Source organism: Pedobacter miscanthi, assembly GCF_003315595.1.
In the GTDB taxonomy this organism is placed as follows: domain Bacteria; phylum Bacteroidota; class Bacteroidia; order Sphingobacteriales; family Sphingobacteriaceae; genus Pedobacter; species Pedobacter miscanthi.
Window position 1 is genome coordinate 57672 of sequence record NZ_QNQU01000002.1, and the last position, 57671, is coordinate 115342.

The 57671-nt window shown below is 39.3% G+C and carries 44 protein-coding genes (2 of these 44 cut by a window edge); 17 read left to right on the forward strand and 27 right to left on the reverse strand.

Annotation, left to right across the window (positions count from 1 at the left end):
- From DRW42_RS02330 to DRW42_RS28650, 6 genes are all read right to left on the reverse strand, one after another.
- On the reverse strand, positions 1-1606 hold the 5' portion of the coding sequence (locus DRW42_RS02330; RefSeq protein ID WP_113947237.1) for a glycoside hydrolase family 2 protein. It extends 224 nt beyond the left edge of the window; 1606 of the gene's 1830 nt are visible here — the first part of the coding sequence; its start codon is at positions 1604-1606; its stop codon lies off the left edge, out of view.
- A 102-nt stretch (positions 1607-1708) separates the two neighbouring features.
- Complete coding sequence (locus DRW42_RS02335; protein WP_113947238.1) at positions 1709-3436, reverse strand: RagB/SusD family nutrient uptake outer membrane protein; 1728 nt, start codon at positions 3434-3436, stop codon at positions 1709-1711.
- A gap of 95 nt (positions 3437-3531) precedes the next feature.
- Entirely contained in the window at positions 3532-6606 is a 3075-nt protein-coding gene (locus DRW42_RS02340) for a SusC/RagA family TonB-linked outer membrane protein (protein WP_113947239.1), read from the reverse strand.
- A gap of 32 nt (positions 6607-6638) precedes the next feature.
- The gene (locus DRW42_RS02345) at positions 6639-8378 is read right to left on the reverse strand and encodes a RagB/SusD family nutrient uptake outer membrane protein (RefSeq protein WP_113947240.1); all 1740 of its coding nucleotides are present in this window, start codon (positions 8376-8378) and stop codon (positions 6639-6641) included.
- Positions 8379-8382: 4 nt separating this feature from the next.
- The gene (locus DRW42_RS02350) at positions 8383-11568 is read right to left on the reverse strand and encodes a SusC/RagA family TonB-linked outer membrane protein (protein ID WP_113947241.1); all 3186 of its coding nucleotides are present in this window, start codon (positions 11566-11568) and stop codon (positions 8383-8385) included.
- A 169-nt stretch (positions 11569-11737) separates the two neighbouring features.
- Positions 11738-11878, reverse strand: a complete 141-nt coding sequence (locus tag DRW42_RS28650) for a hypothetical protein (protein ID WP_158544259.1) — start codon at positions 11876-11878, stop codon at positions 11738-11740.
- A 163-nt stretch (positions 11879-12041) separates the two neighbouring features.
- On the opposite strand from DRW42_RS28650, the gene DRW42_RS02355 reads away from it, so the two are divergent.
- Entirely contained in the window at positions 12042-13061 is a 1020-nt protein-coding gene (locus DRW42_RS02355; protein ID WP_113947242.1) for a LacI family DNA-binding transcriptional regulator, read from the forward strand.
- A 227-nt stretch (positions 13062-13288) separates the two neighbouring features.
- On the opposite strand, the gene DRW42_RS02360 is transcribed toward DRW42_RS02355, so the two are convergent.
- Positions 13289-14518, reverse strand: a complete 1230-nt coding sequence (locus tag DRW42_RS02360; protein WP_113947243.1) for an MFS transporter — start codon at positions 14516-14518, stop codon at positions 13289-13291.
- Between the two features lie 170 nt (positions 14519-14688).
- On the opposite strand from DRW42_RS02360, the gene DRW42_RS02370 reads away from it, so the two are divergent.
- Together DRW42_RS02370 and DRW42_RS02375 are read left to right on the forward strand one after the other, a co-directional pair.
- Complete coding sequence (locus DRW42_RS02370) at positions 14689-15132, forward strand: MarR family winged helix-turn-helix transcriptional regulator (RefSeq protein ID WP_113947245.1); 444 nt, start codon at positions 14689-14691, stop codon at positions 15130-15132.
- Positions 15133-15178: 46 nt separating this feature from the next.
- Positions 15179-16015 (forward strand): MBL fold metallo-hydrolase, encoded by an 837-nt coding sequence (locus tag DRW42_RS02375; RefSeq protein ID WP_113947246.1) that lies wholly within the window; start codon positions 15179-15181, stop codon positions 16013-16015.
- Between the two features lie 642 nt (positions 16016-16657).
- Here DRW42_RS02375 and DRW42_RS02380 read toward each other — a convergent pair.
- Positions 16658-17170, reverse strand: a complete 513-nt coding sequence (locus DRW42_RS02380) for a glutathione peroxidase (RefSeq protein WP_113947247.1) — start codon at positions 17168-17170, stop codon at positions 16658-16660.
- A gap of 418 nt (positions 17171-17588) precedes the next feature.
- Here DRW42_RS02380 and topA point away from each other — a divergent pair, with 418 nt between their 5' ends.
- Entirely contained in the window at positions 17589-20153 is a 2565-nt protein-coding gene (gene topA / locus DRW42_RS02385) for a type I DNA topoisomerase (RefSeq protein ID WP_113947248.1), read from the forward strand.
- Between the two features lie 164 nt (positions 20154-20317).
- Positions 20318-20722: a hypothetical protein gene (locus DRW42_RS02390; protein WP_113947249.1), complete on the forward strand. Its 405-nt coding sequence runs from the start codon at positions 20318-20320 to the stop codon at positions 20720-20722.
- Between the two features lie 315 nt (positions 20723-21037).
- Here DRW42_RS02390 and DRW42_RS02395 read toward each other — a convergent pair whose 3' ends face one another.
- Positions 21038-21460 carry a nuclear transport factor 2 family protein gene (locus tag DRW42_RS02395; RefSeq protein ID WP_113947250.1) on the reverse strand — a complete coding sequence of 141 codons (423 nt, stop codon included), beginning with the start codon at positions 21458-21460 and terminating at the stop codon, positions 21038-21040.
- Positions 21461-21673: 213 nt separating this feature from the next.
- On the opposite strand from DRW42_RS02395, the gene DRW42_RS02400 reads away from it, so the two are divergent.
- The 3 genes from DRW42_RS02400 to pbpC all read left to right on the forward strand — a co-directional run bounded on the left by DRW42_RS02400 (position 21674) and on the right by pbpC (position 30618).
- A complete protein-coding gene (locus DRW42_RS02400; protein WP_113947251.1) occupies positions 21674-27271 on the forward strand; it encodes an alpha-2-macroglobulin family protein in 5598 nt (1865 codons plus the stop codon).
- 204 nt (positions 27272-27475) lie between these two features.
- Positions 27476-28030 (forward strand): REP-associated tyrosine transposase, encoded by a 555-nt coding sequence (locus DRW42_RS02405; protein WP_113947252.1) that lies wholly within the window; start codon positions 27476-27478, stop codon positions 28028-28030.
- 215 nt (positions 28031-28245) lie between these two features.
- The gene (gene pbpC / locus DRW42_RS02410) at positions 28246-30618 is read left to right on the forward strand and encodes a penicillin-binding protein 1C (RefSeq protein WP_113947253.1); all 2373 of its coding nucleotides are present in this window, start codon (positions 28246-28248) and stop codon (positions 30616-30618) included.
- Between the two features lie 351 nt (positions 30619-30969).
- On the opposite strand, the gene DRW42_RS02415 is transcribed toward pbpC, so the two are convergent.
- Positions 30970-31662: a lysoplasmalogenase gene (locus DRW42_RS02415; RefSeq protein WP_113947254.1), complete on the reverse strand. Its 693-nt coding sequence runs from the start codon at positions 31660-31662 to the stop codon at positions 30970-30972.
- Positions 31652-32869, reverse strand: coding sequence for a sterol desaturase family protein (locus tag DRW42_RS02420; protein WP_113947255.1), 1218 nt, complete (start codon positions 32867-32869; stop codon positions 31652-31654). The genes DRW42_RS02415 and DRW42_RS02420 overlap by 11 nt, the downstream gene beginning before the upstream one ends.
- A 194-nt stretch (positions 32870-33063) precedes the next feature.
- Here DRW42_RS02420 and DRW42_RS02425 point away from each other — a divergent pair, with 194 nt between their 5' ends.
- A complete protein-coding gene (locus DRW42_RS02425) occupies positions 33064-33414 on the forward strand; it encodes a single stranded DNA-binding domain-containing protein (RefSeq protein ID WP_113947256.1) in 351 nt (116 codons plus the stop codon).
- Positions 33415-33813: 399 nt separating this feature from the next.
- Here the strand turns inward: DRW42_RS02425 and DRW42_RS02430 are convergent, their stop codons facing one another.
- From DRW42_RS02430 to DRW42_RS02440, 3 genes are read right to left on the reverse strand one after another with little or no spacing between them, the layout of a single operon-like run.
- Positions 33814-34344, reverse strand: a complete 531-nt coding sequence (locus DRW42_RS02430; RefSeq protein WP_208643479.1) for a metalloprotease family protein — start codon at positions 34342-34344, stop codon at positions 33814-33816.
- A 15-nt stretch (positions 34345-34359) separates the two neighbouring features.
- Entirely contained in the window at positions 34360-34668 is a 309-nt protein-coding gene (locus DRW42_RS02435; protein ID WP_113947258.1) for a tetratricopeptide repeat protein, read from the reverse strand.
- Positions 34614-35402 carry a hypothetical protein gene (locus DRW42_RS02440; protein ID WP_113947259.1) on the reverse strand — a complete coding sequence of 263 codons (789 nt, stop codon included), beginning with the start codon at positions 35400-35402 and terminating at the stop codon, positions 34614-34616. Before DRW42_RS02440 ends, DRW42_RS02435 begins: the two co-directional genes overlap by 55 nt.
- A 132-nt stretch (positions 35403-35534) precedes the next feature.
- Here DRW42_RS02440 and DRW42_RS02445 point away from each other — a divergent pair, with 132 nt between their 5' ends.
- Positions 35535-36176: a phosphatase PAP2 family protein gene (locus tag DRW42_RS02445; RefSeq protein ID WP_113947260.1), complete on the forward strand. Its 642-nt coding sequence runs from the start codon at positions 35535-35537 to the stop codon at positions 36174-36176.
- On the opposite strand, the gene DRW42_RS02450 is transcribed toward DRW42_RS02445, so the two are convergent.
- Entirely contained in the window at positions 36173-36781 is a 609-nt protein-coding gene (locus DRW42_RS02450) for a Crp/Fnr family transcriptional regulator (protein WP_113947261.1), read from the reverse strand. The genes DRW42_RS02445 and DRW42_RS02450 overlap by 4 nt on opposite strands.
- Before the next feature lie 213 nt (positions 36782-36994).
- On the opposite strand from DRW42_RS02450, the gene DRW42_RS02455 reads away from it, so the two are divergent.
- A complete protein-coding gene (locus DRW42_RS02455) occupies positions 36995-37660 on the forward strand; it encodes an HAD family hydrolase (protein ID WP_113947490.1) in 666 nt (221 codons plus the stop codon).
- Between the two features lie 70 nt (positions 37661-37730).
- On the opposite strand, the gene DRW42_RS02460 is transcribed toward DRW42_RS02455, so the two are convergent.
- The gene (locus DRW42_RS02460) at positions 37731-38903 is read right to left on the reverse strand and encodes an aldose epimerase family protein (RefSeq protein WP_113947262.1); all 1173 of its coding nucleotides are present in this window, start codon (positions 38901-38903) and stop codon (positions 37731-37733) included.
- Positions 38904-39200: 297 nt separating this feature from the next.
- Here DRW42_RS02460 and DRW42_RS02465 point away from each other — a divergent pair, with 297 nt between their 5' ends.
- From DRW42_RS02465 to DRW42_RS02475, 3 genes are all read left to right on the forward strand, one after another.
- Positions 39201-41198: a beta-L-arabinofuranosidase domain-containing protein gene (locus DRW42_RS02465; protein ID WP_113947263.1), complete on the forward strand. Its 1998-nt coding sequence runs from the start codon at positions 39201-39203 to the stop codon at positions 41196-41198.
- A gap of 66 nt (positions 41199-41264) precedes the next feature.
- Positions 41265-42254, forward strand: a complete 990-nt coding sequence (gene mgrA, locus DRW42_RS02470; RefSeq protein ID WP_113947264.1) for an L-glyceraldehyde 3-phosphate reductase — start codon at positions 41265-41267, stop codon at positions 42252-42254.
- A gap of 261 nt (positions 42255-42515) precedes the next feature.
- Entirely contained in the window at positions 42516-43457 is a 942-nt protein-coding gene (locus DRW42_RS02475) for a cation diffusion facilitator family transporter (protein ID WP_113947265.1), read from the forward strand.
- Between the two features lie 439 nt (positions 43458-43896).
- Here the strand turns inward: DRW42_RS02475 and DRW42_RS02480 are convergent, their stop codons facing one another.
- The 3 genes from DRW42_RS02480 to DRW42_RS02490 form a co-directional block, all read right to left on the reverse strand.
- Positions 43897-45270, reverse strand: coding sequence for an NAD-dependent succinate-semialdehyde dehydrogenase (locus DRW42_RS02480; protein ID WP_113947266.1), 1374 nt, complete (start codon positions 45268-45270; stop codon positions 43897-43899).
- A gap of 46 nt (positions 45271-45316) precedes the next feature.
- Entirely contained in the window at positions 45317-46471 is a 1155-nt protein-coding gene (locus DRW42_RS02485; RefSeq protein WP_113947267.1) for a sensor histidine kinase, read from the reverse strand.
- A 95-nt stretch (positions 46472-46566) separates the two neighbouring features.
- The gene (locus DRW42_RS02490) at positions 46567-47742 is read right to left on the reverse strand and encodes a DUF3095 domain-containing protein (protein ID WP_113947268.1); all 1176 of its coding nucleotides are present in this window, start codon (positions 47740-47742) and stop codon (positions 46567-46569) included.
- Positions 47743-47900: 158 nt separating this feature from the next.
- On the opposite strand from DRW42_RS02490, the gene DRW42_RS02495 reads away from it, so the two are divergent.
- A complete protein-coding gene (locus tag DRW42_RS02495) occupies positions 47901-50399 on the forward strand; it encodes a TonB-dependent receptor (protein WP_113947269.1) in 2499 nt (832 codons plus the stop codon).
- Between the two features lie 58 nt (positions 50400-50457).
- Here DRW42_RS02495 and DRW42_RS02500 read toward each other — a convergent pair whose 3' ends face one another.
- The 7 genes from DRW42_RS02500 to DRW42_RS02530 form a co-directional block, all read right to left on the reverse strand.
- Complete coding sequence (locus DRW42_RS02500; protein ID WP_113947270.1) at positions 50458-50952, reverse strand: RICIN domain-containing protein; 495 nt, start codon at positions 50950-50952, stop codon at positions 50458-50460.
- 36 nt (positions 50953-50988) lie between these two features.
- Positions 50989-51186: a hypothetical protein gene (locus DRW42_RS02505; RefSeq protein ID WP_113947271.1), complete on the reverse strand. Its 198-nt coding sequence runs from the start codon at positions 51184-51186 to the stop codon at positions 50989-50991.
- A 104-nt stretch (positions 51187-51290) separates the two neighbouring features.
- Positions 51291-51611 (reverse strand): hypothetical protein, encoded by a 321-nt coding sequence (locus tag DRW42_RS02510; protein ID WP_113947272.1) that lies wholly within the window; start codon positions 51609-51611, stop codon positions 51291-51293.
- A gap of 267 nt (positions 51612-51878) precedes the next feature.
- The gene (locus tag DRW42_RS02515; protein WP_113947491.1) at positions 51879-52175 is read right to left on the reverse strand and encodes a Dabb family protein; all 297 of its coding nucleotides are present in this window, start codon (positions 52173-52175) and stop codon (positions 51879-51881) included.
- A 49-nt stretch (positions 52176-52224) separates the two neighbouring features.
- Positions 52225-54921 carry a DNA ligase D gene (ligD, locus tag DRW42_RS02520; RefSeq protein ID WP_113947273.1) on the reverse strand — a complete coding sequence of 899 codons (2697 nt, stop codon included), beginning with the start codon at positions 54919-54921 and terminating at the stop codon, positions 52225-52227.
- Between the two features lie 10 nt (positions 54922-54931).
- Positions 54932-55105: a DUF3606 domain-containing protein gene (locus tag DRW42_RS02525; RefSeq protein WP_113947274.1), complete on the reverse strand. Its 174-nt coding sequence runs from the start codon at positions 55103-55105 to the stop codon at positions 54932-54934.
- Positions 55106-55212: 107 nt separating this feature from the next.
- Positions 55213-56424, reverse strand: coding sequence for a glycosyltransferase family 87 protein (locus DRW42_RS02530; protein ID WP_113947275.1), 1212 nt, complete (start codon positions 56422-56424; stop codon positions 55213-55215).
- A gap of 293 nt (positions 56425-56717) precedes the next feature.
- Here DRW42_RS02530 and DRW42_RS02535 point away from each other — a divergent pair, with 293 nt between their 5' ends.
- Together DRW42_RS02535 and DRW42_RS02540 are read left to right on the forward strand one after the other, a co-directional pair.
- Entirely contained in the window at positions 56718-56939 is a 222-nt protein-coding gene (locus DRW42_RS02535) for a DUF3606 domain-containing protein (protein WP_113947276.1), read from the forward strand.
- A 7-nt stretch (positions 56940-56946) separates the two neighbouring features.
- The gene (locus DRW42_RS02540; protein WP_113947277.1) at positions 56947-57144 is read left to right on the forward strand and encodes a hypothetical protein; all 198 of its coding nucleotides are present in this window, start codon (positions 56947-56949) and stop codon (positions 57142-57144) included.
- Position 57145: 1 nt separating this feature from the next.
- Here DRW42_RS02540 and DRW42_RS02545 read toward each other — a convergent pair whose 3' ends face one another.
- Positions 57146-57671: the 3' portion of a serine hydrolase domain-containing protein gene (locus DRW42_RS02545; RefSeq protein ID WP_113947278.1), read on the reverse strand. Its footprint extends 620 nt past the window's final position; the window shows 526 of its 1146 coding nt (coding positions 621-1146); its start codon lies off the right edge, out of view; the stop codon is at positions 57146-57148.

Here is a 57671-nt window from a genome sequence, read left to right on the forward strand (position 1 = left end):
GATATTCTTCACTCCAGCGGGTATTTTCGTCGGCATGGAAACCACCAAGGGCATCGCCACCGAATTCGGTAATGACTACTGGTTTTTTATACTTGATATCGAAATTATATTTGGTGATTTCTGAAGGTGTGCCACCCCAGTACCAGCCTGCATACTCGTTAAAACTTACGAGATCAATTTTTTCGCCCAGGGGATCGTTCAAAATGATGTTGTTTCCTTCGCGGTGAACTTCCAATGCTGCAGCTACCAAACGGGTATCGTCTAGAGAGCGTGCAGTTTCTGCCAGGTTGCTCATAAAGCTTAAACGGGCATCGCTTAATGGCGTTTCGTTACCGATTGACCAAACAATTACACTTGCCCTGTTTTTATCGCGTACAATTAAATCAGTAAGTTGTTGCTTCGCATTGGCATAGGTTGCAGGATTTGTCCAGCTGATGGTCCAGTAAACCGGAACCTCGGCCCAAACCAGTAAGCCCATTTCGTCGGCCAAACGGATCATTTCTTCATTGTGCGGATAATGTGCCAAACGAACATAATTACAGTTCATATCTTTTGCCCATTGCAGCATCATGCGCATATCGCCTTCTGAACGTAAACGACCAGCCAACAATGGATTCTCATCGTGAATCGAAATTCCGCGAAGGAAGACAGATTTACCATTAAGCAAAATGCTGTCGCCATCCACCTGAATGGTTCTGAAACCGATTTTATCGTTAATATTTTCTTTGTCGGTTTTAATATTTACCGCATATAGTTTTGGGTTTTCGGGCGACCATAAGCTGAGGTTGTTCCAGGTAAATTCATCGGCAATTTTACCTTCTGCATCCGTTTTATATTTCTTTTCGAGTTTTAATTCAGGAATAGATAAGGTAATTTCCTGTCCGGCAGTTGCATCAGCCAGTTTTACAGAGAAATTTAACAGGTTTTTGTTTCCTTTAACGAGTTGAAGTTTATAATCATTAATAAAATGATCAGGGAATTCGGCCAGGAAAACATCTCTGGTAATGCCGCCATAATTCCACCAATCGGTATTTACAGTAGGGATTTCGTCCTGCTTACGGATATTATCGACTTTAAGAACAATCGAATTTTCGCCAGCTTTTAAATTATTGGTTACATCAAACTGGAAAGGCGTAAAACCACCTTTGTGTATGCCCAGTTTTTTACCGTTAAGATAAACATGTGCTTCGTAATTTACCGCACCGAAGTACACGAAGTATTTTTTGCCTTTTTCGGGTTTAGCATCAAACTTTCTGCGCAGCCAGATATTGCCCTCGTAAAGTTCAAGTTTTTCGGATTGCGAATTCCAGTCGCCGGGTACATTCATCTGTGGCGAATGATCGAATTCGTATTCAATCAGCTCTGATTTATCTTTCTGAACCTTATCGTCAAAATAACCGCCGGTGCCTGTTTTCGATTGATCGAAAGGTTCGTGGCGGTAATCGTAATAACCGTTTTCGTAAGGATCTATAATGTAATTCCATTTGCCATTAAGGCTCTGGATTTTACGTCCCTGGATATTCTGTATAGCAGTAACCTGACCGTAACTGATTGAAGAAAGGAGCGAAAAGCAGATTAAAAATACGCTATAGGTTGTTTTCAGCATAACTTATGTTTTAATATTAATTAATTGATCGTTCCCAAAACTAACAATTAATTAACGGACGGTGTTTCCACCGCCCGCCTAAATTTGAGCAAAATCTAGTTTTTATTGATATCCAGGGTTCTGACCCAGATTCGGTGCCTTGTTTAATTCTGTTTGAGAAATCGGATATAGGTAATTTCTGACAGCAAATACCCTATTCTCTACTGTAAATGGTGTATAGCTAAAAGTTGTTGGTGTTAACTGCACAATGCGCATACCCGTAACCGGTTTATTAAAAGTAGCTTCCCCTTCTTTCCACCTGCGTACATCGTAAAAGCGGTGCTCTTCGAAACACAGCTCTACCCTACGCTCGTTATGGATCCTTTTACGCAATTCATCTTTTGTAGGGGCTACATAACCGTTACCCGCAGCATTGGTAGTTTGCAATGCAGGCATGGCAACGCCTGTTCTGGCACGGATCAGGTTTAAAACCCTTAAAACTTCAGTTTGCCCGGCTACTCCCTGCACTTCATTTACGGCTTCAGCATAATTTAAAAGTATTTCTGCATACCTGAACAAAATCCAAGGGCGACGGATATTTGTCGCTGTACCTGCCCAAACGGCACTTTCACTTAAATACTTACGCATATAATATCCCGTTTTAGTGGCATTAACATTTAATCCTAAACCATCTTTACCGCCCACAAAAGTCTCAACAGGTTTACTTTTAAAAGTGGAACCATTGTACATTACCGCAAAGTTTAAACGTGGATCGCGGTTGGTATATGGTGCTGTTGCGGAATAACCTGATGCAGCATCAGTAATTGGCCTACCTGTTGTTTTCATTTCAAAGGCATCAACCATTTCCTGGGTCGGGTTTGTACGGCCGGTTGCACCATCGTAACTTACAGGTGCATTTGTGCTTTCGATTGAATTGGTATTGAGCGTTTGTGTTGCAAAAATCACTTCGGTGTTATAGGCTGCTCCCGATACATTCCACAACCAAATATTTGGATAAGAAGAGTAAATTCCATGTTTACCGGTATCCATCACCCTTTTAGCTGCATCAAGCGCAGCCTGCCATTTGGTAACATCGTTTGTTGGGTTATATTGCGGACTGGCTGCATACAATAACATTCTCGATTTAAGTGCCATTGCTGAGGTTTTTGTGGCCCTGCCTCTGTTGGTAGTATTCCACTCAGAGGGCGAAAGGGGTAACAGGGATATAGCGCTTTCGCAATCTGCTGAAATCTGAGCCACACATTGATCGAAAGTATTTCTTGGTACATCCAGTTTGTCGTTAATGGTTAAGGTTTTGGTTACAATGGCGAAGCTACCGTAACGCTTGAGCAGTTCGAATTCGAAAAATGCCCTTAAAAAATAAGCCTGTCCTTTTAAGCGCTCAATTTGGGAGGCTAAAGTCTGGTTTTCGGCTACGTTAGCAGGCAAAACTTCATCAATCGGAACAATTGCAGCAGCATCGATCTTTTCGAGGAACATATTGGCTTTTCTAATGCCTACATACATATCTACGTAAACATCATCAAAGGTTCTAACCGGGCTCCAGGTGCCATTATTTATGGTAGAAATCGACGCATTGAGGTTGGAATTCACCGCTTCGTCTGTTCCGGAGGCCAACAAGGCGCCATCGCCTAAATTATACCGGTCTGAAACAACAGAATATACATTGTTCAGGAAATTTCTTGCATAATCAGGATTGGCCCACAACTGTGCCTCAGTAATATCGTTAGTCCCGCTAAAAGATCCATCTTGAAGAAAGTCATCTTTTTTACACCCTGCAACCAGTAAAAGTACAAAGGCCAGGATTGGATAAAATATATTTTTTTTCATCTTTTTTTATTTATTTCAACGGTGATGAAGCGATCGTGATTTTAAGCATATCTATTAGAAAGTTGTAAAACCATGATGTTTCATTGCCTTATCTTTTAAAATTTCAGGTTCAAGCCCAGGGAATAAATTTTCATATAAGGATATGAAGCATTGTATCCTGATTCAGGCAATTCCGGATCGATTGGTAAATCGCCAAGTTTATCAAAGGTTAACAGGTTTAAGCCTCCCACATAAAAACGGAGTTGAGAGATTTTTAACCTTTTGATAAATGCCGGGGATAATGAATAACCCAGTTCAACATTTTTTAACCTGATGTAATCGCCGGAGCGGATCCAGAAATCAGAATTGGCCGTGTTGTTTCCCCTATCAGTTAATAATAACCTCGGATAAGGTGCACCGGGGTTACTTGGAGTCCATCTATCTACACTAAATTGACTCAGGTAACCATTATTGGCATTACCCGAGTTAACCAGGTTCTGAATAGTAATAGAACGGCCACTTGTACCTTGGAACAAGAAATTAAGGTCGAAATTTTTAACGGATACCGAAGCACCAAAACCAAAGAAAGCTTTTGGCACAAAGTTGAAATCGGTTCTTACCCTATCAAGATCGTTAATCAAACCATCACCATTCTGATCTACATATTTGATATCACCTGGTTTTACAGAACCTGATAACATCTGTTTTGGTGAAGCATCGATCTCTGCCTGCGATTGGAAGATCCCATTGGAGATTAACATGGTTGAGATATAGCCAGCCCCAGTAGTTGCGGTTGCCGCAGGCGAAATTACACTCGAAATTGGGTGGCCCAATTGTTTTTGATAAGAGGGTAAACCAGCACCTTCGTTTATGGCAAGGATTTTACTTACGTTATAGGTAAAGTTTCCAAAAACGTTCAGGTTTACATCTCCTATTTTTTTATTATAGTTTACGCCGGTTTCGAAACCTTTGTATTCGGCTTCTCCCTCATTAACGTAAATTAAGCTCTGGCCAAGTAAACTTGGCAATAATGAAGCGGTAGTTAAATCTTTCCTGTCTTCATAAAAGTAATCGGCGCTGATTGATAATGATTGTTTAAATAGCCTGGCATCAAAACCAATGCTGGTTTTGTAAGCTTTCTCCCATGTTAAATCAGGATTGGCCAAAGCCAGCTGACCAGTACCGGTTACACCTGTAAAAGCCGTACCGAAATTGTAGCCAGTTGTACTTCTGCTATAGAAATCGTTAAATGCAAATCTTCTGGCCGAACCAATGGCATCGTTACCCACCAAACCATAAGAGCCCCTGATTTTTAACAGGTCTAAGAAATTCCCGGATCCTTTCATGAAATTTTCATCAGAGATGATCCATCCTGCTGATGCTGCCGGAAAGAAACCATATCTTTTACCAGGCGCAAAATTTTCAGATCCAGAATAATTAGCGGTTACATCAACAAAATAACGTTGTATAAAATTGTATGACAAACGGTTAGACCAACCTTCTCTGCGCACATCAAGACTTCCGAATGATGATAAGTTTGCCCTCGACACCCTTGTAGAGAATTTGATATCGTGTTTACCGAAAGTACGGTTATAATCTAAACCTGCCCAAAACTCACTTTTTTTAACATTGCCAGAAAATGCATTGCCTTGATAGTTTACTTTACTTGCTGTACCAAATGGCGAATAAGTACCGTCTGCATTCAGCACTGCAGTTGCATAGGTTTCTGCAAAACCAGAGCGGTATAAACCGGCAATATCATAAGCATAAAAAACCTCGCCTGATAAACCTTTCAAAATACCGTCCATTTTTTGACGTGCACTAATGGTTGCAATCATATTTCGCATTAAATCAGTACTTGCACCCCTTGATTGCAACATGGCCAATGGGTTACTTTGCTGGTAAACCGATGTTCCTCCATAGGATCCGTTAGGATTTAAAATAGGGAAAGCATTTGCGGGAGTAGAATATACTGCGGTTAAAAAAGTGCCGGTACCTGCATTAGGAAAGGTAAGGTTTGTAATTCTACCGCCAATATCTAAAGCTACATCTAAATTTTTGTTTACATGCAGGTCTAAATTGGTACGGAGGTTATAACGGCTAAAATCGGTATTTGCATCATAAGTTTCACTATGACCGCCTTTATACAAGCCTCCCTGTTGATAAGCACTTAATACAGTATAATATTTAATAAAAGCATTACCACCGGTTACCGAAGCTACATAACGCTGTGTTGGTGCTACTTTTTTGATAAAATCTCTTACAAAATTGTTATTTGGATATTTTATCGGGTCAGAACCATCCTGGTATGCCTGTAAAGCTGCAGGTCCGTAAACTGCTGTACCACCACTGTTAATAGCGGCTTCGTTATAAAGTGTAGCATAAGAGTAAGCATCTAAAGGTGCTGTAATCTGTAACGGGGCCTGTATACCGGCCTGGGCATCGAAGGTTACCTTTGTAGAAGTTGCACTACCACGGCGGGTTTTAACATAAATTACACCGTTACCACCGTACATCCCGTACCATGCCAAAGTAGCTGCATCTTTTAATACACTAACACTTTCAATTTCATTTAAATCCATAGAGGTGAAGTCCCTCTCTATACCATCAACGATAACCAAAGGTTCCTGGTTACTGTTATAAGATGAGCGACCCCGAACTAAAAAACTCGAGGCATCGTATCCCGGCTGCTGTGAGCCACTTGGATATACGGCTAACCCTGCTAAACGACCGGTAAAAACATTAGTTAAGGAAGATGAGGGGATCTGAGGCAGATTTTCTGCTTTGATGGTACTGATAGTTGCGGTAACCTCTCTCCTTTTTCTTACCCCAAAAGGGATATATACCAGATCATCATCTCCGGCATCAACCAAAGATTTGGTTAACACCACATCGCCTTTACTCACCTCAGCTGCAGGCTTTAATATGGTTCCGTAGCCAACAAACTTAAATACCAATACATCGCTGCTGGATGCATCGATAGAAAAGGTACCATCTGTCGCTGTAGAAACCGCTTTATTGCTTTTATCTTCCTGAATGGAAATGGCTACACCAGGCAACGGTTTTTTATCCTGATCTACAACTTTACCGGTTATGGTTAAACTTTCATCAGGTTTTTGCCCGTAAACACTCAGCATTCCTGCCATCATGAATAAGAGACATATAATATATTTTGATTTTATAAATTTCATTTTGAAAATCTTTTAGCGTTATGATTAATCAACTATTCCCAGCCCGGATTTTGGGTTAAAGCACCTTTACTTTTGTAAATCTCTGCTCTGGGGATCGGGTAAAGATTTTGTGCCTCTGTCCAGCTTTTTTGGAAGGTTGGACCAAGCACTATCGGCGTATAGGTAAAGCTACCATTGGTATTCTTTACTACGTCCATGCCTTTCATCGGAACAGCGATTGTTTGTGCACCGATTTTCCAACGCATAATATCATACCAGCGGTGATCTTCGAAAGCCAGCTCAATAGCGCGTTCATGCCTGATTGCTATGCGCATTTCATCCTGGGTCATGTTGTCTTTTAATCCATAACCATATGTACCAGTACCCGGGGCAATCTTTGCACGTTTACGCAATGCCACAAGCTGTGCATAAACACTGGCATCTGGTCCGGTTGCTTCATTCTGTGCTTCGGCATAGTTCAGCAATATTTCACCATAACGGAAATACAGGTAATTTAATAATGTTGTACTTCCGCCAACCGTACGGTAAACCTCCGGCCAGTATTTTTTGCAATAGTAACGTGTTGCGGTATAGGTAATGGTTGTACTGTAATCTTTACCATATGAAACTTTACCACTGGCATCTGTTGAGGTCCACATTTCTATTTTTCTTCCCTGCCATGCTAAGTCGTTATAAATAATATTGTTATAAAATCGTGATTCGCGGTTTAAATAAGGGTTTTTCGGATCGTAACCGGAAGTAGGATCGGTTATGGCTTTACCATTGGCCATTTCGTACATATCTACGTGGTTTTGAGTAGGATTCATCTGTCCCTGTGCACCACCAGAACCTGGCGACATTGAAAAATCCTGCATCATTTCGCCAGCCAAAGGAGTTGGCCCTTTAATCCTCATCATGATGTATTCTGGGGAGTTTGGGAGATTCAACAGGTCTCCATAATTATCCTGCAGCGAATAAGCTTGTTTAGCCAAACCATCAACACCTTTCATTACCTCAGCGGCAGCAGTAGCAGCAGCCTGCCATTTGGTTTTATCGTTGTTTGGATTGTTTAGCGGACTGGCTGCATATAATAATACGCGTGCTTTTAAAGCCAGTGCAGCACCCAGTGTCGGGCGGCCATAATTAGATGCACCATAATCAGCATCAGTTCCGAGTTTAGTAAGGGCAACTTCAATATCTTTTAAGATAAAATCGGTTACCTGGGCAAAAGAACTTCTTGGAATACTGTTCAGATCGTCGGTTACCTCATAAACTTTATCGATAATGGGTACACCACCAAATCTTTTGGTCAGCTCGAAATAAGATAATGCACGCAGAAACCGCATTTCGCCCTCTACACGTTTGGCATCAAAAATCGTAACGGAAGCATTTGGAGATGGAGGTACTTCACCTATCCTGGCCAGCATTTTATTTTCTACTGCAATGCCTGCATACATCAGTTTCCATACGCCATAAATATCGTTTAACGACGGGCCGTTAGAATGATCATGGTACAAACCTCTGTTTAAAGAAGTTACCGAGCCTTCGGAGTTGCCTGAAACGGCCTCATCTGAAGCCTGTGCGGTACAACCACGATGATCGTTAAAACGTACATATTTGGTAATGACATAGTTGTAAGCGTTGTCGGCAAATCTTGCGGCCAGTGCCGGATCTGCAAAAATATCATCCTCACTAATGGCAACCCCCGGGGTACGTTCTAAATAATCTTTTTTACAAGAAACAGAGAAGAGCGTTAATAAAAGAATTGCTGTAAATATTTTATAATTTTTCATTTTCTTAAAATTGAACGTTTAAACCAAAATTGTACACCTTTGATGTTGGATAAATCGATTGCAATGGAAATGCAGTATTAATGGTGTTTACGTTTTCAGGATCGGTATAAAATTTATACTTCGTCCAGGTGTAAAGATTCTGCCCTTGTAGAAAAACCCTCACATTGCTTAACTTTAATGCGGTGGCCCACTCTTTAGGTAAGTTCCACGCAAATTCTACGTTTCTGATTTTTAAATAAGAAGAATTCTGTAAGGTAAAATCGTTTAAAGCATAGTTTAAAGATGCTGTTCCTCTTGCGTGTATAACCGGCCAGGTTGCAGTTGCTGCAGTTGCCGGTGTCCACGAATCGAGCATAAAAGGATACATCTGCTGGCCATTGTTCTGTTCGTTCAAAATTACATTCGAGCTTACGTTTCCAACACCCTGAAATAATACGGAAAGCGAAAATCCTTTGTATAAAACACGTGGACTAAAGCTATATACATACTCTGGAGTATTGGTATGCCCGATTGCTTTTTGATCTAAACTGGTGATAATGCCATCGCCATCTAAATCTTTAAATTTTAAATCTCCCGGAATCGGAGAATAACCCTGCAATTTTGGAGAAGCAGCAATATCAGCCGCCGACTGGAAGAAACCATCTGTTACATATCCAAAAAACTGACCTACACTTGTTCCTTTTCTTATCAACGACGGAGGTAAACCATCTGGTTCATCATTTTCCACAATCCTGTTTTTCGCATAACTCAACTGAGCATTTAAACCAAGGGTTACACTTCCAACCTGTTTCTGGTAATCGAGTTCAACCTCGTAACCTTTGTTGTAAACAATACCTTTGTTGAAATTCGGATAAGTATGCCCATACAGAGCTGAACCACTTAGAGATGGCGTTAGGATATCTCTTCTGGTTTCATCAAATAAATCAACCGTAACCCTTAAATTATCTTTAAATAAACGGGCTTCAAAACCAATGTTGCGTTTGGTACCGGTTTCCCAGGTTACTATCGGGTTTCCAAGATCGTTTCCGGTAGCACCAAAAAACTGTGGATCCCTGATTAAAATGGTTGGATAATTGGTAATGGAATTTGGGTTTCCGAATGGCGCTACCTGACCGCCAGCCGTAGTAGAGGTGTAAGTAGAATAACTGGTTAAGAATAAGAAACGGCTATCCGAAATTCTGTCGTTACCAACCAAACCATAACTACCCCTGATTTTTAAATATGATAGAATATCATTCTTTTTCCAGAAAGGCTCATTGGTTAACGTCCACCCTGCCGATATTGCCGGGAAGAAACCATAACGCAAACCCTGGGCAAAATTTTCTGATCCATTGTAAGAAGCATTGAACTCTGCGAAATAACGTTCATTATAATTATAGGCAACGCGACTGGCAATACCTTGTGATGCTTTTGGAGGAGCGGTAAATGCAGTGGTACCTGTTGATTTAATCAACTGTCTTGTACCCAGTAATAAGGCACTCACATTATGTTTTCCAAAATCACGGTTATAATCAAAACCCGCCTGTAAATTCATATTGGTGCTGCCTTCAGTAACCCCGCCATCTTGTACGGCACCTAAAGGCTCATCACGGTTACGAGTATCGGTTGATAAAGTAGCTTCGCCGGTAGCCGGATTATATACATATGCCGCCCAGTTGGCATTTCTTCTTTCGGTATTGTTATAATAAGAATCGTAACCAAATACTGTTTTAAAACCTAATCCTTTAGTAATAAAACCTAATTTATAATTCAGGTTAAATGTGCTCTCGATGGTATTGTTATCATCATTACGTGTTCCAAAGCGTGTTAAAACCGCATAAGGATTCCAGATATTGGTACCCACATTAGGGTTAGCTGTAATTCTGCCATCAGGTAAAGTAACCGGATAAGCATAAGCCGGAACCTGGAGAATACGCGAAATCATTCCTTCAATCGTATCATAAGAGAATGCAGAAGAGGATCTTAAACCTGCTGGCTGATAACGGTTGGCAAAACGCCCGCCTAACTTAATTCCAACAGTAAAATCTTTATTCAGTGTTAAATCTACGTTCGAACGGAAATTATAGCGGTTATAATTTGGTACCGTATTAATTCCGTAAGGAGAATCAAACTTTTTGAAAATCCCGTCCTGAAAAGCATAACCTGCCGAAACAAAATATTTGGCAATTCTTGTTCCGCCATTGATATTAATATTATGCTGTGTTTGGGAATAATATTTTTTGGTTAAATAATCAAACCACTGCACATCAGGATAACCGATCGGGTCTGATTTATCCCTGAATTTCTGGATCTCCGCATCCGTAAAAAATGCAGGTTTACCATCATTCAGGTAAGATTGATTTAACAAAGTGGCACTTTCTAAAGCCGGAAGACCAACCGCCAAACCGGTATAGGTTTGCAACGCATAATTACCGGTGTAAGTAACTTTTGGCGCACCGATTTTTCCTTGTTTAGTCGTTACCACAATAATACCATTGGCACCGCGGATACCGTAAATTGCTGTTGCAGCAGCATCTTTCAGTACATTGACCGATTCTATCTCATTCGCATCCACATCCGAAAAACTCGGGCGTTCTACACCATCTACTACCACAATGGCCGCATTATTAGCACCATAGGTGGCAACACCCCTCACTTTAAGCTGTGCACCATCAGCACCAGGCTGTCCGCTGGTTTGTACTGCCAATAAACCTGGTAAACGACCTATTAAACTATTGGTTGGATTTGGTGTTGGCGATTTCATGATCTCTTCAGAATTGATCTGCGCAATAGCGCCTGTTAAAGTAGATTTTTTCTGTGCACCATAACCCACTACAACTACCTCATCCAAACCCTGTGAGTTATCTTCCAGCAAAACGGTTAATGTGCTTTTACCGTTTACAGCAACTTCTTTGGTGATATAACCAATGTAAGCAAAGGTTAATGTTGCATTATCTGCCGCCTTAATCGAAAATTTACCGTCATTATCTGTTACCGCACCTACCTGGGTACCTTTTACCCTTACACTAACACCGGGTAAAGTTGTTCCTTTACTATCTTTTACACTACCGGTTACCGTACCCTGCGCAAAAGCGCTAAACGACGAACTGATCAGGACGAGAAAAGTTAAGGTATAAAGAACTTTATACCATTGGAATTTCTCAAATCCAACGCCGTTAAAAGTCTTCTTCAAATTGTAAAGTCTATCCATAATTGTTATAAAATATTAAATCTATTCGGTTAAAATTTAATGCTGAGTTAATATCAGGACAGGTAGATTTACATGGGTAAATCCATTAAGTCCATTTTAAATGTTTGTATCATATTGCCTTTCCGGAATCAGATTGGCGTTGGTAGAAGAAGATGAAGGTTATTAAGTGCTACGCATCTTTAGGATTGTATGATTTTGTCTTCGAAGCGTAATATTTTGTAGGGATATTGAAGTTGTTACCTCCAACTAAACCTGATACTCCAGTTAAAGCCCTTTTAAAACTGAAGTAAGTGTGGGATGATTTCATCATGTTTATTTGGTTAGTTTGTGTTCGCGGTAACGAATTTAGAAAAGCTAAAAAGATAAAACTGTTATTAAATAGCTTAAAACGCGATAAAATCCATTGAAACTACATTTCAAACGTTTGAAATAATTGCGTTTTTTTTCTTATCTATGCATTGAGATTGGAAAAGATGACGAACAATACCCCTGTTACACTAAAGTTCTTGGCTGAAAAGTTAAAGATGTCAGTATCAACAGTATCGAAAGCCCTTAATAATTACCCCACCATTAACGAGTACACGAAGAAACGTGTACAGGAAATGGCCCGCGATCTGCATTTTACACCAAATAAATCGGCGATTAATTTAAAGGAAAAAAAATCGCGTATTATTGGTATTATCTTACCCAACCTTTTAGACCACTTTTTTACACGCAGTATTTATGGCGTAGAACAATTTGCCACACAAAATGGATACAATGTTATCATCAGCCAATCGCATGATGACCTTGAAAAAGAAATCCAATCGGCCAATATGCTTTTAAGAAGCCGGGTTGACGGTTTAATTGTGGCCATTTCGAAACAAACGCAGGATTTTGCACATCTTGATCAATTTGAACAAATGGGCATACCCGTAGTGTATTATACACGGAACCCGAGTTTTAATTTAAGCTGCCATAAGGTATTGGGCAATACTTTTCAGGGCTGCTACCAAGCCACTAAATTTTTGATTGACAGGGGACATAAAAAAATTGCATATCTGGGCGGCCCAAAGATGATCAATTTTACGCACGACCGCTTTAATGGCTATATTAATGCTTTAAAGGATAACGAAGTACCTTTTTCTGCTGAGTTGGTGGCTTATACCGATTTCGACAAGGAAAATACGATTTCGGCCATCAGTAACCTTTTTGCCAACCCTGAGAATATGCCCACGGCTTTGGTGGCGTTTAAAGAACCAATTTTATTCGACGCAATTAAATACCTGAGGTCTATTAACCACCCTAACTTTAACGATATAGAATGTATTGGTTTTGGTAATACATCTTTTATAAGTTACCTCGATTCGCCACCCGTTGCTTCGGTGGAAGAAAACCCTGAGTCGGTTGGTGAAAATGCAATAAAGTTACTGCTTCAGTTAATCAACAAGGAAATTGATATCCAGAACTACCAAAAGGTAATGGTAGATTGTAAGCTGATTGTGCATAAATGATAAGCGTTTTGCGGATTGCGTTTGGCGTTATATCACGCAATCTTCATGCGAATCATCTAAAAAAAAGTCCGTCATTCCGAGCGGATGGCATTTGGCGTTTCATCCTAGCGATCGTCATGCTGTCCCGAAAAATTCGGGATCAGCATCTTTCTTGCATATTAGACCCTGAAATAAATTCAGGGTAACGGCCCCTTATATTAATACTTCAAAAACAACTTAACGAGTCACTAATTCAACGACATTGCACTGCCTTTAAACTGATTCCTGTGCCTCTCATTATAAACAAAAGCAGCGACAATCAATAAACCGGCAACACCTTCAAAAGCTACAACCACCTGTGTACCGAAAAGATGCGCCAGATAGCCCATTAACAAACTTCCAATCGGTAATACCCCCTGGTAAGCCATAATATAATAACTTAATGTCCTGCCCCTCATTACATCATCCGCATGCGTTTGCAGATAAGTATTGATGGATGAAGTTTGTGCCATTAAACCCAAAGCAGCCAAACCGGTACAAATCAAGGCCAATACCAACGATGGAGATATTGCCAGCGCCACTACCGAAACAGCCAGTAGAATACCCGATAACATTACTATTTTCTGCAAGTTCTGGCCTGCTTTTAATGTGGCCATATAAATGGCTCCGAAAAATGCTCCAAATCCGGCCGCACTTTCGAACCAGCCAAAAGTTGTGGCATTGCCGTTAAATATGTCTTTAGCAAAAACAGGCAGTAGTGTAGTAAAAGGAATGACCAATAAACTTGAAGCAGCCATCATTAATACCATGGAAGCCAGATCAGGCGAAGATTTTAGATAATCATAACCTTTTTTCAGATCCATCCATATATTTTCATTCGATTTCTGGTGTTCGGTGAGTTTTAATTTCATCATTACCATACACCCAAGCACGGCAATAAAACTGACAAAATTGATCAGAAAACAGATATCCTCACCCAAAGTACTCAAAATCACACCTGCCAGTGCCGGCCCGATTAACCTTGCCGCATTAAACATAGAAGAGTTAAGCGCAATCGCATTTGGTAAATCTTCTTTATCATCAATTAAATTTACCATTAAAGATTGTCGCGCTGTTACATCAAAAGCATTTACCAGCCCCTGTACCAGCGAAAGTGCTGCAATCCAGAACATATCATATACTTTAAACCAGATCATCAAAGCTAAAGCCCCTGCCTGGAGCATCAGGATTACCTGCGTAATAACCAATATTTTATATTTATTATGCCTGTCTACATAACTCCCGGCGTAAGGCGCAAGCACTAACGAAGGGATTAAACTTAAAAAAGTAATTAAACCCAGCAAAAATGCCGACCCTGTTAAACGGTATACCAGCCAGCTGATGGCTACACGCTGCATCCATGTACCAATTAATGAAATAGCCTGACCTGTAAAAAATAACCTGTAATTATAATGCCTTAGTGAACGAAAAATACTCATGTTTAAAATAGTAAAGTAACTTTACAAAAGTATAAAAATTTAGCCAAACCATAAAACCAAAAAAGAACACTTTTATCAGTTTAAAATCATAAATTAAGGGTTTCATAAAATGAAAATAGATTACGATTAAAATTAAAAGCTTATATTTGTAAAGTTTATTTACCATTAATATGCCTACTCAAACACAAGAGATTGCAGCGAAATTAAGAAGCACGGTAACCCGCTTAACCCGCCAGTTGCGCCGCCAGAACGTAAGTTCGGAGTTTAGCAATGCCGAACTGTTAACCATGTCGCTACTGGAACAGCATGGCAAATTGCTATCTACTGAGCTGGCCGATATGGAAAGGGTATCTAAACAGGCCATTTCACAAATCATAAACCGTTTGTATGATGCAAAATGTGTAGAACGTTTTCCGAGCGAAGAAGATAAGCGCAAAGTATTTATTGGTTTAACCAAACTGGGCGAAAAACACATTATTGCCAGCAGGAAGATTAAAGAGGAATGGCTGGCGCAAACACTCGAAAAAATATTTTCTGCAGAAGAAATCAACCTGATCCAGGCTTTTCTTCCGCTCCTTTCGCGCCTGGTAGAACACAATGGAACAAGAGTATAACATTACTTTTTCTTTAAGCAAATAAGCCTTATCTTGCAGACAGAAAATGGCACTATATTTTACATCAATAAATTCGGGGAGTAACGGCAATTGTTACTATGTGGGGAACGATAACGAAGCCGTTTTGGTTGATGTTGGCTTAACTTGTAAAGAAGTAGAAAAACGAATGGCCCGCCTAGGCTTATCAGTAAACAAAGTTAAAGCAATCTTTATTTCCCACGAGCATAGCGACCATATTAAAGGCCTGGCTGTTTTTGCAAAAAAATATAAACTCCCGGTGTACATCAGTATGCCAACATTAAAAAGCAGCAGGTTGTTGCTGGATGCCAGTTATACTTTTCCTTTAAAACATTTACAGCATATCCGGATTGGCAATTTAAAAATCTCTGCATTTTCCAAATTTCATGATGCAGCAGATCCTTACAGTTTTACCATTGAGTGCAATGATATCAGGGTTGGTGTTTTTACCGATATTGGTGCCGTATGCGATCGCCTGATTACACATTTTAAAAGCTGCCATGCAGCCTTTTTAGAAGCCAACTACGATACAGAGATGTTGCAGAACGGCCGTTATCCCTATTTTTTAAAAAGAAGGATTATGGGCGGACACGGGCACCTCAGTAATGCCCAGGCGCTGGAGCTTTTTATGAACCACCGACCTGAATATATGAGTCATTTACTGCTCAGCCATTTATCAAAAGATAATAACGATCCTGAATTGGTTGAAAGCTTATTTAAAAGCGTTGCAGGCGATACTTTTGTTAAAGTAGCTTCGAGATATGAAGAAACGGAAGTTTTTTACGTAGGCGGAAGTCAAAACAACGTTTCAGCTTACTCTTTTGCTCCTAATCTTTACCAGCCTGAACAACTAAATCTGTTTTAACACAGTAAAGTCAAAAACAAGCTGCATTTTTGTTACAAATCTGCTTATTTCATGCGTTTTGCGGTATCTACCTTGATATCATACCGCGAAAATGCTAAAAGATCTAAATAATTTAATTTTTCTAAAAACATTTTATTTAAACAGGAGTTATATATATACTTCATAAATAGTTTGTTTGGTTTATTTGGGGCTTATGGATTTAAGCCCCTTTCTTTTGCCCTAAAATTTCCAGTTTACCAACAATAATATATAAAATGATCGTTATTGCAGGGGCCAGTTAGGATTCCGCCATAAATAAAATGGGAATGTATCCTGCAGGTAAGGTTTAATATTTTGCATCAATTAAACTAAGATAGACTTAGGTGCCTAAGGGGCTTAATCTATTTATCATTTGATAATAATTAAGTTGTGAATGTTCCATTTGTGTTTTTACATATTTTTTTGATCATATAAGGGATATAAGCATCATATAAGCTTAAATGTCTCATATGCTAAAAGCAAATCAGAATAGCAATCTGCATTTAATGATCATAAAAAAAGGCAAAATGGTTCTTCACCACTTTACCTTTTTAAATTATTTAAAGAAAGACTATTCCATCATTGCGCCCACATTTCCCATCTCACATCTTCCATTTTTCATCCTTACAGGTTTTTAACGATTGCTTCGTCTGTAGGTTTTGTTTTAGAACGGAAACGGTGTACCAACTCTCCTTTTTCGTTGATCAGGAATTTTTCGAAGTTCCATTTAATATCACCCTGCTCTTCAGTATTGGTTTGCGAGGTTAAATATTTAAACAATGGACTGATGTCATCACCTTTTACACTGCTTTTTTCGGCAAGTAAAAAGGAAACGTTGTATTTTCCGGTACAGAATTCTTTAATCTCTGCATTGGTAGAAAATTCCTGACCGCCAAAGTTACCTGCCGGAAAACCGATCAATACCACTTTTTTACCATACTCTTTCTGAAGTTTCTCCAAATCTTCGTATTGGGGGGTGAAACCGCATTTAGAAGCCGTGTTAACAATTAGGATTTTTTTACCCTTAAATTTAGATAACTTGATTTCTTTACCATCAATGGTTTTAAAACTGAAATCGTAAACATTCTTTGGTGGCGACACCAATAAGTTTAATAAGATTAAAATTGTGCTGATCATTGTTGTTTTTATTTTTATATACGAATATAGGTACAAATCGGTTGCCTTGATGTAATGTGGCTGTAAATAATATGATGGACGAGGTAAAAGGCATGATGGATTAGCAGCCCCCTCATTTATAAACCTGATAAAGCGGAAAGCCCGGAGCGAGGAACGAGTGAGGACTTGAAGCGATAGCAGGACTACCGGCCGCCATTAAAACAGAACCATGCCTTTCCAAAAAAAATATATCGAATAAAGAGTTCGTCGTTTTGCCGATATTAACCTGCGAGGTCCTGGATACAACATTAAAACTTTATTAAAATCACCGTATAAATCAACATAGTTTACTAACATTTAATAAAAAAATCGTATAAAAATCCACACAGGTTTGGATTTATGCTTTAATTATAGCTTTATTTGCACAAAAACGTATTTCATGGCAAAAAATTTACTGATCGTCGAGTCACCTGCAAAAGCTAAAACCATTGAAGGATACCTGGGAAAAGATTTCCTGGTGAAATCCAGCTATGGCCATATCCGGGATTTAGTGAAAGGCGACATGGCGATTGATATTAAAAATAATTTTGCCCAGACCTACGAAGTACCCGCCGACAAGAAAAACGTTGTTGCCGAATTAAAAAAACTTGCTAAGGATGCCGAAATGGTATGGCTGGCATCCGATGAAGACCGCGAGGGAGAAGCCATCTCGTGGCACTTATTCGAAACTTTAGGCCTTAAAGTAGAAAAAACAAAACGCATTGTTTTCCACGAGATCACCAAACCGGCCATTTTAAAAGCAATTGATAGTCCGCGTGGAATTGATTATAACCTGGTAAATGCTCAACAAGCACGCCGTGTTTTAGATAGATTAGTAGGTTTCGAACTTTCTCCGGTTTTATGGAAAAAAGTAAAACCATCACTGTCAGCAGGCCGCGTACAATCTGTTGCCGTACGTTTAATAGTAGACAGGGAACGCGAAGTTTTAAACTTTAATGCAGCCGCTGCTTATAAAATTACCGCACAATTTTCAACAGGTAAAGGAAAAGAAACGGTAAAGGCAGAATTGCCACAACGTTTTGAAAGTGAAGCGGACGCCGAAAAATATCTTCAGGATTGCGTTAATGCCAAATTCGACATTACCAGTTTAGAAACACGCCCTGCGAAACGTAATCCTGCCGCCCCTTTTACCACCTCTACCCTGCAACAGGAAGCTTCGAGAAAATTAGGTTTTTCGGTAGCCAGAACCATGCAGGTTGCACAAAGATTATATGAAGCGGGTAAGATTACTTATATGAGGACTGACTCTGTAAATTTATCTGAAACGGCTATAAATGCCGCTGCCGCTGAAATAAAATCGGCCTACGGTGATAAATACCATCAGCCAAGGGTTTATAAAACTAAATCTGCCGGAGCGCAAGAGGCTCACGAAGCCATCCGCCCTACTTATTTCGACAGGCACACAGTTGACGGCGATATTTCAGAGAAACGTTTGTACGATCTGATCTGGAAACGTTCTATCGCCTCGCAAATGAGCGAAGCTTTGTTCGAAAAAACAACGGCACAGATTACGGCTTCAACTCGTAAAGAGCATTTGGTTGCCGAAGGTGAAGTTTTAAAATTTGATGGTTTCTTAAAAGTTTATTTAGAATCGACAGACGACGAAGAAACTGAAGAAAAAGAAGGTGGTGCAATTTTACCTCCTTTAGCCAAAGGACAGGAATTATTTTTAAAAGAAATGCAGGCCACAGAACGTTATTCACGTCCACCTGCAAGATATACAGAGGCCAGTTTAGTTAAGAAATTAGAAGAACTTGGCATTGGCCGTCCATCTACTTATGCACCAACCATTTCTACGGTACAAAACCGTGGTTATGTGGTTAAAGAAGACAGAGATGGTAAACAGCGTAAATTTACTTCTATCGTTTTAGCCGATGGACAGGTAAAAAAAGAAACCAAATCGGAAATTACCGGTGCAGAGAAATCAAAACTCTTCCCTACTGATATCGGTGAGGTCGTAAACGATTTCCTGGTTGAGCATTTTAAAGGCATTGTTGACTTTAACTTTACTGCTAAAGTTGAAAAGGAATTTGATGAAATTGCACAGGGTTTACAGGAGTGGACCAAAATGCTGCACTCGTTTTACAATCCTTTCCACAGTGAAGTAGAAACAACATTAGAAACCGCTGAACGTGCTACCGGCGAACGTTTATTGGGTTTAGACCCTGCAACGGGTAAAAACGTATACACTAAAGTAGGCAAATTTGGTCCTTTGGTGCAGATTGGCGAACTCGACGAGGAAGAAAAACCACGTTATGCCAGTTTAATGCGTAATCAATCGGTGGCCACCATTACTTTGGATGACGCACTCGAACTGTTTAAACTTCCGTTCCAGTTACCTGATTTTGAAGGCAAAGAAGTAGTGATTGGTGTTGGCCGTTTCGGGCCGTATGTAAAATGGGGCGAAAGTTTCATCTCCCTTCCTAAAAACGAAGAGCCTTTATCGGTAACTTATGATAGAGCTGTTGAAATTATCCGCCAGAAAATGGATGATGACGCACCAATAGCTTACTATGAAGGTTTAGGCGTTACAAAAGGTAAAGGCCGTTTTGGTCCGTTTATTAAATGGAACGATCTTTTTATCAATATCCCGGCAAAGGGTTACGATTTTGATAACCTTACGCAGGAAAACATCGATACTTTGATCAGCAAAAAAGTAGAGAAAGAAGCAAACAGATACATTAAAACCTGGGATGCAGAAAAAATTTCAATCGAAAATGGCCGCTGGGGACCGTTTATCCGTTTTGGCAAATTAATGCTGAAATTGAGAAACAATGAAGCCACCAAACAGAAATATACGCCCGAAGAACTGGCAGATATTGATCTTGAGGTGGTAAAGAAAATGATTGTGGAGCAGGTACCTAATGCTTTCGAAACGAAGAAAAAAGCACCTGCAAAGAAAAAAGCAGCTCCGGCTAAAAAGGCAGTAGCGAAGAAGAAATAAATCTAAGATTAAAGGATTTTTGGATGGTAGGATAATAATGATATCATTCAAAATTCTTTAATTTATATACATATTATTGAGCATGGCACAATTATTCAATAATCTATCATTCAAAATTCAATAATTTACATAATACAATTAACCAGTTTAAACAGTTAACCCACTTGAAATCAGATTTACCAGAAAATACAGTTGAAGATATTGCGATGGCCGTAGTATTGATGGGCGAAACACCAGAGGTAAAAAGCTGGACGGTTTATCTTGTTAATTTAAAAAATGAGCCGATTACCAACGTTTTGATCAGCTCTAAAGGTTATGGCGAAAAAGATGGCAAACAGGTAAAAACTTCAGTTCTGCGCCATTTTGTTGGCGATATGGAAGCCAATTCTTTTGCCGGAGTGGAAGCCATTGACCCGGAGGTTTTTGGTTTAACTAACGAGTACTGGCTAAGCTACTACATTGGCACTACCATTTACGACAAAAAATTTATTTTCCTGCCAGAAAGCATTATCGATTCTAACCTGATCAAAATCCCATTGGTGAACAGACCTGGGGTGATGATAAAATAGTCGGAAGTCTTGAGTCCTAAGTCCAGAGTCGAGCTCACCTATAAAAGACTTTTTTCAATTTTAGTCCGAAAGATTTATCAATACAGATTAATTTTTCATACAGCTCAATCGATGCGGCTGTCATGCTGTCCCGAATTTTCAGGATCAGCATCTTTCCTGCTAGATAGACCCTGAAATAAATTCAGGGTGACGACTATAAGCTAGAAATCTTTGCAGGAGACTTTTTAAGGCACCATAATTATCAAACTTAGTTTAGTGCTCTCGCTATTTCTGCATCCAAAACTGAAAACTCCCAACTGTAAACTCCAAACTTGATTAAGGCACCTTAACCGCCTGTCTGCCAAGCAATTTCCAGCCTGATTTTTCTTTACTCCAGATCAAGAGAATATATAGTTTTACATTTCCGGGAACGTTTTTATCATGTGTTTTTGCGCTCAGGATATGTCGCACCAAAGCTGTTTTATTCTGGATGATAACAGTTTGATCTGTTAAATTGATATCTACAAAATCAGATTCGCCAGAAAGTAAAGAGTGTAAAAATTCCTGTTTAGTCTGGATTTTTCCGCTCGAATGGCCGTAACTTAAATTATGGAGTACAATTTTATCAAGGGCTAGGCTATCGGGTGTAACCATCAGTTTGGTTAATCTATTTACCGCATCTTCTACTTCGGCTTTCTGCGCAAAACAAAAATGTGTAGAAATTAATAAACACGAAAAAATTAAGAGTTTCTTGATCATATCTGGTTATATAGGGTTGATGTTGTAAACTTATCCAAAAGCCATCAAAAGAGCAACATATTCGCTTTAATTTTCAACATTATTTCTTTTAACGTCCATTTTAGTTAATTTTCAGTAGGAATATGGGGTTTGCGATTTAAACAGGCTAATTACGGCATAGCAATTGCTCCAACCGCAACATTATATTTCCATTTATCTTAACGAATTTCATCCATGGAACAACCATCTACCTACAAATCATCCTCCAAAAAGAAATTTATTTTTATCGGTTTGCTTGCTGTTTCCATAGCGGCAATTGTATTCATTTATTTTAACCATAAGAAGAAAAACCACGAGGAAAACCAGGCTTATGCAAAATATATCGAAGCGTATACCTCTGGTACCATTTCGAAAAAGAGTTTTATCCGTGTGCACCTGGCCAATGCAGCTACAGGCATGCAGGATTTAGGCAAGGCAGATTCGCGCGAGCTTTTCGACTTCTCCCCTTCCATTTCGGGAAAAACTTACTGGATTGATCCGCAAACGGTAGAATTCAGACCTGATGAAAACCTGAAACCTGGTAAAAATTACGAAGCTACTTTTAAGCTTTCAGAAGTTTCTGCAACCGAAAAAGGTCTCGAAGATTTCGATTTCGAGTTTAAAGTGATTACTCCGGGCATTATGTTAACCCAAAATGGCCTGGTTTCGCAGAATAATACTTCACTCGATTACATGAAACTAAGCGGAGAAGTAGCAACGGCCGATGTAGAAGAGGCCGCTAAAATAGAGAAAACACTTTCACTGGATTTCGACCAGAAATTAAAAGTTAAATGGCAGCACGATCCGGCAAAAAATAGCTCAAAATTTACCATAGATAGTATTAAAAAGACTGGTAACGACCAAAATTTAAAAATAGAATGGGATGGTGATGCGATTGATGCCGACCAGAAAGGTGAAGTCGAAGTCCGCGTTCCAGCTATCAATAAATTCGAAGTACTGGACATAAAAGCCATTCAGGGCGAAGAAGATTATGCCCTGGTTCAATTTTCGGAGCCAATTGGTGTAGGACAGGATTTAACCGGAATGATTACGCTGGGTAATTTAAGCGATGTAAGATACACCATTGATGCCAGCCAGGTTAAAATTTATGCCCCTGAAGAGTTAAAAGGCGATTATGCTTTGAGCGTAAATGCCGGAGTAGAGAATATTAATGCAAAAACATTAACCAGCGGAAAAGTTGCCAATCTTGTTTTTGAAGATAAAATCCCATCCGTTACCATTGCTGGTAATGGTACTATTTTGCCCAATTCGGGAAAACTTGTTTTACCTTTCGAGGCCATTAACTTAAAAGCGGTTGACGTTACTGTAATCAAAATTTATGAAAATAATATTCCGCAGTTTTTCCAGACTAACAGCTACAAAGACGGAAATGAGTTGCGCAGAGTAGCAAAACCTATTTTACAGAAAACCGTTCGATTAGATGAAGATAAAGCATTAAATCTTCACAAAAAGAACCGTTTTACGCTCGATCTGGATAAAATGATCCGCACCGAACCGGGCGCCATGTATCGTGTTACCATTGCTTTCAGACAAGAATACAACGCTTACAATTGCAAGGCTGCTTCGGGTGAAGAAAATGCAGATGGTACTGGTGAGGAAAGCGAATATGGAGAATATGATGGTTATGGTGAAAAAATTGATGAAGATGATGATTTCTGGCAGCGTTACAACAATTATTATCCCTCGAATTACAGATGGAGTGATAAAAATAATCCTTGTACCCCTTCATTTTATACCAACGAGCGCTGGGCAAGCAGGAACTTAATTGCTTCGAATATTGGTTTGGTAGCCAAACGTGGAAATGATAATTCTATGCTGATTGTGGCAACTGATCTGCTTACTGCCAAGCCATTGAGCGGGGTAAACCTCGAATTGATGGATTACCAGAAACAGATCATTTTCAGTACCAAAACAGATGGAGATGGTTTTGCAAAATTTGACCTTAAACGTCAGCCTTTCCTATTAATTGCTAAAAATGGTTCAGAACGTGGCTATCTTAAATTAGATGATGGTGGTTCACTTCCGTTAAGCCGTTTTGATGTTGGTGGCGATGTGGTACAAAGTGGTTTAAAAGGTTTTATTTACGGCGAACGTGGTGTTTGGCGCCCGGGTGATAGTTTATTTGTTTCTTTCGTTCTGGAAGATAAACTTAAAAAATTACCCGCCAATTATCCGGTAACCATGGAATTTTATAATCCAAAAGGCCAGCTGTATAAACGCCTGATTAACGGTAAACCTGTAAATGGATTTTACACCTTTAAAACAGCTACAGAAACTACTGCTCCTACCGGCAACTGGATGGCAAAAGTGAAAGCCGGTGGCGCGACGTTTACCAAAACTTTGAAAATTGAAACGGTAATGCCAAACCGTTTAAAAATTGATTTCAACATTGGCAACAGAGCATATTTAAGCACAGGCACTTCTGCCGCTACTTTATCGGCAAAATGGTTATTTGGCGCGGTTGCACAAAACCTGAAAGCGAAAGTTGACGTAAACCTGAATACCACTGAAACTAAATTTAAGGGTTTTGAAGGTTATAGTTTTGATAATCCAACCGTAAATTTCGAATCGCAGGTAAAAACCATTTTCGAGGGTATTTTAAACCAGAATGGTACGGCGCAGATCAATACCAATTTAAACGAAAACAATACGGCTCCTGGCGTATTAAGGGCCAACTTCACTACAAAAGTTTTCGAACCCGGAGGTAATTTCAGTATAGATAATTTTAGTATCCCTTACCATGTGTACAGCAGTTACCTGGGTATCCGTCCGGAAAAAGGAGACCGTTTGAGCGGCATGCTGGTTACCGGAAAGGATCATAAAATCGAAATTGTTAATGTAAATACAGATGGAAAATTATTGAGCGGAACCAAAACCGTTACGGTAGAATTATATAAAACACAGTGGCGCTGGTGGTGGGAACAAGACGACCAGTACACTTACGCTAATTTTACCCAAAACCAGTATAACAAACTGGTAGAAAGCCATCAGGTAAACCTGTTTAACGGAAAAGGAAGCTGGAATTTGCGTGTAAATGAACCAGAATGGGGACGTTATTTAATTTTGGTACGTGATGCAAATGGTGGCCATGTTACCGGTAAATCAGTTTATGTAGATTGGCCTGGCTGGGCACAGCGCGAGCAGGGCAGCAACCCTACAGAGGCTTCGATGCTTTCGTTTACCGCCAATAAAGAGAAATTTACCGTTGGTGAAGATATCACTTTAACCATCCCAACCGGTAAAAACGGCAGGGCTTTAATTTCTATCGAAAACGGAAGTCGTGTATTAAAAACTTTCTGGATTGATACTAAAGCCGGACAAACACAGTATTCGTTTAAGGCCGAAAAAGAAATGGCTCCTAACGTGTTTGCCAACATCACTTTATTACAGCCACACGCACAAACGGTTAACGATTTACCGATCAGGATGTATGGTGCTATTCCACTTTCGGTAGAAGATCCTCAAACCATCCTTAAACCGACCATTAAAATGGCCGATAAAATTAAACCTGAAACAGAAAATACCATTACTGTTGGGGAGCAGAATGGTAAAGCCATGACTTATACCATTGCATTGGTTGATGAAGGTTTATTGGATTTAACCCGTTTTAAAACACCTGATCCGCACGGCGCATTTTATGCACGCGAAGGTTTGGGCGTAAAAACATGGGATTTATTTGATTATGTATTAGGTGCATGGGGTGGAAATTTAGAGCGTATTTTAAGCATCGGTGGTGATGGCAGCATCAACAAAAACCTCAATCCTGCTAAAGCGAACCGTTTTAAAGCAGTGGTTAAATTTATGGGGCCATTTACCATCGGTAAGGGCGAAAGTAAGACACACAAGTTCAAATTACCACAATACATCGGTGCCGTGAGGGCCATGGTAGTTGCCGGCCAGGATGCAGCTTATGGTTTTGCAGAAAAATCAGTTCAGGTAAAAAAACCGTTAATGGTGCTGGCTACCCTGCCAAGGGTAATTGGTCCTGGCGAGAGTTTTACGCTTCCAGTTACTGTTTTTGCAACAGAAAATAACCTTAAAAATGTATCAGTACAGCTTCAGGCCAGCAATTTAATTGTTCAGGGAACAAACAAACAGCAGCTTTATTATAAACAAACTGGCGAGCAGATGACCACTTTCGAGGTTAAAGCACCAAATAACGTGGGGATTGCCAAAGTAAAGGTAATTGCTCAGAGCGGTGCCGAAAAAACAGTGTACGATGTAGAAATGGATATCCGAAATCCAAACCCTTATATAACCAATGTAGTTTCGGCAACGGTACAGCCCCATACCAAATGGGCGTTAAATTACTTGCCGATCGGAATGACAGGTACAAACTCCGGTTCATTAGAAGTTTCCTCTATCCCGGCCATCAACCTGGGTAAACGATTGACTTACCTGATCCAGTATCCACATGGTTGTATTGAACAAACCACTTCGGGCATTTTTCCTCAACTATTTCTGGATCGCTTGAGTCCGTTAAATGAGCAGCAAAAAGCTACAACGGAGAAAAACATTAAAGCAGGAATAAACAGGCTTAAAGGTTTCCAGACTACCGAAGGTGGTTTATCGTACTGGCCGGGTGAAGGAAATGCTGATGAATGGGGAAGTAATTATGCGGGGCATTTCTTAGTTGAAGCACAGAATGCGGGTTATACCTTACCAGTTGGCCTTTTAGATGAACTTTTACGTTATCAAAAAACAAAAGCTACGAACTGGGCGCCAAACAGCAATAATTTTTATGGCGGCGACCTTTCGCAAGCCTACCGTTTATATATGCTCGCATTGGCCAAAAAACCGGAAATGGCAGCCATGAACCGCTTAAAAGCATTCGAATATATTTCAGTCGCCGCAAAATGGCGATTGGCAGCGGCTTATAAACTTGCCGGACAAAACGATGTTGCCCAGAATATGATCAGAGGATTGGATACTTCTATTCAGCCTTACAAACAACTGGGCGGCACCTATGGGTCTGATGTTCGTGATCAAGCCATGATTTTGGAAACCCTTACACTACTGGGTCAGAAAGCTAAGGCAGCCAGTTTATTACAGCCACTAGCAGCTAAGCTTGGTGAAAACACGTGGTACAGCACACAAACTACCGCTTATAGTTTGCTGGCTATTGCGAAATTCTGCGGAACAAACCAATCGGCCAATAAATTACAGTACCAATATGTACTTGATGGAAAAACTGCGCCGGTAAACTCAAACCAGTACCTCAATAGTACGCCTGTAACCTTTAAAGGTAACACGGCATCGGTTACCAATAACGGCAGCAATGTATTGTTTGTTCGTTTGGTTTTAGAAGGACAGCCAATTGCAGGTCAGAATAATTTCTTGCCTAACCGACCTGAGGTTTTGGATATGAATGTGATTTACAAACGTTTAAACGGAAAAGTTTTAGACCCAACTACTTTAAAACAGGGAACTGATTTTTATGCTGAGGTTACGGTGAAAAATCCCGGCCGGATGGGTTATTATGAACAAATGGCGTTAACACAGATTTTTCCTTCGGGCTGGGAAATTATTAATACCCGTGTTAACGACAATCAAAGTATACTGGCCTCCTCTCCTTTTACCTATCAGGATATCAGGGATGACCGCGTTTTCACCTATTTTAATGTAAGGGAAGGCGAAAGTCTGGTGTACAAAATATTGCTTAATGCTTCGTACCTGGGTAAATATTATTTATCGGCCGTTCAATGCGAAGCGATGTATAACAATGATATTTCAGCTACCCAGCCAGGTAAATGGGTACAGGTGGTGAAGTAGACTCTTACTTAAACCTCCCAGGTTCCAAGAGTACTGGTCGTAGCGTCTCGCTACGACCTATATATAAATTGACTTTTCTAGTTGTAGCGTCTCGCTATGACCTATAAATAAATTAGGATTGACTAGGAAGCAAAGAAATAATTTTATGTCTCAGCGAGACGCTAAGACTAGAGATCGAGATGGTAAAACCGGAACTTAAAAAAAATGGGAAGAAAGTATAGATTTCATGATAATTCCAATCTTTACTTTGTTACGTTCACCGTTGTTGATTGGATAGACGTGTTTATAAGACAAGAATACGTGGATATTATTTATGACAGTTTGAAATATTGCCAAAAAGAAAAAGGATTAGATCTATATGCCTATTGCATCATGACAAATCACATTCATTTAATTATTGGAACCGAAAATGGAGTATTATCTGATATTGTAAGAGATTTCAAGAGTTTTACATCAAGACATATCAGGAAAGCTATTGAAAATAGTACAATTGAAAGTCGAAAATCATGGATGTTAAAAACCATGAAAGATTTTGGAATTAAAAATGGAAGAAATAAGGACTTTCAATTTTGGCAGCAACACAACCATCCCATAGAATTAGATACAAATGAATTTTTAGACCAGCGTTTAAATTACATCCACCAAAACCCTGTAAAGGCTGGCTTTGTGGAGAATGAGGAAGATTGGATTAATAGTAGTGCTGCTGGCGATTATTATCAAATTAGGAAGGGACAAGTTGAAGTTATTATTATCGAATGAATAAATATTATTAAACTACTCTAGTTGTAGCGTCTCGCTACGACCGCAATAAATAAATAACATTAAACAAGTCTGGTCGTAGCGTCTCGCTACGACCTATAAATAAATTAGTATTAAGTAATTTCAGGTCTCAACGAGACGCTAAGACCAGGAATTCAAAAATAAAACAAATAAATGTCGTAGCGAGACGCTACGACTAGAGATACCAAAAACAAATGAACAAAACCCCAAAAGCATTCCTCATTTCCGATCTGATTTGTTTTGCCTTGCTTTTGGCATTTCTACTTTCATTACCCTCAAAACTTTTCAAAACACCTACCTCCTACGTTATCGAAGCCAGCAATGGTAATTTATTAAGTGCTGCAATTGCCAGCGACGGACAGTGGCGCTTCCCTGTCGCCGATAGTGTTCCGGTAAAATTTAAGGATTGCATCATTGCTTTTGAAGATAAAAGATTCTATAACCATTTTGGCGTAGATATTTTAGCCATGAGCAGGGCCATGCGTCAAAACTGGCGGGCTAAAAGTGTGGTGAGCGGAGGCAGTACCTTAACTATGCAGGTAATCCGACTATCGCGAAAACAGGATCGTACATTATGGCAAAAACTCCTGGAAGTTATTTTGGCCTTCCGTTTGGAAATTAAATATTCGAAAGAAGAAATTTTAGGTTTATATGCGGCCAACGCGCCCTTTGGAAGCAATGTTGTAGGTTTGGAGGCTGCCAGCTGGCGTTATTACGGTCGCGACGCAAAAAACCTTTCGTGGGGCGAAATGGCTACTTTAGCGGTGCTTCCCAACAGCCCATCTTTGGTTCACCCGGGTAAAAATTCCACCAGACTGATCAAAAAAAGGAACGATTTATTGGATAAACTTGCTCAGCTTAAATACATTGATCAGGCAACGGCCAATTTATCAAAATTAGAGCCTGTTCCGGGCAAACCGATGGCCTTACCGCAAAATGCACCACACTTATTAAACCGTTTTAAAGCCGAACAGAAAAGCCTGGATATAAAATCGACCAGGATTACCTCTACTTTAGACGAAAACATCCAGCTAAAGGTAAATGCCATATTAAAGCGCTATAATAACCGCTATCGCGCCAACGACATTAATAACATTTCGGCACTGATACTAGATGCACGTACAGGTAAGGTGGTGAGTTATGTAGGAAATATCTATCAGCCCGAAAATGTTGATCTGCAAAGTCATGTAGATATGATTAAAGCAGCCCGCAGTCCTGGCAGTACATTAAAGCCTTTGTTATATGCCAGTATGATGAACGATGGTTTTATATTGCCCCACACCTTAATTCCTGATATTCCGACACAAATTGCCGGTTATTCGCCACAAAACTACGACTTGGGTTATGATGGTGCCATTGCAGCAGATAAAGCCTTAAGCCGCTCGCTAAATATACCTGCTGTAAAAATGCTGCAGCAATACAAGTACGAACGTTTTTACGATAAACTCAAAAAACTTGGCATCAGCGCATTAAATCAGCCAGCCGACCATTATGGTTTATCTTTAATTTTAGGTGGCAGCGAAGTAACCATGTGGGATCTGGCCAATACCTATATGGGCATGGTACGCACTTTAAACCATTTCAACACCTATAAAGGCCTTTACGATCCTGAAGATTATAAAGCGGCCACTTATTACAATCGCGAAGAAAGAGACGAAAAAGATTATCAGCGGAACTCGTTTTTAGATCATGGTGCAATATGGGCCACCTTTAATGCTATGGAAGAAGTGATGCGGCCGGGAGATGAAGGTTTGTGGGAACAGTTTTCTTCATCGCAAAGGGTAGCCTGGAAAACCGGAACCAGCTTTGGTTTCCGTGATGCATGGGCAGTAGGCTTAACTCCAAATTATGTGGTATGTGTTTGGGTAGGTAATGCCGATGGCGAAGGAAGACCTGGTTTAGTGGGAATTGAAGCAGCGGCACCCGTATTATTCGATATTTTTAGGTTATTGCCTAACGGGAAATGGTTCGAAACCCCTGTTACTAAACTCAAAAAGCTCAAAATATGCAAACAAAGTGGTTACAAAGCGGGAGAATACTGTACTGATGTGGTAGAAGAGCTGGTTCCGGTTTCAGGAGAAAAAACTGTCGTTTGTCCTTATCATAAATTGGTTCATTTGGATAAAACCGGTGCTTACAGGGTTACCGATCAGTGCGAAAGTGTAACCAATATGCAACATAAAAGCTGGTTCATTTTACCACCGGCAATGGAATATTACTACAAAATTAAAAACAGCGATTATAAAAACCTCCCTCCTTTTAAAGAAGGTTGCAACCCTGCAGGCGGAAATAGCGTAATGGAAGTAATTTATCCTAAAAATAACGCTATAGTGTATATTCCATTGGAACTTGATGGTACAAGAGGTAAAATTGTAGTCAATGCTGCACATCGAAATTCCAGCTCAAAAATATACTGGCACATTGATAACGAATATGTGGCCACCACCACTAATTTTCATCAGCTGGCCATTAGTCCGCCGCCTGGCAAACATACTTTAACACTTGTTGATGAAAATGGTGAACGCCTGGTACAAACTTTTACCGTATTGGACAAAGAGAAGAAATAGGTTTACCGGTTAGCTGCAACTAACAGATTTACAGGAATTTTCACCATGTAAATCATAATGCGAACATTATTCGTTTGTATATAAGAGGATAATTCCTGACAGGCATTAAATTGTTTCCCGACATAACGCGTCCTCTTATGCACTACCCAAACCGAAATAAACCTGATGAAGTGGAAATCCTTTTTAATTTGCAACGATCATAACGCGTAATGCTGAGGCACGAAGCAGCTGTAACCGATACGCTTCCTCCTTATTCAAAGCACTAACAGCACCTGATTAAAAAGATTGGAACGATGGCAGGACTACCCTGACCCATTACCACCGTACCTTGCTTTTCTAATAAAGAAAATGTTATACCTCCGTTTTGGTTACCACAAGTTTTCGCTCAATAGTACCATAAACAATTAAATACTGGGCTATCATATAACTAGCCATAATTAAAGCACCACTTTGCAGAATAGGTTGGGCAAATTTACTAACTGCTAAAACACTATCAGACAGCAAGAAAAACAACGCGCCATAAAGTATTAGTTTAAAACTGAAAATATTCACCTTTCCATAACGGTTTACTGCCATCAGGGCCATTACGCAGATGATTATAGCATACATTAATACAGGAAATTGCATAGGGCCGAGATGTGGTTGCAGGTAAAAGAACAAACCTGAACAAAAAATGGCAAAAGCGCCCACTGCCCATAGAAAATAGGGTGTTTTATGACTTGGATTGGATTTATGATCGAGTGTAAAAGCCCTGATGTAAAAAATATGGCATATTAAAAATGCAAGAAGTCCGAAGATAAAATAAGTAGTTCTTCCATTTTGCAGCATCAGCAATATATCTCCTGCCCATGCGAAAATCAGGCCTGTAAAAATCCGCTTATGGAAACGTCCTTTCAGGTTGGAACCCACATAAAGCCATACCAAAAGCACCACAACAATTAAAGGTTTAGAGAAATAACGGAGTTGTATATTATTGGTATATTCTGCATACAGCTGAACAATAAATACCAGAAAAAACATAAAGGAATATAGTTTAGTCTTCATCAGGATTGGGATTTGCCTTTTGCAAATTAAAGAACCAAATTACGGATATTAACTGGATTGCTGCAAAAATTACCTGATATCCTACCGGGATTTTCAAAATAATAATTAACAACAGGCCAAAAAATAACCTGAAATATTCAAACTTTATCTGCCATGTTTTCTGCTCTAACAAAGCACCACAGGTGATTAGCGTGAGTATAGTGAAAAAGGAACCACAGATCAATGCTAGAATATCCATTTTATGGTAGGAGAACAATATAACCGAACCGGCAAGCAGTGCAACCAGAAACTGCACCAACACATATCCCGTTAATTTAGAATGATATACGGGATTGTATTTCTGATAGGTTAACGGATTAATTTCGGGTGCAGATTGAAAACCACCCAAATGCGCGGGGAACCAACCCGGAGGTTTGATAAAAACCTTGATTTTATCGCTCAGTTTGGGTGATTGCCTGGCGGTTTTTACCAGATCGTCCCAATAGTGAAGGTTTGCCCAAACCGGGTTCCAGCTGGCCAGTGGCTTTGTAATACCATAATAAACTTCTTCCTCTTCTTTTTGGAAAGTACCAAAAATGCGGTCCCAGATGATTAAGGTACCGGCATGGTTTTTATCGATGTATTTAGGATTGGAGCCGTGGTGTACACGGTGATGCGATGGTGTATTCAATATATATTCCAGAAAGCCCATATTTTTAACCGCCCGGGTATGGATCCAAAACTGGTAGAGTGTGTTAAATGAACTCAGGGTTAAAAACATAATCGGATCAAACCCAACAAAAGCCAATGGCAGGTAAAACACCCAGCTAAACCAGCCCTGAAACCAGCTTTGACGCAGCGCTACCGTTAAATTATATTCTTCACTCTGGTGGTGTACAATATGTGCGGCCCATAAAGCATTTACCTGATGACTCATCCGGTGGAACCAGTAATAGAAGAAATCGACACCAATAAATAAAAGAATCCAGATCCAGATGGTTTTGGGCAGCTCGAACAAACGCCAGTGCTCAAAAATGTATTTATAACCAAAAAACAGGGCTGTTTTCATAAAAATGCCGGTAAGCTGCTGCCCTATCCCCTGGCTTAAATTGGCAATACTATCGTTAAGCCGGTAATAATTTAACTTTTTATAGAAATTATATGCCAGTTCAATCCCGATCAGGATAAAAAATACGGGTACAGATAAAGCAATGTAATCTACTTTCATACTGGCTCAAAATATTTGGTTGGCATTATTTCATACAATTTATAAAATATTCCCCTCAGGAGAAAATCTTCAAGATGTAATATTTGTGCGTGTTTTGATTTTGTTATTGATTTCTGTCAAATTCGCCTTAACTTTGGCTGCTAAACAAATTGATCAGGGCATTTTGCCCGGTTATAATGATTCATCCCATCAACATGAAAAAATTATCCCTCCTTCTGTTTTTACTGGCCACAGCATTTTATGCAAAAAGCCAAACTTTGGTACTGGCTAAAGATGCCGGCCAGTATGTTGGTAAAAATGTAACCATCTGCGATTCGGTTTACAGTACGAAGGGCCTGGATAAGTTAACGCTGATCAATTTAGGTGGTGCTTACCCAAAAGAACTGATTACGGTAGTAATTAATAAGGAAGATGAAAGTAAGTTTCCATCAGAACCCGCCAGCATGTTTATGGGAAACAAAATCTGTGTTACAGGAATTGTAAGCGAGTTTAAAGGTAAAACCCAGATTGTGGTAACCGATCCGAAGCAGATTGTTGTAAAGTAATCATTTAACCCTTTAAAGTTAGTTTAAAACTACACCAATCGGCCACTTTTCCATATTCTTTTTTATATCATACTCAAAACGTAAGCAATTAATGTTTTCGTTTAACTGCCCGTTGGGCTGAAAAAATAAAAAACCTAGGCTTCCCCTCATTTTAAGGAGGTAGGCTTCGGTTTGAGCGTTAAGAAAAGTTATTATTTTGGAAAAAATGTCAGTGAAGTAGTGCCTCTTCAGTCGGCAGGAACTTAATCATGCCAACCTCGTAAGCATAGATATCCTTATTATCTGATTCGAAGATTCAAAATCCTTTTAATATTTCATAATTCATTATACATATAGGCATATTTCCTTGATGAATCGTTTTATTTCCTTGATGAATATTTCTCAGTACTGTAGTTTTTATTACACCAAAAATTTAATAATCAGATAAGGTAAACCTAAAGCTACGGCTCCGCCATAAATGATATCGAGCCAAAAGAAAGATCCCAATGCTCCTGCGTAGATAAAACCCACTATGGGCGTAACTACAATTTTAGACAGCCATGATGTTGTGTTAGATTTCACGACCGCATTCCACAGCACATTTGCATCTCCTGTACTCGGAAAAGCATGTGCCCCTATCGAAATGGCGAGGTACATCAGCAAATAATCCAAAACATTAGCCGAATCGAATTTAAACTGCAGCGAAGCAGAAAAACCGATGATAAAACACAACAGCGAGTTCACAATAAACGGACCTACCGAAATGAATACCGTTTGATAAACCTTTGAGGTGGGTTCGTGGATGACGTAACCAACCGGATTTTCAGTCCTGAAATAACAAACTTCAAACACGGGCACTTTAAATAACCTGCAAAAAAGCTGGTGGGCAAGCTCGTGTACAATTACGCCCGGAAACGTGGCAATACTGATAAAAATACCTGGAATAAACATGATGTGATTTTCTGATTATCTGTAAATTTCTGAACCTGTTATAATTGGTGATAAACGTTTTGATATCGTACTATCACCGGATTTTGTTTCGTGTGCTCTTATCCTGGCCAAACTTGCGAGGCTTTCTTTTTTTCTACCGGCAAAATAATCTACCATGGCTTTTGCTTCCATGGCGCTATCATCATCCGGATTGAGGGCCAGGGCCTGTGAAACAAATACAGCAGCTTCCTTATCATGTTTGCGCTTAAGCTCAATTCTGGCTTTTTGCGCTAAAACATAAATATCTTCGGCGTTAAATGCCAGTAAACGATCGCATATTGCCAAAGCTTCATCATATTTGCCGTATTTCTTTTAACGGCAGTAAGTAAGCTCAATGCCTGATAAAAATTCGGATCTGTAGCCAATACCTTGTTTACAATGCCTTCTACATGGTCATAATCTTTTGTTTCATATAAAAAATTGGCGATATGAACTTTTAATACAATTTCATCTGTGCTGTCTACCATAGCCAATAATTTTACCTTATCATTTGCAACGGCAACAATACGCTTATACATCAACGTGTCTTTAGGGAATACCTGACTTATATAATCCGACGCAGTATTTACAGTGTTGAATAAGTCCTGATCATCGGTTTTTACATCTGCAATCTTTGCATAGGCAATCTGGTATGCCTGAAAATCGAAAGTATAGGCACTTGCAACCATCATATACGCATTGGCATTAAAATCAGCCGGAAACTTATTGAGTACTAAAGCAAGCTCGCGTTTTGCCGTTAAAAAATGTTTTTGATCAATGGCATTTTCGGCTTTCCCCAGGTGGATGGCTGCAGAGATATACTGTTGTGTACGCACCAGGCTGATAACCATCACCGTCAGGATACCCAGCGCGAAAAACCTGATCCATTTTGGAATGGGGAATTTAATTAGCTTTTTTCTACAATCAGAACATAAATTTACGGCGTGCCCGGGTTCATAAATGTTTAATTGACAGTTGGCGCACAAGCTTTCGTTAAAATTGCTTTCTGACGCACTTTCAGTCGGGTGATTTTCCTGCATGTGAGATTCGTTAAAGAAATAAAGATAATATTTTCTAACTGTTTTGACTATTGCAGCACATCAAATTTCAAAAAGCTTTGTTTTTTTGAATCTATTGCCATAAAATTCATAGTTTTGACTTTTAACCTGCCTATGCCTGCTATACTAAAACGAAATACGTTAATTTTTATCCTCCTTTTACTTATTGCTGCCTTTACAGGATTAAGCTTTTTCATTGCCCAGCATCCCATATTAGCTTTTGATATCAAAACATCACTGTTTATACAACAATACCATGCCGATTGGCTGGATAAAGTAATGCTGGCGATCAGCTTTTTCGGAGAACTGCCTTTTTCGCTGCTATCTGTGGTAATTGTTGCGGCTATTTTCTACTGGCAGAAATATAAACGCGAAGGCATATTTATTTCAACTGTTTTATTATCAGGTTTAATTATCCTAGGCATAAAGAATATCATTAACCGACCCAGACCAACTGCATTTTATGTTCGTTTGGTTGAGGTAAACCGTTTTCAGAGTTACCCAAGCGGACACGTACTCTCTTATACCCTGTTTTTTGGATTTCTTATTATTTTAATGAATCATCTGAAAGATATACCTAAAATTACCAGAAATATCATTTCCTTTTTATCAGCGTTTCTGGTGATTACGATTGCGCCATCCAGGATATATTTGGGCGCACACTGGTTTACTGATACGGTAGGTGGCTTTTTATTGGGATTGATCTGCCTTTTTCCGCTTTGTTATTTTTATTTTAAAAAAGCGGTTAAGCCTTAATCTTTCCCTTCCTGTTTTTCTTTCTTTCTAATCCTGCTCAGCGTTTCTATCCTGATCCCTAAATAACTTGCCAGGTATTTTAAGGGTACCCTGTGTTGCATTGTAGGGTGTCCATTTTTAAATTGACGGTAACGGGCTTCGGCAGAAGGTATCCTGGATAAAACAGACCGTTCCTGCGATATATGGTAATTTATGGCCAGAATTTTTCTGGCAAGTATATTGGTTTCTGGAAACTGCTCATATAACGCATCAATAAAACGATAAGGCAGGATCAGCAGCTCTGAATCTTCCAATGCCTGGAATTTCTCTTCGTAGGTGGGTTTAAGCATTGCCGGATTCCGGATGCTTCCGATTAAGTGGTCCTCATCTGTTAGCCAGGCCGTAATATCTTTTCCTTCATCTACAATATAACTACGCAGCAGGCCCTTTGTCACAAAAAACAGATAATCTCCGTTTAATTGATCAACGCATGGAAGAATATCGTTTTTCCGCACAGAAACTTTAAATGTTTCTGCTTTTATACGCGCAGCAACCTGATCACTAAGCGGCTGTAAATGTTTTAAATATTCGATTAGACGATCACTCTCGTGCTTTTCAGCAGTCATAATATTAGGTTGCGATTAAAAATGTAATCTATAACTTGTATGCGGCATTTCAAATACCCAAACGGTTCATCCGATAATAAATTACAATCTAAGCTAAATTTATTTTCCGTCGCTTTTTTGTTTCATTATTTATGGAACAATATAAATGTTAAATTTTGGAATGGTGACCGTATTTTAACATGACGATTGGAAAAATCTGATAATTTTGCGGGCATGACAAACGATAAACCCAAAGCTTTTCTTTTCGATCTCAATGGTACCATGATTAACGACATGGCTTTTCATAACCACGCATGGCATAATATCCTTACTCAGGATTTAGGTGCAAATATCAGCTTCGAAGCAGTAAAAAAACAGATGTACGGTAAAAACCAGGATCTTTTGGAACGTGTTTTCGGTGTTGGTCATTTCACACAGGAGCAGATTGATCAAATCTCTATCGAAAAAGAGCACAGGTACCAGGCTGCATACAAAAAACATTTAACACTGATTGCCGGTTTGGGCGATTTTTTAGAAAAGGCAAAACAAACGGGTATACAAATGGCTATAGGATCGGCAGCGATTCCTTTTAATATTAATTTCGTACTCGATAATTTAAATATCCGCCATTATTTTAAAACCATAGTAAGTGCCGATGATGTGGTAAACAGTAAACCCGATCCTGAAACCTTTACCAAAGGCGCTCAGATTTTAGGCGTAAATGCCAGCAATTGTATCGTTTTTGAAGATGCCCCAAAAGGTGTTGAAGCGGCACAAAATGCCGGGATGAAATGCGTAGCACTCACCACCATGCATACAAAAGAAGAATTTACGGCATATAACAACATTATTGCCTTTATTGAAGATTATACCGACCCTATTTTGCAGGATCTTTTTTAAACAGATACGGCCTGTGTTGCCACAAGCCGTATACATGTTATCATCAAAGATGTAGGGATTACCAAATTAATTATTTGGTAAATTTGTAGATAGAACTTGTTTTATATAACTGCCCCGGTTTTAATACTGTTGAAGGGAACGCAGGCTGATTTGGAGAATCGGGAAAGTGCTGTGTTTCCATGGCAATGGCCGTTCTGAAATCATCTTTTGCGCCAGATTTAAAAGTATTTTTGCTTTGCATAAAGTTACCGCTATAAAACTGTAAACCAGGCTCCTGCGTGTAAATATCCATCACCACACCCGATTTATCGCCTTTAACAGTTGCCGCGTGGAACATGCCCATAGCCTTTGTTTTATTCAAAACATAATTATGATCGTAGCCCTTACCAAAAGTTAACTGTTCGTTTTTATCGTTAATACGTGCACCTATTGTAGTTGCTTTTGTAAAATCAAAAGGTGTACCGGCAACTTTTTCGATTTTTCCGGTTGGGATCAAAGTCGAATCTACAGGCGTATAACCATCCGCATAAATCTGAACCTCATGGTTTAAAATGGTGCCGCTTCCATCGCCGTTTAAGTTAAAAAAGGCATGGTTGGTTAAATTAACAACTGTGGTTTTATCTGTTTTGGCCTCATAATCCATTTTCAGTTCATTGTCATCCGTTAACGTATAGGTTACCTTAACATCTAAGTTTCCTGGGAAATTTTCATCTCCGTCTTTCGATAAATAATGTAGCACCAACGTACTGGCATTTGGCTGGGTAGCATCCCAAACCACATATTGATAGCCTTTTTTACCGCCATGTAATGTATTCTGCCCGTTATTGGTAAACAGCGAATAGGTTTTACCCTCTAAAGTAAATTTCCCTTTAGCTATGCGGTTGCCATAACGACCAATGGTTGCACCAAAATAAGGCTCTGTTGATTTTTCATAATCGCTTACACTTTTAAAACCTACCACTACATCAACCAGTTTCCCGTCTTTATTTGGCACCAGTAAACTCACCAAACGTCCGCCGTAATTGGTAAAAATTGCTTCAGCGTTATTTTTGTTTTTTAAGGTGTATAAAGCAGTTTGTTTACCGTCAATTTCTTTCTTAAAAGAATCGGCAACTAATGTTACTACTGCTGAAGAATCGCTTTTCAAACTATCCGTTGATGAAGTTTTTTTGGATTCAGACTGGCATGATGCTAACCCGATTGCAGCCAGAACGCCGAGGCCCGCTAATGATTTTAATTTCATAAAATGGAATACTTGGTTTAGAATTTTATTTGAGTTTTTAAATATAAGTATATCACTTAACTTTACAAATAAAACGTTTTAGATGATTGTGAAGGCATCTGTTTTTAAAAATTTCAATACAAATAACATCTATGAGACGATTTGTAGAAACAATGATAACAAAACGTAGAACAACTAAAAACTGTATACAAATTGTTACCTCCCATTACAGTTCTTAAATAAAAAGAAATAAGGTTTCTAAAACCTGACTTCTTTGGATATAACCAAAAACCTGAACCATAAAACAAACCTGACCGAATGAACCTTAAACATTTACTCAAAATTATTCTGCTCTGTGTGGGCAGCACAAGTTTTGCACAGGCACAGCAAGTCGCCTTACGACAAAACCCTTATCTCGAATTACCTTTGGGTGCGATTAAAGCCCAAGGCTGGCTGAAAGAAATGCTCATCAGACAAAAAACCGGTGCAACAGGTAATCTTGATAAACTCTATCCTTCGGTAATGGGACAGCGCAATGGCTGGCTGGGTGGCGACGGCGATCAATGGGAACGGGGACCCTACTGGGTAGACGGGCTTTTACCTCTCGCTTACATTTTAGATGACAAAGAATTAATTGCCAAAACCAAACCCTGGGTAGAATGGGCCATAAAAAGTCAACAACCCGACGGGTATTTCGGTCCGATTAAAGATTACGGTCCGGAAGCCGGTTTACAACGCGATAACAGCAGAGACTGGTGGCCAAAAATGGTGATGTTAAAGATCTTAAAACAGTATTATTCGGCAACAAATGATAAAAGGGTCATTACCCTGATGACCAATTATTTTAAATACCAGTTAAAAGAACTTCCCGCAAAGCCCTTAGATTATTGGTCGTTTTGGGCCAGGTACCGTGCAGGAGATAACCTGGCAGTGGTTTATTGGCTTTACAATAAAACCGGAGACCAGTTTTTACTGGAACTTGCCGATCTGATCCATAAACAGACTTTCGATTTTACCAATGCCTTTAAGGATGGTGATATGCTTACAAAATTTGGCAGTATTCATGCAGTTAACCTTGCTCAGGGTATGAAAGAACCTTTAGTTTACTATCAGCAGCATCCTGATCAAAAATATGTGGATGCGCTTAAAAAAGGCTTTAAGGATTTAGATAAATACAATGGTTTTGCCAATGGCATGTTTGGAGGAGATGAATCGTTACATGGCAATAACCCTACTCAGGGATCAGAACTTTGTACAGCCGTAGAAATGATGTTTACCCTCGAAAATGCTTTGGAAATTACAGGCGATCTGGATTATGCCGATCGTTTGGAAAAAATAGCATTTAACACCCTGCCCGCACAAAGTTCTGATGATTACCTGAAACGTCAGTATTTTCAGCAGGCAAATCAGGTGATGATCAGCAGGCAAATGCATAATTTTGATGTAAACCACCATGGTACCGATTTATGTTACGGCCTGCTTTCGGGTTATCCCTGCTGTACCTCTAACATGCACCAGGGCTGGCCAAAATTTACGCAAAACCTCTGGTATGCCACTGCCGATAAAGGCGTGGCCGCTTTGGTATATTCGCCAAGCGAAGTAAAACTTAAAGTAAAGGATGATAAAGAAATTATAATCAGAGAAGAAACCAATTATCCCTTTGAAGAATCGATCAGGTTTTCATTAACCTTAGACAAAAAATCAAAAACAGTAAATTTTCCTTTTCATTTAAGGATCCCATCGTGGTGCACAGAAGCAACCATCAGAATTAACGGCAATGTTTTGCAAAACGCAAAGGGAAACCAGGTAATTAAAATAAACCGCGACTGGAAATCGGGCGATGTGGTAGAGCTGGCTTTGCCAATGCATATTTTTAAGAATAACTGGTTCGAAAATGCTGTTTCGGTTGAGCGCGGGCCGATTACCTATGCACTTAAAATCGGAGAAGAGGTAAAAACCATCACGAACACTAAAGACCCTATTGATTATGGCGATACTTTTGATGAGATTCATCCCACCACACCATGGAATTATGCTATTTTTAATATTCCCTCGGATAAACTGGCAGAAAATTTTACCGTTGAGAAAATTGCCGGCACCAATAATTACCCATGGAACCTTGAAAATGCGCCAATCCGGATCAAAACCAAGGCAAAACGCATCCCTTCATGGAAACTGTATAACGAAATGGCAGGACCTATCCCCTATAGTATGATTTATCAGTTTGAAACGGCTAGAGAGGCTGAAGAAATCACACTGGTTCCATACGGATCAACACGGTTAAGGATTTCACAGTTTCCGCAGGTGGCGAGATAATAAATACGTCCATATTGATAATAATCCGCCAAAACTGATTATTATTGCGCCAATCAAATCCAAAATATGAATCACAACATATCAGCAGATCGTTACGATAAAATGTTATACCGCCGCTGTGGTAAAAGCGGACTTAAATTACCGGCCATATCATTGGGCCTGTGGCATAACTTCGGACATGTTAATGTTTTCGAAAATAGCAAAAACTTAATTTATACGGCCTTTAACAATGGCATTACACACTTCGATTTAGCCAATAATTATGGTCCGCCCCCGGGATCGGCCGAAGAGGTTTTCGGAAAAATCCTCCACGAAGATTTTAAAGGCTACCGCGATGAGATGATTATTTCGAGCAAAGCCGGATACACCATGTGGGATGGTCCTTATGGCGATTGGGGATCAAAAAAATACCTGGTATCCAGTTTAGATCAAAGTTTAAAACGCATGAAACTGGATTATGTGGATATTTTTTATCACCACCGTCCGGATCCTGAAACCCCGCTTGAAGAAACTATGGATACCCTGAGTTTAATGGTTCAGCAAGGCAAGGCTCTATATGTAGGTATTTCAAATTATCAGGCAGAAGAAGCTGCAAAAGCGATTAAAATTTTAAAAGATAACGGAACGCCATGTCTAATCCATCAGCCTAAATACTCCATGTTCGAGCGTTGGGTAGAAGGTGGTTTGCTTGATGTTTTAGAAGAAAATGGAGTGGGTTGTATTCCGTTTTCTCCGCTGGCGCAGGGATTGCTCACCGATAAATACCTCCACGGAATACCGGCTGATTCGAGAGTGGCAACAAGTGGTGTTTTTTTGAATGAAAGTAACATTACGCCTGAGAAAATCGAAGTAATCAGCAAATTAAACGAAGTTGCCAAATCACGCGGACAGAAGCTGGCGCACATGGCTTTATCATGGATTTTAAAGGATAGCCGTATTACTTCAGTATTGATAGGTGCCAGTAAACTAGAGCAGATAACTGATTCAATTAAAGCTTTAGATAATATTACTTTTAGTGAGGCTGAAATAAAACTAATTGATGAGATATTAGGTTAAGTGAAACCGAGAGATCTATGGAGCATATCTTCCATAGATTTCTCCACTACGGTCGAAATGATGGATTTCTTTTAAACCATTATCCCGATCCGAATCTATTGTATGAAACGTCCCGAGTATTAGGGAGAGAGATCTATGGAGCATATCTTCATAGATTTCTCCACTACGGTCGAAATGAAGGACCTTTTTTCGTTTCAGCTTTCAAAACCAAATCAGCTTAAAACCGTTTAAGACATAAATCCTTTTATATTTCTTAAACCTATGGCAAGAGCCAACAATTCTATTTATAGCGCTTTAGCGGCCAATTTATTAATCGCAGTAACCAAATTTATCGCCGGGGCATTTACCAACAGCTCATCCATGATTGCCGAGGGCATCCACTCCACCGTTGATACCAGTAACCAGCTTTTATTACTGTACGGTTTAAAAAGAAGTGTAAAACCACCCGATAAATCACGGCCATTTGGTTATGGTAAAGAACTGTATTTCTGGTCGTTCATTGTATCCATCATGATTTTTGGTTTAGGTGGCGTGGTTTCAATCTCGCAGGGCATTGCGCACATCCGCCATCCAGAAGTTCTGGGAAACCCCACATGGAATTACATAGTGCTCGGTTTATCTTTTATTTTCGAAGGTGCTTCGCTGATTATCGCGATGAAAGAATTTAATAAAACGCGTAAGGGCCTGCCCTGGTGGAAAGCCATTATTAAAAGTAAAGATCCCTCAGGCTTTTTAGTGCTGTTTGAAGATGGTGCCGCTGTTTTAGGTTTGTTGATTGTTTTTATTTTTATGGTGCTAAGCCATAATTTAAACCTGCCATTTTTGGATGGACTGGCTTCTGTATTAGTCGGAACCCTTCTCATTTTTGTATCATTTATTTTGGCAAGGGAAAGCAGTAGTTTGTTAATGGGCGAAGGTTTAACCTCAGAAACCCAGCAGAAAATTAAAGATCTCGTAGAAAATGACCAGGATGTAATTACCGTAACAAGTATTCTATCTCAATATCAATCGCCAAAAGAAGTGTTGCTGGTGCTGATTCTTACCTTTAAGGCCGAATTAAATACCACCGATTTAACCAATGCGATCGACCGCTTGCGTGATAAGATAAAATCAGAATACAATGTAATTAAGTTTGTGATTATCCAGCCCCAATCTGCAGATGTAGCGGAGAACGACTTTAGCAAAGATATTTACCTGGAATAAAGTGATGGAATTTCTAACCACACAGGTCGCAGAGCGCGAGGCAAACATGCGCTAAAATAGGTCGTTATCTCGACTTAAGCAGCGCGCAAAAGAGAGATCCATCTAGAGATAGATTTCTCCACTACGGTCGAAATGACGGTATTTAAGGATGTTGTGTTGCAAAAGATCCTTCGACTACGCTCAGGACGACAAATAGGAAGAAAGCAGGTATTAAAAGAAACGTCGTCATCTCGACTGAAGCAGCGCGCAACGGAAAGATCTATCTAGAGATTAATTTCTCCGCTACGGTCGAAATGACGGTATTTAAGGATGTTGTGTTGCAAAAAATCCTTCCGCTACGCTCAGGATGACAAACTGGATTTTTAAAACGGTCGCATTTGGTCATTGAAAATTAATCATTGGTTATTAAAACTCAACATTTTCCATCCCCCATCTTACATCACTTCACGTATACCGTTTTAATATTCACAAATTCGTGGATTCCGAACATGCCCAATTCGCGCCCGTAGCCCGATTGATTGATTCCACCAAAAGGAAGTGCAGGATCTGATTTTACACCTTCATTTACAAAACATGAACCTGCTGCGAGTTTATTCCGGGCAATATCTTCTGCCAATATCAGATTTTCTGTAAAAACGGCTGCTCCCAACCCGAAATTGGTATCATTAGCGATGCGGATGGCATTTTCAGTATCTTCAGCAGCAATAATTGCTGCAACCGGTCCAAATATTTCTTCATCATAGGCCAAAACGCCTTTTTTTACATCAGTTAAAATTGTAGGCGTGTAATAGGCATGTTTGCCACCTATTGACGGAATTTCGCCACCCAAAATACATTTTGCGCCTTGTTTTATACTTTGTAAAACCTGCTGGTGCAGCTCATCGCGAAGTTCGGCCCTGGCCATTGGCCCTAAATTGGTTTTTTCCTGTAATGGATTGCCGGTTATTTTGCTTTCCATCTCAGCTTTAAAGAGCGCGGTAAATTTTTCGAGCACAGATTTAACCACGATAAACCTTTTTGCAGCAATGCAGCTTTGGCCATTGTTAATTAACCTGGCTTCAGCACATATTTTGGCTGTCTTTTCGAGATTGGCATCTTCAAGAACGACGTAAGGATCGCTCCCTCCTAGTTCCAAAACTGTTTTTTTGATTAGTTTACCAGCCTGTTCGGCTACTTTTTTACCAGCCTCAGTACTTCCGGTAAGCGTTACTGCCTTAATATTTGGATGTTCAATTACTTTTGGTATCGCATTATTGCTACAGATCAGTGTTTTAAATACATTAACCGGAAAACCGGCATCTTCAACCAACTTTTCTATTTCGATGGCACAACCTGTAACACCCGACGAATGTTTTAAAACCCCGCAATTACCAGCCATTAACGCAGGCGCTAAAAAACGAAACACCTGCCAAAAAGGGAAGTTCCAGGGCATAATGGCCAAAACCAATCCTATTGGTTGAAAACTCACATAACTTTTTGTGGCATTGGTTTTTATGGTTTGATCAGCAAGAAATTCAGCACCATTTTTAGCATAATATTCGCAAACTGAGGCACATTTTAAGATTTCTGCAATACCAGCCTGTAACGGTTTACCCATTTCCAGCGCCATCAGTTTAGCCAGTTGATCTTTGCGTTCGGTTAAAAGCTTTGAAAGCTCCAATAGTAACTTTGCCCTTGAATTAAGATCAGTTTGCCTGTAAGTTAACCACGCCTCATGCGCCTGATTAATTTTCTGCTCAATTATTTCTACAGAATCTTCCTGATAGGTTTTTATAACTTCGCCGTTAACGGGATTGATAGATAAAATACTCATGGCAAACTAACAAATTGAATTCATAATTGTGTTTTTAAATCACAAATTAATCTTTTAAAGAAGCTAGTGGAATGTGAAAATGAAAGGTAGATCCTTCTCCATAATTACTTTCTGCCCAAATTTTGCCATCATGCAGATCAATGATTTCTGCACTAAGGTATAAACCGATGCCAAAGCCGGAAATGGTTTTGGTTTCAAGGCTTTCTACCCGGTAAAAACGATCAAAAAGCCTTCCCATATCTTCCTGTTTGATACCGATGCCGTGATCACGGACCCTAACATTTACCTTATCTTCTACAATTTCAGATTCGACCACCACAGCACTGCCCGGTTCAGAGTATTTAATGGCATTACTTACCAGATTGGAAATTACGGAAGCTATTTTTTCGCGATCTGCGTTAATTATTTTAGGATCACCTTCTATGAAATGGATCTGATAGGCCGAGTGGACTAAACGGGCGTCTTCAACTACATCACAAATTAGCTTGTCCATATCGAAATCAGACCTGAATAGTTGAATTTTTCCAGACTCCAGCCGCGATACATTTAAAAAAGACCCGATCATGGTGCTCATTTTACGGATCTGCTTTTGAACTTTATCTAACGTATTGATAATGAAATCATCTGCTACCGTTCTTTTCTGCATCAATTGCACATACGCACTGATAGAAGTTAAAGGTGTTTTCAACTCATGACTTACCATACTGATAAAATCATGTTTTTGCTGATCCTCTTTTATACTGATCATAAGCTGTTCCTGATCAAGCGCCTCTCGTTGCTGTTCGGTATCTTTGATTACTTTTTGGGCATATACCATGTCGGTAACATCGCTTGCAGTATGCAATATACAATAGGGCAAACCAGATTCGTCTTTAATAGCCTTGTATTCGTAACTGTAGTATGCCGTTTGCAGCTTACCATCTTTCATGGTTTCGGCGGCAATTGCATCTCCTTTATCTGTAATCCCCGTAAGCAGTACATTTTTGAGCATATTAATAAAAGGCTGCCCTTTTAACTCGGGTACTGCTTCCTCAAGCGGTTTGCCGATAATTGACCGGTCTTTTCCCCAAAAGGCAATCATGGCATCATTGGCCATTTCAATTACAATATTTTCTGAAGTATAAATGGCTGTTGCATCTTTCGATAGGGCGAGTACATTTAACAGTTGATCGCTGCTTAAAATCTTAGATTGGCTAGTCATGTATATTTTGAAGATTAAATTACTTATCGTGATAGTACCTTAAACATTTCAGGTATATAACATACAAGCAGTTGCACTAAATGTTTGGGCTTTTGTTAAATGTTATGGTCCTTTTTTATTTTACTGCGGATTTTTTGTTTCAATACCCCTGCTGCCTGGGTATATCCCCCTTCTGCACCATCAACAAAATGGATATGATCATCTACCAGATCCCTTACATAACACGACATTACCGATTCTCCACTTACATACAAACCATATAAAATGTCATTTTTAGCTTCCATTATATCCAGCTCTTTCTGCAAAGCCAAACGCTGCTGTTCTGTGCCAGTAATAACTGTGTTAATTCTTCCATCTATTACCAGCGTATCAGACATGGCTACAAGCTGTTTAAGGTAGTTTTTGCCGCTCTCCGTCCTGAAATAAATGTAGCCGTAAATATTAATGAACCAGGATTTAAGCAGTTCAAATAACCTGATTTTTCCCAAACGGTGTTTCATTTCTTTGCCCAAACTGTTAAAACTTGTTTTAAAGATTAATTTCGACACTGAAATGGGCTGACGCTTTTCCGGCGTCCCGTAAATCTGATCAAGGCAATGAATCACCTGGCTAAACATAGCTGCCTGTTTTGTAAAATCTCCTGCAACCACAATCAAGGTTACAATCTCTTCACTGTTTTCTGGCGGCTCAATTTTATCCCAGCGGCACTGCATCCCGCTTAAATCAATTTCTTCGCTGGCCGTGTCGTGCCCTGATAACAGGTAATCATCACCCTTGATCAGTTTTTCGGCATAATCCAAACCATCGCCTAAAACAACAGGAATGGAAAACGTTTCAGAACTGCTGAACCTGCTGATTCTGAGATTATGCCCCCGGGCATAAATTTCTTTAACAGCCACAATACCTACCCTTAAATCGAGGTTAAAATTTCCCTGCGTATTTTCTTTATACTTCAATAATGATTTTATCACTTCATCCGTAATTCCGGACGGAACAATAAACGTTGCCCCATCCCCTCCAAAGAAAAAAGGTATTGAAATGTTGGCCTTGAAAGCAATGTTGAGCACAGCTACAATGCTTCCTGTGGCAATAAGGTTTACATTTTCGTGCAGGCCCGCGTTAACCGCCGCTGTTGAACTTTTAATGTCGGTAATAATCACATGCCAGTCTGCAGGCACTTCTTCAAATAGCCGGTTTTTTACCAGCAACTGATATAATGGAATTTTATTTACAGGCAGATTGGAATAAAAGTGATCGTTGCTATTTAACATAATCCGGTTTAGAATATACTAATGTACGTATTATGAAATGATGCGTATTTCAAAAAAATCAGACAATCATTAATCTTATTTAGAACAAATAAAAATAATTTTGGCATTATCATTCTAAAACAGTTCCTTTGCGCCAACTAAGAATTAATCTAAATAAGATGGATAAAAAATCTACTTTTCTATTTAAGCTGATGATCATTTTTTTGCTCCTTGCAGGAAATGTTATGGCACAAACCAAAAACGGAACAGTATCCGGTACAATCAAAACCAGCGATGGTAATCCTGCCACATATGTAAGCGTGGGTTTGAAAAATACCAATAAAACTACTCAGACTGATGAAAAAGGTTATTTCAGCATTAAAAATGTAATTCCGGGAACTTATACAATCAAAACGTCAGCAATTGGTATTTCTGCACAGGAAAAATTGATCACTGTAGTCGCTGGTCAAACAACCAACGCCGATTTCTCGATTGCTGAATCTTCATCCCAACTGGATGAAGTGGCCATTAATGGTTATAAAACGCCCAATAAAAAACCTGTTAATTTAGGAAAAATAGCCATTGCACCTATGGATCTGCCTCAATCTGTTCAAATTATCGGCAACCAGGTCATTACCGATCAGCAGGCAAACCGTTTGAGTGATGTTTTAAAAAATGTTAATGGTGTGGCTTTTGGTGAAAATCGTGGATCAGTAAGCGGTGAAACTTTTTTTGCCCGTGGTTATAGCTTGGGTGCCAATAACGTTTTCAAAAATGGATCCCGCGCAACCAGTGGCGGTATGCCCGAAACCAGTACTTTAGAATCGGTTGAGGTTTTAAAAGGAAGCGCTGCATTGCTTTACGGCGGTGTAAGTGGTGGTGCTGTAGTAAACATGGTAACCAAAAAGCCAAAATTCGAATACGGTGGCGAAGTATCCATGCGTGCCGGTAGTTATGGTATGTATAAACCAACCGGTGATATTTATGGACCAATTACGAAAAATTTAGCTTTCCGTTTAATCGGTACTTTTGAAGATGCAGCCAGTTTTAGAAACAGTGTAACTTCTAACAGGGTATACATCAATCCATCTTTGTTATATAAAATCAGCGAAAAAACAGACATTTTATTACAGGGTGATTATTTAAAAAGCAACATGACACCGGATTTCGGTATCGGTACGGTTGAAAATCAGATTGCTGACATTGGTCGTAAAGCTTTCGTAAATGCACCCTGGGCATACAACAAAACAAACACCGTTACTTCGCAACTAAATATTAACCATAAATTTAACGATAACTGGAAGTTGAATGTACTGGCCAACTTACAGTCTTATAACCGTAATTATTTCAGTGCCGAGCGTCCGTTTGCCGATACAAAAGCTAATAATCCCCTTCCTTATGGCTTTGCTGCCCGTAATGTTACGCGTTCTAAAACCAGAGAGTATACCTATAACGAACAGATTAACTTAAACGGTTATTTCAAAACAGGAAGCATTAGTCACACTTTATTAGTGGGTGCCGATGCGGATCAATCTCGTACCACGAGTGGTGGTTTTACATTCAACAATAACTTAACCATGTTTAACTATGGCAATGTAAACTTACTTGATCCTTCTACTTATTTTGGATCGGGAATTGAGCCAAATGTAAACGTAATTTCAGAAACCTTTGCACCATTATACCGCATGGGCACATTTGTGCAGGACTTGATCTCGGTTACCGATAAATTTAAGGTGCTTGCGGGTGTACGTTATACTTTCCAAAAAACACCCAGAACGGTTACCACTACCCTGGCAACAGGTGTACAAACCTTAAGTGTGAACAGTTTGGATAAATCGAAGGTTGAAAGCGCCTTTACGCCTAAATTCGGTTTAATCTACCAACCGTTAAAAACCACTTCGGTTTATGCCAGTTATTCGAGTAATTTTGTTCAGAATACGGGAACTGATATCAACCTCGCCCCATTGGATCCATCTACCTTGCAACAATATGAAGCAGGTGTTAAAAACGACTTATTTAAAGGCAGATTATCGGTTAATTTAACCTGGTACAGAATTGCCAATGATAAATTTGCACAACAGGCACTTTTAAATGCCCAGGGCGCTCCTAACGGAGATGCCAATATTAAAGAACTGAACGGAAAATCATTAAGCGATGGTTTAGAACTTGATATTACCGGAACAATTGTAAAAGGGCTAAATTTTATTGCCGGTTACAGTTATAACTTTATCCGTTATACAGAAACGCGTGATAAAACTGTTTTCACGGTACCTGCCCCTACTACTGCAAATCCTAATGCAACCCGTACAGTAACCCTGGGAGGAGTAATTGAAGGACAAAGATTGGTAGGTTCTACCAAAAACACCGCAAACGGAACTTTATTTTATACTTTCCAGGAGGGTAGCGTTAAGGGATTAAAACTTGGTGCATCAGCTTATTATACAGGCTCGCGTAATGGAGGTTATAACGATACCAAAGCTCAAACCTATAGCAGGTTAATACCATTAAGTGCATTTACAACATTTGATTTTTCTGCAGGTTACAGCTGGAAAAAACTTTCATTACTGGCTAAAATTTCAAACATCACTAACGAATTGAACTATTTTGTACATGAAAACTACAGCGTGAATCCAATTCCACCACGCCAGTTTATGACTACATTATCTTATAAATTCTAATAAGAGAAATGATCAATCAAAAAGCTCCAAACCGCAGGGTTACGGAGCTTTTTGATTTTTACATGGTTGGCGATTGTTCGTAAATGCTCCATTGCTGCTCTTTGGTTTTCGTTTTCTTAGCGAGGATAATAGCAGAATTGATTGCTCCTTTTTTATCTTCTGGTGTAACATACAGATTGGTTCCTTTAAGCCTGATGAGATAAACATCTTTCCCGGCAGGTTCAAATTCGTATTGCTGGTTTACACTGCCTAAATTCAGGGGTTGTTCTTCCAGTGCCACATCACCTGCTTTGGGCTGAAATGTTTTGCCTGTAAAGAGGTTTTTCAATTGATAGGTATTTCCTTCTACAGCCACGAAATTCCAGGTCATACATTTCCAGTTCTGCGGATCGTAAGCTACCAGTGGCGTGCCATTTTTACCGCTGGCATCTTTAACACGTAAAAGCATACCGGTTAGTACATTTTTAATGGCAAAATTTCCCTTGATGATTTGGGCAGAAACAACCTGATTTACCAGTATGGCAAGGCCTAATGTTATAAGATATCTTCTCATAACACTAATATAACCAATTTGTTAAGCAAGAAAAAATTAAAGAATAATCAGGATGGTACCTGATTTGAGCAGCTTAAAGTAATAATGGCATTCGCCATGACGGTTCACTTTTTCTATTTCACAAACTTTACCTGATTTTCCATATTCATCAGCTAATAAATCGCCAATTTTAATGCTATCTAAAAGATTTACATTAATAGACGCTCTTTTGATCAGTGTAGCGCTTTTTTCCATGAGATTGCGGTTTATTGTACTTACGCAATCAAAAAGACTTTGGTTTTGTAGTACCATCAAATTACTTATTAATAAGTATCTAAGATACACAATTGTAGTTTTAATTAGCAATACATTAATTCATAAATCCGTTTCATGTAGAGCGCTTCATCAATCTTGTTAAAAAACTCATGCCACTCTTCTCTGGTGAACACCAAACTGATATCAGGAAAAGGCGTTGATAAAATCACAACCTCCTTACCATCAGGCCGGTTTTCCAGATAGTCGTCGAAATCGAGTTTTTTGGTGGCCACGTAAAAAGCATCGAATTGTTCGAAAGAAAAATTCATGAGTACGCCCGATCGCCAGATATTTAAGACTTTACAATTGTTGCATTGTGCAATGGTGATATTTGCATTTTGGGCCAGAACAGTTGTTTTACACATGGGCTATTGATTAAATCGTTGCTTGATTTAGCAAATATCATATTATTTAGAATAATTCCAAATAATAAAATTGATTTATTCTGCGTCCCGTCATTTCGACCGTAGTGGAGAAATCTATCTCAAGAACATTTGTGATTTAGATCTCTCCATTCCACTGCGTTTCAGTCGAGATGACGCCGAGTTTTAATGAAGCCTGTAAATTACTGTCTATTTCCTTAAAAAGTCACTTCAAAAAAAATGCCTCCGGTTTATTGGAGGCATCTGATATTATTCGGCGTCGTAAATTACAACCTTTTCGAAATAAATCCTGAATTCATCCAGGAAAGCTTTATGTACCGGGTGCACCTGGTAAACATCGTGTGCAGCTAAATCTTCGAAAAATAAAATCAGGCTGAAAGTATAAGTGGTATCAACAACAGCACGCTCAATTGGTGCAGGTATACCAATGTGAAAGGTTTTTACAACTTCAATGCTTTCTAAAGTTTGTAATCCATTGCGGAAAGCAGCTTTTTGCTCTTCCGTGGTATCGGCTTTAAGCCAGAATAAAACGTGGTGTGCTATCATTTTTAATTTTTTGCCAAATATAATCAAAGCAGCAAAAGATTATTGCGCTTTATCCAAAAACACTTTTGGCTTTAGTAATGGCTTTTTTAAGGTCTATTCCCTTGCCCAAAACACCTTTAAACAAATCGCCTTCTGCTTTTAACCGATCGATTGCATTAAAAATATTAAAATCTTTCATTTTCAAACCCGGTTTTACCTCATCCCAATGTAATGGCATAGAAACGGTTGCCCCTGCTTTTGGCCGTAAGGAATACGGACAGGCAATAGTTGCCCCAGGTCTGTTCTGTAAAAAATCGAGGTACATTTTCCCTTTCCTTGCCGATACCATCCGCTCCAATGAAGTAAAATCAGGAATCTGTTTATTTACTAAATTCACCACAAGTTTTGCAAAAAGCTGACTCTGGTCATAATCATATTTCGCATTTAAAGGAATATAGATATGCATACCCGTTGAACCTGATGTTTTACAGAAACCGGGCACATCAATTGCATCCAGCACTTTTTTGGTTTCAAGCGCCGCTTCAACCACCTGATCAAAAGTATGTTTGTCAGGATCAAGATCGATCACGCAGTAATCAGGATTATCGGGGTGTTGCACACGACTAAACCAGGGGTTCATTTCAATACAACCTAAACTGGCCATCCACAATAAGGAAGCTTCGTCAGTGCCGACCAGATATTCTTTTTTTTCGCCTTCACCATTTTCATAGGGAAAGGTTTCAGCCCAGTCTGGAGCTTTGCCCTTAACATCTTTCTGATAAAAACTTGGCCCGTGGATCCCGCCGGGAAAACGGTTTAGGGATTGGGGGCGATCTTTAAGGTAAGGCAAAATATATTCGGCAACCTGGTAATAATAGTTGAACATATCCCTTTTGGTTACCTTATCTTCAGGCCAGTATACTTTACTCAAATTGGTGAATTTAAGTTCGTGGCCTTTTATTTTTCTTACCTGCGTTTCATCTTTAGGGTTCAATAGCGTTTTGCGGTCTTTCCCTTTTGGTGGTTTTATTGCTTCATCATGTCCGTCTTTTTCCTTAGCATCGTTAACAATTTCTGTGGTTGCGCTTTCTTCTTCCCGGATCACATCTTTCGCTTTCTTATCTTCGCGCATGCCCTGAAAGGAAGGATGGCGAAAAACCCCGTCATCTGTTACTTCGGTAAAGGCAACTTCGCAAACCAGTTGAGGCTTTAGCCAGGTAGCTTTTGCCCTTGGCGGATTTGGCCTGAAACGCGAAGGTTTATTTACATCGGGGATGCTTTCGAAAGGGCTTTTATCTACAATAAGCGGTTTAAACTGCTCCATCATCGTTTTCTGCAGTTTATCCGAAAATCCAGTTCCAACCTTACCTACGTATTGTAATTTTCCTTTCTCATATACACCCAGTAAAAGGGAGCTAAAAGATTTTGAAGTGTCTTCATTTTTGGTAAAACCGGCAATTACCACCTCCTGGCGTTTGTGAACTTTAATTTTTAACCACTCTTTCGATCTGCGGTCGGTAGCGTAAGTGCTGTCGGTTTTTTTGGCGATAATGCCTTCTAAACCCATTCTTTGGGCAGCATCAAAAAAATCGACTCCGCTCGCTTTAAAAACTTTTCCTAAGCGAACACGGTCATCATCGGTGGGTAAAATGTCGTTTAAAATTGCCTGGCGCTCATAAAGTGGTAATTCCATCAGGTTTTTGCCCTCGTACCACAAAATATCAAATACATAAAAAACCAGTTCACCATCAGCTTCGCTCCTCCAGTTCTGCAGGGAGCCAAAATTTGAGATCCCCTTGTCGTTTAAAACCAGAATTTCACCATCGAGCACTGCATTAATTTTCCACTCATTAAGCAGATCGTAAATGGGATAAAATTTTTCGTTAAATGATTTATTGTTCCTCGAAAAAAGTTCTACTTTTCCTTTGTTAATAAATGCCAGGGCACGGTAACCATCCCATTTCACCTCATATTGCCAATTTGGGTCATCAAAAGGTTCATCCACCAGTGTGGCCAGCATCGGTTTAATATTTTTGGGAATGACTGATTTTGGGGCTTTTTTTAAAATGGCCTTTACATCTATGTTTTTATCATCACCTACAGCTTTTGTTTCTTTCTTAGGTTTTGGTTCAGGATTTTTTTTTTCAGCTTTTATTTTTTGCTCTTTTCCTTCTTTCCAAACCTTATCGGATGTTTTCTCCATCTTTTCGATGGTTTTACCAGAAAGTACCGATTTATCCTCTTTGGTAATATCTTTAGCAGATGCATAATCATCCTTATGTTTAATCAGCAACCAGCCGTTCTCTCCCATCCCATGGGTTTTAACCAGGGCAAACTCGCCATGAAGTTTTTCTCCGTTCAGCTTAATTTTTAAGGAACCATCCTTCAGTTGCTTTAAGAGGTGTTTCTCCTGTGCCTTTTTGCCTTTAATACTTTCGATTGGCTCATAAGTACCTTCATCCCAAACAATAACGGTTCCTCCACCATATTCTCCCTGTGGGATAATCCCTTCAAAATCTTTATAATCGTAAGGATGGTCTTCTACCATCATGGCTAACCGTTTCGTTTTGGGATCAGTTGAGGGGCCTTTGGGAACCGCCCAGCTTTTTAAAACACCCTCCATTTCAAGTCTGAAATCATAGTGCAGGCGTGATGCATCGTGCTTTTGGATCACAAAATGTAACTTGTTCCGATCGCTGCTTTTACCTGATTTAGGCTCCGCCGTTTTTGAGAAATCGCGCTTTGAAACATACTTTTCCAGACTCATAATTAACGTTTTATTTTTTTAAATAATCTTCTACGGCATTGGACGATGTACCCACTGTTTGCACTGCTGCTTTGAGTTTATCTTTGCTTACGCCAAATTTATTAGACCAATAATCCAGCTCATAACCTTCGTTAATGTTGATCCTACCGCGATCAGCACCACCTGTTTTTTGTTTATCATCCATAACTATTTTTGATTAGACAGCTATAAAACAGCGCAATAACAAAAAAGGTTTTAACATCCGTTTTTACAAACGGGCATTAAAACCTTTAAAAAAATAAAATTTAAAACTTAATCTATTAGCGCAGTAACCATTTCTGGTTCTGTTTCTTCGGCATAGGCGAACCTATTATTTGTAGCTTTATAAATAATCCTAACCCATACTAAAAAATAAGGGAGGCTGATGATGGCCAGCGATAAGGGATGCGATTTGGCGAAAACCGGAAACAACAACAAGGGGAAATTACAGGTAATCAACAGTAAAACGGGCAGCAAAACCTTTTTCATGGCCTTATTATTTTCTTTTACATACCATATACCTACACCAATAATGGGAATAATGAAGGTACAGTCTTCTGCACCGGTACTGAATAATACCGGGAAAATCATTACGGATGACAGGATCATCAGTTGAAATTTATGCTTTCCGAAACAGGATAGATTTACAAATGGCAACATAAATAATAAAGCACCTAGACTAAGAAACAGAAAATTAGGTACTTTTCGTGCATCTAAAAGTTCCCTGAAGAAACCCATGATGGAAACATCGATTCCACCGCCCAAAACGTTTACCATATTTTTACCCACCAAAGAGTTTTTCCAGTCTACGTAACAGTGTGTCACATAAGCAGGTGAAGCCAAAAGCATAGGCAGTAGAAATATTACTACCGACCATAAAACCAACCATAAAATAAATGCCGGCTTTTTCCTGGCAAAGAAGAAAAAAACGAGTCCTACCACACCATAAAGTTTAATAAAGGTACCAAGCACGATGCAAAGTGCCGACCATATCCCTTTATCTTTATTCAGGAGGGTGTAACTTAATATCATTAATGCTCCTGCGCCCGCATTAAACTGCTGGTTAAGCATCGATTCTATCAAACAGGGAATGGCAATGTATCCGATAGCCACTTTCTGATCTTCTGTTAACGGCAGGGTTTGTATGGCTTTAAAGAGCAGGAAACAGTTAAACAGGTTCCACAGTAATAATCCTATCCAGTTGTGAAAAATTGCAAATGGTGCGATTAACAGGCTAAAAATCGGGCCATAGTGGTTGGCATCTTCGTGATAAGCCGGATAATATGCGTAAAGCGAACGCTCGTGCAGTAAATTTCTAAATGTATTTTCGAAAATAAGATAGTTATTGTAACGATGCGTGGCCCACGAATCTATTACAAAAACCAGGGTGATAAATACCCAGAGCGATAATACGAAACGATTATCCTGATAAAATTTTCGACGCGGGGACAGACTTTGAACGCCAGTTAGAAAATGATTTAGCATTTGTAAAAATTATATTACAATACAATAATAAAAATGTAAATCGACAAAACCTAATGATTTGTAAAGAAAATATTACTCTTTTTAAGGATAAATGTGAAGCTGTAAAAATAGCGCAAATGCATTATTTAAACGGAGTTTTAGCCCTGTAATTTGTAAAGCGCGATTACAATATCTTAAAATGTGCTGTAATCCCACATATCTCTATATTTTTTTGAGAATTTACTGACAAAACCACAAAACCAAAACATAATTATACGTGTTCTATGAGTATTACTAACCAAAATTCATAAAAAATGGAATATCAACTTAATTCGATGAATGCGAGGAAAGAATTTATCGATATCGCAGATGAACAAGATCGTAATTATTGGGCTGCAAGGCTTGGCATTAGCACCGAGAAGCTTAAATCAGCAGTTAAAGCACTTCACAGTATGGAATTTTCAAAATTAAGAGCATACCTGATGATGGAAAAAGTTAAATCCGGAAGTACCTATCAAAGATTTGTAAATCAGTAACAGCGATATGGAGTATAAAAGTGAAAGTAAAAATCAGGCAACTGTTAATCAACCGATTACCGATTGCACTCATTTAATCGATCTGCCGCCCGTTAAAAGTATTTTCGACCAAAAAGTAAAAGGTACAGAGGTAAGCCATCCAAAAGCCGGCATTAAACCTTTAACTGTTTTTTTCCATAAAAATGGCTTAGCCAAACTGCTTTAGGCTATTTAAAGAAAGATTGGTATAAACTGTTAATGGCTGCCCTGCTAAAATCGGGGAAACCATCCGTGTAGGTGGCATTTATTCCATTGGTTATAATTACGAATCCAAATTTTTCTTTGGGGTTAAAAAACATGGTACTATATAATCCGTAAGCTGAGCCGGTATGCCCTTTTAATTTCACGCCTGGAATTAAGCTGTCGGCCGTTCTGATTGCAAAGCCATAACCTTCATCATCGGTTAATGCGGTTTGCATCTGTTTTGCACTCTTTTTGCTTATAATTTTTACTTGATTAGCAGTGCCGTAATTCATGTGCATCATCATGTATTTTGCCAGGTCGGTAGCTGAAATCTTCATGCCGCCTGTTGGCGAAAAAATGGGCGTGGTATATCCCATTACATAGTTCGCAATTTCGGTACGCCGTGGCGCGTATGCCATTGGCGTAGGCGTATAGGATTTAGTATCGGAATGATATTCGTACAAGTTTACGAAACGGGTACTATCCAAAGAATCGACACAATATCCAGCA

Coding starts and splice junctions, on each gene's coding strand:
- topA (WP_113947248.1), top strand. CDS start 17,589: ATGGCAAAAAATTTACTGATCGTCGAGTCACCTGCAAAAGCTAAAACC.
- DRW42_RS02530 (WP_113947275.1), bottom strand. CDS start 56,424: ATGCTAAATCATTTTCTAACTGGCGTTCAAAGTCTGTCCCCGCGTCGA.
- DRW42_RS02505 (WP_113947271.1), bottom strand. CDS start 51,186: ATGGAAAAAAGCGCTACACTGATCAAAAGAGCGTCTATTAATGTAAAT.
- DRW42_RS02415 (WP_113947254.1), bottom strand. CDS start 31,662: ATGAAGACTAAACTATATTCCTTTATGTTTTTTCTGGTATTTATTGTT.
- DRW42_RS02345 (WP_113947240.1), bottom strand. CDS start 8,378: ATGAAAAATTATAAAATATTTACAGCAATTCTTTTATTAACGCTCTTC.
- DRW42_RS02460 (WP_113947262.1), bottom strand. CDS start 38,903: ATGAAATTAAAATCATTAGCGGGCCTCGGCGTTCTGGCTGCAATCGGG.
- DRW42_RS02515 (WP_113947491.1), bottom strand. CDS start 52,175: ATGATAGCACACCACGTTTTATTCTGGCTTAAAGCCGATACCACGGAA.
- DRW42_RS28650 (WP_158544259.1), bottom strand. CDS start 11,878: ATGATGAAATCATCCCACACTTACTTCAGTTTTAAAAGGGCTTTAACT.
- DRW42_RS02355 (WP_113947242.1), top strand. CDS start 12,042: ATGACGAACAATACCCCTGTTACACTAAAGTTCTTGGCTGAAAAGTTA.
- DRW42_RS02350 (WP_113947241.1), bottom strand. CDS start 11,568: ATGGATAGACTTTACAATTTGAAGAAGACTTTTAACGGCGTTGGATTT.
- DRW42_RS02405 (WP_113947252.1), top strand. CDS start 27,476: ATGGGAAGAAAGTATAGATTTCATGATAATTCCAATCTTTACTTTGTT.
- DRW42_RS02490 (WP_113947268.1), bottom strand. CDS start 47,742: ATGTTAAATAGCAACGATCACTTTTATTCCAATCTGCCTGTAAATAAA.
- DRW42_RS02440 (WP_113947259.1), bottom strand. CDS start 35,402: ATGCAGGAAAATCACCCGACTGAAAGTGCGTCAGAAAGCAATTTTAAC.
- DRW42_RS02455 (WP_113947490.1), top strand. CDS start 36,995: ATGACAAACGATAAACCCAAAGCTTTTCTTTTCGATCTCAATGGTACC.
- DRW42_RS02335 (WP_113947238.1), bottom strand. CDS start 3,436: ATGAAAAAAAATATATTTTATCCAATCCTGGCCTTTGTACTTTTACTG.
- DRW42_RS02380 (WP_113947247.1), bottom strand. CDS start 17,170: ATGATCAGCACAATTTTAATCTTATTAAACTTATTGGTGTCGCCACCA.
- DRW42_RS02395 (WP_113947250.1), bottom strand. CDS start 21,460: ATGATCAAGAAACTCTTAATTTTTTCGTGTTTATTAATTTCTACACAT.
- DRW42_RS02495 (WP_113947269.1), top strand. CDS start 47,901: ATGGATAAAAAATCTACTTTTCTATTTAAGCTGATGATCATTTTTTTG.
- pbpC (WP_113947253.1), top strand. CDS start 28,246: ATGAACAAAACCCCAAAAGCATTCCTCATTTCCGATCTGATTTGTTTT.
- DRW42_RS02375 (WP_113947246.1), top strand. CDS start 15,179: ATGGCACTATATTTTACATCAATAAATTCGGGGAGTAACGGCAATTGT.
- DRW42_RS02535 (WP_113947276.1), top strand. CDS start 56,718: ATGGAATATCAACTTAATTCGATGAATGCGAGGAAAGAATTTATCGAT.
- DRW42_RS02540 (WP_113947277.1), top strand. CDS start 56,947: ATGGAGTATAAAAGTGAAAGTAAAAATCAGGCAACTGTTAATCAACCG.
- DRW42_RS02510 (WP_113947272.1), bottom strand. CDS start 51,611: ATGTGTAAAACAACTGTTCTGGCCCAAAATGCAAATATCACCATTGCA.
- DRW42_RS02445 (WP_113947260.1), top strand. CDS start 35,535: ATGCCTGCTATACTAAAACGAAATACGTTAATTTTTATCCTCCTTTTA.
- DRW42_RS02465 (WP_113947263.1), top strand. CDS start 39,201: ATGAACCTTAAACATTTACTCAAAATTATTCTGCTCTGTGTGGGCAGC.
- DRW42_RS02525 (WP_113947274.1), bottom strand. CDS start 55,105: ATGGATGATAAACAAAAAACAGGTGGTGCTGATCGCGGTAGGATCAAC.
- DRW42_RS02430 (WP_208643479.1), bottom strand. CDS start 34,344: ATGTTTATTCCAGGTATTTTTATCAGTATTGCCACGTTTCCGGGCGTA.
- DRW42_RS02485 (WP_113947267.1), bottom strand. CDS start 46,471: ATGACTAGCCAATCTAAGATTTTAAGCAGCGATCAACTGTTAAATGTA.
- mgrA (WP_113947264.1), top strand. CDS start 41,265: ATGAATCACAACATATCAGCAGATCGTTACGATAAAATGTTATACCGC.
- ligD (WP_113947273.1), bottom strand. CDS start 54,921: ATGAGTCTGGAAAAGTATGTTTCAAAGCGCGATTTCTCAAAAACGGCG.
- DRW42_RS02500 (WP_113947270.1), bottom strand. CDS start 50,952: ATGAGAAGATATCTTATAACATTAGGCCTTGCCATACTGGTAAATCAG.
- DRW42_RS02425 (WP_113947256.1), top strand. CDS start 33,064: ATGAAAAAATTATCCCTCCTTCTGTTTTTACTGGCCACAGCATTTTAT.
- DRW42_RS02450 (WP_113947261.1), bottom strand. CDS start 36,781: ATGACTGCTGAAAAGCACGAGAGTGATCGTCTAATCGAATATTTAAAA.
- DRW42_RS02370 (WP_113947245.1), top strand. CDS start 14,689: ATGCCTACTCAAACACAAGAGATTGCAGCGAAATTAAGAAGCACGGTA.
- DRW42_RS02340 (WP_113947239.1), bottom strand. CDS start 6,606: ATGAAATTTATAAAATCAAAATATATTATATGTCTCTTATTCATGATG.
- DRW42_RS02400 (WP_113947251.1), top strand. CDS start 21,674: ATGGAACAACCATCTACCTACAAATCATCCTCCAAAAAGAAATTTATT.
- DRW42_RS02480 (WP_113947266.1), bottom strand. CDS start 45,270: ATGAGTATTTTATCTATCAATCCCGTTAACGGCGAAGTTATAAAAACC.
- DRW42_RS02360 (WP_113947243.1), bottom strand. CDS start 14,518: ATGAGTATTTTTCGTTCACTAAGGCATTATAATTACAGGTTATTTTTT.
- DRW42_RS02420 (WP_113947255.1), bottom strand. CDS start 32,869: ATGAAAGTAGATTACATTGCTTTATCTGTACCCGTATTTTTTATCCTG.
- DRW42_RS02475 (WP_113947265.1), top strand. CDS start 42,516: ATGGCAAGAGCCAACAATTCTATTTATAGCGCTTTAGCGGCCAATTTA.